57 protein-coding genes and 2 pseudogenes (1 of these 59 cut by a window edge) are annotated in these 57,193 nt (G+C 48.0%); 34 read left to right on the forward strand and 25 right to left on the reverse strand.

Annotated features, from left to right (window positions below; genetic code table 11):
• Together fmt and def are read right to left on the reverse strand one after the other, a co-directional pair.
• On the reverse strand, positions 1-752 hold a 752-nt coding region (gene fmt / locus N5P32_RS13555), incomplete at its 3' end, for a methionyl-tRNA formyltransferase (RefSeq protein ID WP_265729566.1).
• A gap of 118 nt (positions 753-870) precedes the next feature.
• Positions 871-1,350, reverse strand: coding sequence for a peptide deformylase (gene def, locus N5P32_RS13560; protein ID WP_265729567.1), 480 nt, complete (start codon positions 1,348-1,350; stop codon positions 871-873).
• 546 nt (positions 1,351-1,896) lie between these two features.
• Between def and N5P32_RS13565 the strand changes: the two are divergent.
• Together N5P32_RS13565 and N5P32_RS13570 are read left to right on the forward strand one after the other, a co-directional pair.
• Positions 1,897-2,472: pseudogene (locus N5P32_RS13565) on the forward strand (DNA-processing protein DprA); the annotation flags it as partial.
• A 207-nt stretch (positions 2,473-2,679) separates the two neighbouring features.
• Positions 2,680-2,823, forward strand: coding sequence for a DprA-like winged helix domain-containing protein (locus N5P32_RS13570; protein ID WP_409371108.1), 144 nt, complete (start codon positions 2,680-2,682; stop codon positions 2,821-2,823).
• Between the two features lie 15 nt (positions 2,824-2,838).
• Here the strand turns inward: N5P32_RS13570 and N5P32_RS13575 are convergent, their stop codons facing one another.
• On the reverse strand, positions 2,839-3,258 hold the full coding sequence (locus N5P32_RS13575) for an RNA-binding S4 domain-containing protein (protein WP_265729568.1): 420 nt from the start codon (positions 3,256-3,258) through the stop codon (positions 2,839-2,841).
• Between the two features lie 44 nt (positions 3,259-3,302).
• On the opposite strand from N5P32_RS13575, the gene cysQ reads away from it, so the two are divergent.
• Positions 3,303-4,151: a 3'(2'),5'-bisphosphate nucleotidase CysQ gene (cysQ, locus tag N5P32_RS13580; RefSeq protein ID WP_265729569.1), complete on the forward strand. Its 849-nt coding sequence runs from the start codon at positions 3,303-3,305 to the stop codon at positions 4,149-4,151.
• A gap of 29 nt (positions 4,152-4,180) precedes the next feature.
• Here cysQ and N5P32_RS13585 read toward each other — a convergent pair whose 3' ends face one another.
• Positions 4,181-4,783: a TetR/AcrR family transcriptional regulator gene (locus N5P32_RS13585; protein ID WP_265729570.1), complete on the reverse strand. Its 603-nt coding sequence runs from the start codon at positions 4,781-4,783 to the stop codon at positions 4,181-4,183.
• A 122-nt stretch (positions 4,784-4,905) separates the two neighbouring features.
• On the opposite strand from N5P32_RS13585, the gene fabF reads away from it, so the two are divergent.
• The gene (fabF, locus tag N5P32_RS13590; protein ID WP_265729571.1) at positions 4,906-6,174 is read left to right on the forward strand and encodes a beta-ketoacyl-ACP synthase II; all 1,269 of its coding nucleotides are present in this window, start codon (positions 4,906-4,908) and stop codon (positions 6,172-6,174) included.
• A 92-nt stretch (positions 6,175-6,266) separates the two neighbouring features.
• On the opposite strand, the gene N5P32_RS13595 is transcribed toward fabF, so the two are convergent.
• The 4 genes from N5P32_RS13595 to N5P32_RS13610 form a co-directional block, all read right to left on the reverse strand.
• Positions 6,267-7,589 carry a TRAP transporter large permease gene (locus tag N5P32_RS13595; protein WP_265729572.1) on the reverse strand — a complete coding sequence of 441 codons (1,323 nt, stop codon included), beginning with the start codon at positions 7,587-7,589 and terminating at the stop codon, positions 6,267-6,269.
• Entirely contained in the window at positions 7,586-8,092 is a 507-nt protein-coding gene (locus N5P32_RS13600) for a TRAP transporter small permease subunit (protein ID WP_265729669.1), read from the reverse strand. The genes N5P32_RS13595 and N5P32_RS13600 overlap by 4 nt, the downstream gene beginning before the upstream one ends.
• Before the next feature lie 128 nt (positions 8,093-8,220).
• Positions 8,221-9,249, reverse strand: a complete 1,029-nt coding sequence (locus N5P32_RS13605; protein WP_265729573.1) for a TRAP transporter substrate-binding protein — start codon at positions 9,247-9,249, stop codon at positions 8,221-8,223.
• 398 nt (positions 9,250-9,647) lie between these two features.
• Entirely contained in the window at positions 9,648-11,537 is a 1,890-nt protein-coding gene (locus tag N5P32_RS13610; RefSeq protein WP_265729574.1) for a methyl-accepting chemotaxis protein, read from the reverse strand.
• Between the two features lie 410 nt (positions 11,538-11,947).
• Between N5P32_RS13610 and N5P32_RS13615 the strand changes: the two genes are divergently transcribed.
• The 3 genes from N5P32_RS13615 (at position 11,948) to N5P32_RS13625 (ending at position 13,984) form a co-directional block, all read left to right on the forward strand.
• Positions 11,948-12,886, forward strand: a complete 939-nt coding sequence (locus tag N5P32_RS13615; RefSeq protein WP_265729575.1) for a LysR family transcriptional regulator — start codon at positions 11,948-11,950, stop codon at positions 12,884-12,886.
• A gap of 112 nt (positions 12,887-12,998) precedes the next feature.
• Positions 12,999-13,514 (forward strand): TRAP transporter substrate-binding protein DctP, encoded by a 516-nt coding sequence (dctP, locus tag N5P32_RS13620; protein WP_265729576.1) that lies wholly within the window; start codon positions 12,999-13,001, stop codon positions 13,512-13,514.
• Between the two features lie 11 nt (positions 13,515-13,525).
• Complete coding sequence (locus N5P32_RS13625; RefSeq protein WP_265729577.1) at positions 13,526-13,984, forward strand: TRAP transporter substrate-binding protein; 459 nt, start codon at positions 13,526-13,528, stop codon at positions 13,982-13,984.
• Positions 13,985-14,051: 67 nt separating this feature from the next.
• On the opposite strand, the gene gabT is transcribed toward N5P32_RS13625, so the two are convergent.
• The gene (gene gabT / locus N5P32_RS13630; protein WP_265729578.1) at positions 14,052-15,329 is read right to left on the reverse strand and encodes a 4-aminobutyrate--2-oxoglutarate transaminase; all 1,278 of its coding nucleotides are present in this window, start codon (positions 15,327-15,329) and stop codon (positions 14,052-14,054) included.
• 95 nt (positions 15,330-15,424) lie between these two features.
• A complete protein-coding gene (locus tag N5P32_RS13635) occupies positions 15,425-16,891 on the reverse strand; it encodes an NAD-dependent succinate-semialdehyde dehydrogenase (protein WP_265729579.1) in 1,467 nt (488 codons plus the stop codon).
• 377 nt (positions 16,892-17,268) lie between these two features.
• Between N5P32_RS13635 and N5P32_RS13640 the strand changes: the two genes are divergently transcribed.
• The gene (locus tag N5P32_RS13640) at positions 17,269-17,946 is read left to right on the forward strand and encodes a GntR family transcriptional regulator (RefSeq protein WP_265729580.1); all 678 of its coding nucleotides are present in this window, start codon (positions 17,269-17,271) and stop codon (positions 17,944-17,946) included.
• Between the two features lie 143 nt (positions 17,947-18,089).
• Positions 18,090-19,604, forward strand: coding sequence for an aldehyde dehydrogenase (NADP(+)) (locus N5P32_RS13645; protein WP_265729581.1), 1,515 nt, complete (start codon positions 18,090-18,092; stop codon positions 19,602-19,604).
• Between the two features lie 81 nt (positions 19,605-19,685).
• Here the strand turns inward: N5P32_RS13645 and N5P32_RS13650 are convergent, their stop codons facing one another.
• The 10 genes from N5P32_RS13650 to N5P32_RS13695 all read right to left on the reverse strand — a co-directional run bounded on the left by N5P32_RS13650 (position 19,686) and on the right by N5P32_RS13695 (position 27,934).
• Positions 19,686-20,702, reverse strand: coding sequence for an Ldh family oxidoreductase (locus tag N5P32_RS13650; protein WP_265729582.1), 1,017 nt, complete (start codon positions 20,700-20,702; stop codon positions 19,686-19,688).
• Positions 20,703-20,742: 40 nt separating this feature from the next.
• On the reverse strand, positions 20,743-21,768 hold the full coding sequence (locus N5P32_RS13655) for a trans-3-hydroxy-L-proline dehydratase (protein ID WP_265729583.1): 1,026 nt from the start codon (positions 21,766-21,768) through the stop codon (positions 20,743-20,745).
• Positions 21,769-21,798: 30 nt separating this feature from the next.
• A complete protein-coding gene (locus N5P32_RS13660) occupies positions 21,799-22,059 on the reverse strand; it encodes an NAD(P)/FAD-dependent oxidoreductase (protein WP_265729584.1) in 261 nt (86 codons plus the stop codon).
• 29 nt (positions 22,060-22,088) lie between these two features.
• Positions 22,089-23,045 carry an NAD(P)/FAD-dependent oxidoreductase gene (locus N5P32_RS13665; RefSeq protein ID WP_265729585.1) on the reverse strand — a complete coding sequence of 319 codons (957 nt, stop codon included), beginning with the start codon at positions 23,043-23,045 and terminating at the stop codon, positions 22,089-22,091.
• A complete protein-coding gene (locus tag N5P32_RS13670; protein WP_265729586.1) occupies positions 23,042-23,980 on the reverse strand; it encodes a 4-hydroxyproline epimerase in 939 nt (312 codons plus the stop codon). The genes N5P32_RS13665 and N5P32_RS13670 overlap by 4 nt, the downstream gene beginning before the upstream one ends.
• A complete protein-coding gene (locus N5P32_RS13675; RefSeq protein ID WP_265729587.1) occupies positions 23,974-24,945 on the reverse strand; it encodes a dihydrodipicolinate synthase family protein in 972 nt (323 codons plus the stop codon). The genes N5P32_RS13670 and N5P32_RS13675 overlap by 7 nt, the downstream gene beginning before the upstream one ends.
• A 67-nt stretch (positions 24,946-25,012) precedes the next feature.
• Positions 25,013-25,735, reverse strand: a complete 723-nt coding sequence (locus N5P32_RS13680; protein WP_265729588.1) for an amino acid ABC transporter ATP-binding protein — start codon at positions 25,733-25,735, stop codon at positions 25,013-25,015.
• Positions 25,732-26,394 (reverse strand): amino acid ABC transporter permease, encoded by a 663-nt coding sequence (locus tag N5P32_RS13685; protein ID WP_265729589.1) that lies wholly within the window; start codon positions 26,392-26,394, stop codon positions 25,732-25,734. The genes N5P32_RS13680 and N5P32_RS13685 overlap by 4 nt, the downstream gene beginning before the upstream one ends.
• Before the next feature lie 15 nt (positions 26,395-26,409).
• Positions 26,410-27,072, reverse strand: coding sequence for an amino acid ABC transporter permease (locus N5P32_RS13690; RefSeq protein WP_265729590.1), 663 nt, complete (start codon positions 27,070-27,072; stop codon positions 26,410-26,412).
• Between the two features lie 55 nt (positions 27,073-27,127).
• On the reverse strand, positions 27,128-27,934 hold the full coding sequence (locus tag N5P32_RS13695; protein WP_265729591.1) for a transporter substrate-binding domain-containing protein: 807 nt from the start codon (positions 27,932-27,934) through the stop codon (positions 27,128-27,130).
• Between the two features lie 635 nt (positions 27,935-28,569).
• Here N5P32_RS13695 and N5P32_RS13700 point away from each other — a divergent pair.
• The 5 genes and pseudogenes from N5P32_RS13700 (at position 28,570) to N5P32_RS13720 (ending at position 32,906) form a co-directional block, all read left to right on the forward strand.
• Positions 28,570-28,776: a hypothetical protein gene (locus tag N5P32_RS13700; RefSeq protein ID WP_265729592.1), complete on the forward strand. Its 207-nt coding sequence runs from the start codon at positions 28,570-28,572 to the stop codon at positions 28,774-28,776.
• 80 nt (positions 28,777-28,856) lie between these two features.
• A pseudogene (gene lpxM, locus N5P32_RS13705) lies at positions 28,857-29,794 on the forward strand (lauroyl-Kdo(2)-lipid IV(A) myristoyltransferase).
• A gap of 103 nt (positions 29,795-29,897) precedes the next feature.
• Positions 29,898-30,851 carry an oxygen-dependent coproporphyrinogen oxidase gene (gene hemF, locus N5P32_RS13710; protein WP_265729593.1) on the forward strand — a complete coding sequence of 318 codons (954 nt, stop codon included), beginning with the start codon at positions 29,898-29,900 and terminating at the stop codon, positions 30,849-30,851.
• Positions 30,852-30,897: 46 nt separating this feature from the next.
• Positions 30,898-31,710: a shikimate dehydrogenase gene (aroE, locus tag N5P32_RS13715; RefSeq protein ID WP_265729594.1), complete on the forward strand. Its 813-nt coding sequence runs from the start codon at positions 30,898-30,900 to the stop codon at positions 31,708-31,710.
• A 35-nt stretch (positions 31,711-31,745) separates the two neighbouring features.
• Complete coding sequence (locus N5P32_RS13720) at positions 31,746-32,906, forward strand: GNAT family N-acetyltransferase (RefSeq protein ID WP_265729595.1); 1,161 nt, start codon at positions 31,746-31,748, stop codon at positions 32,904-32,906.
• 41 nt (positions 32,907-32,947) lie between these two features.
• Here N5P32_RS13720 and N5P32_RS13725 read toward each other — a convergent pair whose 3' ends face one another.
• Complete coding sequence (locus N5P32_RS13725) at positions 32,948-34,639, reverse strand: NADPH cytochrome P450 oxidoreductase family protein (RefSeq protein WP_265729596.1); 1,692 nt, start codon at positions 34,637-34,639, stop codon at positions 32,948-32,950.
• A 107-nt stretch (positions 34,640-34,746) separates the two neighbouring features.
• On the opposite strand from N5P32_RS13725, the gene N5P32_RS13730 reads away from it, so the two are divergent.
• The 11 genes from N5P32_RS13730 to N5P32_RS13780 all read left to right on the forward strand — a co-directional run bounded on the left by N5P32_RS13730 (position 34,747) and on the right by N5P32_RS13780 (position 43,822).
• On the forward strand, positions 34,747-35,352 hold the full coding sequence (locus N5P32_RS13730; protein ID WP_265729597.1) for a PepSY-associated TM helix domain-containing protein: 606 nt from the start codon (positions 34,747-34,749) through the stop codon (positions 35,350-35,352).
• 14 nt (positions 35,353-35,366) lie between these two features.
• Positions 35,367-35,840, forward strand: coding sequence for a DUF2271 domain-containing protein (locus N5P32_RS13735; protein WP_265729598.1), 474 nt, complete (start codon positions 35,367-35,369; stop codon positions 35,838-35,840).
• A gap of 16 nt (positions 35,841-35,856) precedes the next feature.
• Positions 35,857-36,666: a DUF4198 domain-containing protein gene (locus N5P32_RS13740; RefSeq protein WP_265729599.1), complete on the forward strand. Its 810-nt coding sequence runs from the start codon at positions 35,857-35,859 to the stop codon at positions 36,664-36,666.
• Positions 36,666-36,971 (forward strand): hypothetical protein, encoded by a 306-nt coding sequence (locus N5P32_RS13745; protein ID WP_133564527.1) that lies wholly within the window; start codon positions 36,666-36,668, stop codon positions 36,969-36,971. Before N5P32_RS13740 ends, N5P32_RS13745 begins: the two co-directional genes overlap by 1 nt.
• Positions 36,958-37,398 (forward strand): SH3 domain-containing protein, encoded by a 441-nt coding sequence (locus N5P32_RS13750; RefSeq protein WP_265729600.1) that lies wholly within the window; start codon positions 36,958-36,960, stop codon positions 37,396-37,398. The genes N5P32_RS13745 and N5P32_RS13750 overlap by 14 nt, the downstream gene beginning before the upstream one ends.
• Before the next feature lie 8 nt (positions 37,399-37,406).
• Entirely contained in the window at positions 37,407-38,258 is an 852-nt protein-coding gene (locus tag N5P32_RS13755; protein WP_265729601.1) for a metal ABC transporter solute-binding protein, Zn/Mn family, read from the forward strand.
• Positions 38,255-38,953, forward strand: a complete 699-nt coding sequence (locus tag N5P32_RS13760; protein ID WP_265729602.1) for a metal ABC transporter ATP-binding protein — start codon at positions 38,255-38,257, stop codon at positions 38,951-38,953. The genes N5P32_RS13755 and N5P32_RS13760 overlap by 4 nt, the downstream gene beginning before the upstream one ends.
• Positions 38,943-39,839 (forward strand): metal ABC transporter permease, encoded by an 897-nt coding sequence (locus N5P32_RS13765; RefSeq protein WP_265729603.1) that lies wholly within the window; start codon positions 38,943-38,945, stop codon positions 39,837-39,839. The genes N5P32_RS13760 and N5P32_RS13765 overlap by 11 nt, the downstream gene beginning before the upstream one ends.
• On the forward strand, positions 39,830-40,573 hold the full coding sequence (locus tag N5P32_RS13770) for a metal ABC transporter substrate-binding protein (RefSeq protein ID WP_265729604.1): 744 nt from the start codon (positions 39,830-39,832) through the stop codon (positions 40,571-40,573). Before N5P32_RS13765 ends, N5P32_RS13770 begins: the two co-directional genes overlap by 10 nt.
• Before the next feature lie 230 nt (positions 40,574-40,803).
• Positions 40,804-43,002 (forward strand): TonB-dependent receptor, encoded by a 2,199-nt coding sequence (locus N5P32_RS13775; protein ID WP_265729605.1) that lies wholly within the window; start codon positions 40,804-40,806, stop codon positions 43,000-43,002.
• Between the two features lie 133 nt (positions 43,003-43,135).
• Positions 43,136-43,822, forward strand: a complete 687-nt coding sequence (locus N5P32_RS13780; RefSeq protein WP_265729606.1) for a Fe2+-dependent dioxygenase — start codon at positions 43,136-43,138, stop codon at positions 43,820-43,822.
• A 3-nt stretch (positions 43,823-43,825) separates the two neighbouring features.
• Here N5P32_RS13780 and N5P32_RS13785 read toward each other — a convergent pair whose 3' ends face one another.
• Genes N5P32_RS13785 through N5P32_RS13800 form a run of 4 tightly spaced genes read right to left on the reverse strand, consistent with a single transcriptional unit; the run spans position 43,826 to position 47,262 of the window.
• Entirely contained in the window at positions 43,826-44,914 is a 1,089-nt protein-coding gene (locus tag N5P32_RS13785) for an alpha-hydroxy acid oxidase (protein ID WP_265729607.1), read from the reverse strand.
• Positions 44,915-44,924: 10 nt separating this feature from the next.
• Entirely contained in the window at positions 44,925-45,278 is a 354-nt protein-coding gene (locus N5P32_RS13790) for a DUF3325 domain-containing protein (protein WP_265729608.1), read from the reverse strand.
• Positions 45,275-46,987: a PepSY-associated TM helix domain-containing protein gene (locus tag N5P32_RS13795; protein ID WP_265729609.1), complete on the reverse strand. Its 1,713-nt coding sequence runs from the start codon at positions 46,985-46,987 to the stop codon at positions 45,275-45,277. The genes N5P32_RS13790 and N5P32_RS13795 overlap by 4 nt, the downstream gene beginning before the upstream one ends.
• The gene (locus N5P32_RS13800) at positions 46,984-47,262 is read right to left on the reverse strand and encodes a hypothetical protein (protein WP_265729610.1); all 279 of its coding nucleotides are present in this window, start codon (positions 47,260-47,262) and stop codon (positions 46,984-46,986) included. Before N5P32_RS13800 ends, N5P32_RS13795 begins: the two co-directional genes overlap by 4 nt.
• A gap of 212 nt (positions 47,263-47,474) precedes the next feature.
• Here N5P32_RS13800 and N5P32_RS13805 point away from each other — a divergent pair, with 212 nt between their 5' ends.
• The 9 genes from N5P32_RS13805 to N5P32_RS13845 form a co-directional block, all read left to right on the forward strand.
• Positions 47,475-47,666 (forward strand): hypothetical protein, encoded by a 192-nt coding sequence (locus N5P32_RS13805; RefSeq protein WP_265729611.1) that lies wholly within the window; start codon positions 47,475-47,477, stop codon positions 47,664-47,666.
• Between the two features lie 5 nt (positions 47,667-47,671).
• Complete coding sequence (locus tag N5P32_RS13810) at positions 47,672-48,916, forward strand: efflux RND transporter periplasmic adaptor subunit (RefSeq protein WP_265729612.1); 1,245 nt, start codon at positions 47,672-47,674, stop codon at positions 48,914-48,916.
• On the forward strand, positions 48,847-50,775 hold the full coding sequence (locus N5P32_RS13815) for a MacB family efflux pump subunit (protein WP_265729613.1): 1,929 nt from the start codon (positions 48,847-48,849) through the stop codon (positions 50,773-50,775). The genes N5P32_RS13810 and N5P32_RS13815 overlap by 70 nt, the downstream gene beginning before the upstream one ends.
• Positions 50,775-52,127, forward strand: coding sequence for a TolC family protein (locus tag N5P32_RS13820; protein WP_265729614.1), 1,353 nt, complete (start codon positions 50,775-50,777; stop codon positions 52,125-52,127). Before N5P32_RS13815 ends, N5P32_RS13820 begins: the two co-directional genes overlap by 1 nt.
• A gap of 273 nt (positions 52,128-52,400) precedes the next feature.
• Complete coding sequence (locus N5P32_RS13825; RefSeq protein ID WP_265729615.1) at positions 52,401-54,536, forward strand: TonB-dependent receptor domain-containing protein; 2,136 nt, start codon at positions 52,401-52,403, stop codon at positions 54,534-54,536.
• Positions 54,537-54,703: 167 nt separating this feature from the next.
• Positions 54,704-55,240: a lamin tail domain-containing protein gene (locus tag N5P32_RS13830; RefSeq protein WP_265729616.1), complete on the forward strand. Its 537-nt coding sequence runs from the start codon at positions 54,704-54,706 to the stop codon at positions 55,238-55,240.
• Complete coding sequence (locus tag N5P32_RS13835; RefSeq protein ID WP_265729617.1) at positions 55,237-55,947, forward strand: polyphosphate polymerase domain-containing protein; 711 nt, start codon at positions 55,237-55,239, stop codon at positions 55,945-55,947. The genes N5P32_RS13830 and N5P32_RS13835 overlap by 4 nt, the downstream gene beginning before the upstream one ends.
• A gap of 45 nt (positions 55,948-55,992) precedes the next feature.
• Positions 55,993-56,682, forward strand: coding sequence for a DUF4956 domain-containing protein (locus N5P32_RS13840; protein ID WP_265729618.1), 690 nt, complete (start codon positions 55,993-55,995; stop codon positions 56,680-56,682).
• A 1-nt stretch (position 56,683) separates the two neighbouring features.
• Positions 56,684-57,193: the 5' end (the start) of a carbohydrate-binding domain-containing protein gene (locus N5P32_RS13845; protein WP_265729619.1), read on the forward strand. The gene runs 1,104 nt beyond the window's last position; the window shows 510 of its 1,614 coding nt (coding positions 1-510); the start codon lies at positions 56,684-56,686; its stop codon lies beyond the right edge, outside the window.

The raw sequence follows: 57,193 nt of genomic DNA on the forward strand, positions 1-57,193 counted from the left end.
ATGATGCCAGCCAAGCTGTTGGTGTACGCAACCGGCCACGGAGACAAACCGCGAATTTGACGTTCGATCAATTCTACAGACTGGGACCAATTTACATTGCCTTCTTGCTTAGTAAGTTTCGCGGCGTAGCAAGTGACACTGTCGTCTTGTTGTTCTGTTACCAAGGTGCCTGCTTTGAATTTTTCGAGTGCGTCAATCAATGCACTGCCACCCAGAACAGCCAAGCGATCGTGCAGCGTGGCGGATGTGTCGCTGGGCTTGATGTCGCAATGCGCTTTGAGCAGCATATCGCCTGTGTCCAAGCCCACATCCATTTGCATGATAGTAATGCCTGTTTCAATATCGCCGGCCATCAGAGCACGGTGAATAGGCGCCGCGCCACGCCAGCGTGGTAATAAAGAAGCGTGCACGTTGATGCAGCCAAATTTGGGGGTATCCAGTACCACTTTCGGCAGAATAATCCCGTAAGCGGCCACGATCATAAGATCCGCATTGAGCGCCGCCAGTTGTGCTTTGTCTTCGTCAAGCTTGAAATTGAGCGGCTGAAAAACAGGAATATCATTGGCAATGGCCCGTTGCTTAACTGGGCTCTGAACCAATTTTTGGCCGCGACCTGCTGGGCGATCTGGTTGCGTGTACACGCCGACGAGTTCATAGTGATTGTCCGCTTTAGCGTCTAAAAGCGCCTGTAGGCTGGCGGCGGCAAATTCGGGGGTGCCTGCAAAAACAATACGAAGTGGTGAGGTTGGCATAGGGATTCCTTAACAAAAAATCAGGCCAAAGCCTGATTTTATAAAACGTTGTAATGATCTAAGGCAAAACCAGACGTATCGGTTTAGCCTTGTTTTTGTGCCAGCTTGTGGGCTTTTTCTAGTTTGCTTTGATGCGGTTGCGCTTCAATGGTGACAAATAATCGACCATAAGCTTGCCATCAAGATGGTCAACTTCGTGCTGAACACAAACTGCCATCAATTCGTCAACGTCCAACGCGAAGGGTTTACCATGTCGGTCTAATGCTTTTACTCGCACTTTGGCGGCACGGTAAATGTGTTCGTAAAACCCCGGAACCGACAAGCAGCCTTCTTGGAATTCGTTTGGCTCGTCGTCCAACACTTCAAACTCTGGGTTAATGAACACAATGGGTTCGTTACGCTCTTCAGAGAAATCCATCACCACAAGACGGTAATGGTAATCCACTTGTGTGGCCGCCAACCCCAAGCCATTTTCGTCGTACATGGTGTCTAGCATGTCGTCGATTTGAGTTTGCAGTGCGTCAGTGAATTCAGTAATGGGCTTCGCAACTTTGCGTAAGCGGTTGTCTGGGTATTCGAGTACAGTTAAAACAGCCATGATCTTTTCCAACGATGTGTCTTTGTTCATGAGAGGAGACGCTCTCTCCTGCTCTTTATATTGACTCTATTGTAACGCAAGTCACGCTGTTGAGCAGTCTTCTCATGGCGGTTTTTTGGTCAATATGATTGAATAGACTTCATAGCCACAGACTATGCGTAGATGGCTTTGTGTTTTTTAGACTCGCTTGGGCAAGGAATGCCCGATAAATACCCACAAGGAAGCTGCTTATTATGCCCACTGCTAATACCACGGGGTTGTCGTCGACGGATTGGTTGTGCCTGAGTTTTTTGGAAGGCATTGGCCCATCACGACTATCCCGTCTTTGTACTTTACCTCGGTCAATTGAACCAACCGCCGTCATTGAGCCTCAAGCATCATTCGGATAGCTTGTCTTTGTTTGATGATTCCACGTCAGCCGACACCATCACTTATGATTTGCTAATAGCGTTAAAATGGCCACCCATTACGGCTCGCCAAGCGATGGCGTATTTGTCGGATGGAAGCCTTACCAAGGAGCAAGAAACCAAGCGTGATGACACCTTAATGTGGTTAGCGGAGAGTCACCATCATCTTGTTCGCCAAGAAGACGACACTTACCCAGAGGCGCTGAAAGAGATCGGTGTTGCCCCTGCATTTTTGTATGTGAAAGGCCAGTGTGACGTATTGGCATTGCCAAAAATAGGCATCGTTGGCGCCCGAAAATGCACTCGTCATGGACGCGATGCCACGTTTCAATTTGCTGAGCAATTGTCGTCACGGGGGATTTGTGTGGTGAGCGGTGGTGCCATGGGCGTAGATACGGCGGCTCACCAAGGCGCGTTGCACAGCGCAACAACACCAACCATTGCGGTCATGCGGAACTGGTTTGCAGCATGTCTATCCCAATCACTGATCGTGGATTATTTGAAGACATACTTGCCCAAGGCGGAGCCTTGATAAGTGAATACCCACTCAACGACCAGCCCTCGCCCTCACCTCTTTCCGCCACGCAATAGAATCATCAGCGGGTTGAGTATGGGCGTATTGGTGGCGGAGGCATCGATCAAAAGCGGCTCCTTGATCAGCGCCAGTTATGCTATCCAGCAAAACCGAGAAGTCTTTGCCATGCCTGGGCGATTGACGGATCCTCAGTCGGAAGGCTGTCACCAATTACTCCGCCAAGGTGCGACTTTGGTGCGTCATGTAGACGATATTTTAGCGGAGTGTTCGCCTTCGTTAACGGCGTATGATCAAGACAAAATGCCTTCTGCTTCAGCGTCGTTGCATGCTTCCTATCATGCCTTGCCGGAGTCGTCCTCCAGTGACGCCAAAGCGCTGGCCATATTAATGGAGAAGGACGGAGCGCCGATGGATTTTGATGCCTTGATTCGCCAAAGTAACCTGGATGCAGGCATCATGATGCAGGTGTTAATGGAGTTGGAATTGTCAGGCTGCGTGGAAAATCGAGAAGGCCTTTATAGTCGTATTTGACCGACCTTCTTGTATTTATTCTATGCCGCTAAAGATGTCTTTTTTAAGCTGCTTGATATCGCGACGTTCTTTTTTGTTTGGCTTGTGGTCGGACATGATACGGCCACCAAAGGACTTGTTTTCGAGGGCGCGTTTTTCACGTTTTGCAATCGACTCAGGTGTTTCCTCGTAAAGCAATTGCGCTTCGGGGGCGCCACGGCGCTGTTCGCTGATGGCTTTGATTTCGACGACTCTTTCATCCCAGCCGAGACGAATGCCAATTAAGGCGCCAATTTCCACATTTCGGCTGGCTTTGCCTTTGCTGCCGTTGTAAGACACCTTGCCACCATCAATGGCGTCTTTACAAAGTGAACGAGTTTTATAAAAACGTGCGGCCCAAAGCCACTTATCTAAACGAACGGCTTGTGGTGCCGACTGCTTTTCTGGTTTACTCATAAAGAATGCGTTGACCCTATTCTGTTGTCATATTTGAGGCTGTTATGCAGGACGTTAGTAGACACCCAATTTTCCAAGCTCTTCACAAAATAATACACGATGCTGCCGACGCGATCATGGATATTTATCAACGCGCCGATTTGGGTATCGAGCAAAAAAAAGATGATAGTCCTGTTACGGCGGCTGACCTTGCGGCTCATAAGGTCATTCTAGCAGGTTTGCAAACACTTACACCTGACATTCCAGTGTTGTCTGAAGAAGGCGTGGTGGCGTTCGAAGAACGCTCTAAATGGCCCATGCTATGGATCGTCGATCCTCTGGATGGCACCAAAGAATTCATTAAGCGCAATGGTGAATTTAGCATCAACATCGCGTTAGTGGAAAACGGCGCGCCGATTCTTGGCGTGGTGTATTTGCCGACCACAACGGAAGGCTATTTTGGTGTCACCAAAGCATGGAAAGAGCTGCCTGTTGGCGCGGTAAAATGGCAAGGTGATGAATACGAAAGCATCAATGTTCGTGAACCGCGTGAACCCATTATTGCCATGACAAGCCGTAGCCACGGCCCTGCGCTTCCTGCGTCATTGAAAAACAAATTGAAACTGACGTACGAACAAGTTCGAGAACTCCCAAAAGGCAGCTCAATAAAAGGCTGCCGAATTGCCGAAGGGATTGCCGATTTGCATCTACGCCGCGGCCCGACCAGTGAATGGGACACCGCCGCTCAGCAAGCCATCATTGAAGCCGCTGGCGGAATGCTCGTTACTCCGGAGGGTAAACCGTTTCGTTATAACCAAAGAGAAACCCTACTCAACGGCCACTTCTTTGTATCGGGTGCTGAACTTGCCCCGTTTGTAATGAATTGGTATTTAGAAAATGAGGAAGAAGAGTAACGCTTACTCTGCTTCCCAGACCATTTCCATCAAGATGTATAAGTCAGCGGATGATTCACTCCGCTGTTAAGACGATGAATAATGCGCGCCTGCGCTCGCTTGATAAAATCCCTTTGCATCGGCTGAGTAAAAGATCGCGCGATGGCAACCGTCCCTACCAGCGATACGACGGTTTCTTCCGCTAAGACTTCCGCCTCTTCACTGCCACGTTTTTTTAAAATCGTCGCCAGTCGTTCCACTAAGCTGTCAAAGCAAGCTTGGTAGGCTTGGCGTACTTTCTCTTCTTTATGCGCCGCATCCGTGACTAAGAACTCCAAAGGCGATGGATGATCTTTGTCGTTTTTAGTCCAGCTCAAATACCTCGCGACTAAGGCTTTTAAGTGTGTTTCTTTGTTCTCGGTTTGCTTGTCGTCCCGCGCCCAAAATGCATTCGATGTGGCGAATTGCATCGCGGCTTCGTACAGGCTGCTTTTCCCCGAAAAGTGGGCATAGAAGGCGCCGTGGGTCATGTTGGCCTTCTTCATGATTTGAGTCAGCGTGACGCGATCAAAACCATGGGAGCAAAATAACTTGGCGGCCGCTTGCAAAATTCGCTGGCGAGTTTGTTCTTTGTGTTGTGGCGTATAGGGCATAACGAAGCTCCTGAACGGATAGTAAACCCATTGTACAAGGGTGTTTAAATATTATCTTGATCATATAAAGACTCACTCTAGCATGGCTCTTTTCTTTCTGCTGAAATTAAAGAGGATGAACCATGTCGCTTAAAGAACGTATTGTGATAACAGGAATGGGCATTGTCTCGCCATTGGGCGTAGGTGTCGCATCGGTTTGGGACCGTTTGATTCGCGGTGAATCCGGTGTTCGTGCCCTACCAATGGAAATGACTGAAGGGCTTTCAACCCATATTGCCGGTCAAGTCCCCAGCCATCACGAGCAAGACAACGGTTTAGATGAATCGGACTATCTGTCCCCTAAAGATCGTAAACGTGTAGATCTGTTTACCTTATTTGCTTTGGCTGCCGCCGAAGAAGCGTTAACCCAAGCCAATTGGCGACCTACAACGGCGGAAGACCAAGAAGCCACTGCCACCATCATTGCAACAGGCATTGGTGGCTTGCCGACCATCACGCATGCGCACTCTATTTTGAAGGAGCAAGGCGCTCGACGTTTGTCGCCTTTCACGGTTCCTGCGTTTCTTGCCAATCTAGCAGCGGGTAACGTTTCGATTAAATACGGTTTTAAAGGGCCGATTGGCACACCAGTAACCGCGTGTGCAGCGGGTGTACAAGCGATTGGTGACGCAATGCGTCTGCTGCGTACGGGAGAAGCGAAAGTGGCTCTAGCGGGCGGTACCGAAGCCTGTATCGATCCCTTGTCTTTGGCGGGCTTTGGTGCTTTGAAGGCATTGTCTACACGCAATGATGACCCAGCAAAAGCGTCTCGTCCTTTTGATAAAGACCGTGAAGGTTTTGTCATGGGCGAAGGCGCTGGCTTGGTCGTACTAGAAACCCTTGAACATGCGCTAGCACGAGGCGCGACACCATTGGCGGAAATAGTGGGTTACGGCACCAGTGCGGATGCTTACCATCTGACATCGGGGCCAGAAAGTGGCGAAGGTGCGGCTCGCGCTATGCAAACGGCGCTCAACATGGCAGGTATTTCGGCTGATCAGATTGGCTATGTGAATGCTCATGCGACATCGACGCCTGTTGGGGATCGTGGGGAGATTAATGCCCTACGCCGTGTGTTTGGTGAAAAAGTCACAGACGTAGCAATCTCTTCGACGAAATCGGCGACGGGTCATTTGCTTGGTGCGGCCGGTGGCGTGGAAACCATTTTCAGTGCTCAGGCGCTAATGTCAGGTATCTTGCCTCCGACGCTCAACCTTGAAAATCCAGAAGACACCATGGCCGATTTGGATCTTATCCCATTGGTTTCACGTGAAAAAAGAGTCGAGTACGTGCTGTGTAATGGCTTTGGTTTTGGCGGTGTAAACGCAGCGATTATCTTGAAGCGTTATTAACCTACGTAAACCACCGAGCAAACTGAAATAAAAAAGGCGACTCCATTGGAATGAGTCGCCTTTTATTATCGCTGCTTTTTTCTGTATTGCTGTTAGCCATCCATTAGTTGGTTAGGTAACCAAGTAACAAGCTCTGGGAACATCATCACGATGACAAGAACCAAGAGTTTTAACAGCACAAATGGTGTAATGGATTTGTAGATATCCAACATGGTGATGCCCGGAGGCGCGATGCCTTTTAGGTAGAATAAGGCAAAACCATAAGGCGGCGTTTGTACGGCGATCTCAATGTTAAGAATCATTAAGATACCAAACCAAATCGGATCATAGCCAAGCGACACAGCAATCGGTGTGAAGATAGGCGCACACATTAGGACGATGATAAATTCATCGATAATGAAGCCCAGCAATAACATGATCAATTGGAACAACATGATGACGACAATCGGTGGTAAACCCAAATCTTGGGTGAAACCAGCGACCATGTTTTGCACGCCCATCAGCAAATGGAAGTTACTGAACACGGACGCACCAACGATAATCCACATGGCCACACTGACCAGCAATGCGGCTTGCATTCCCGCTTTTTGTACCATGCGTGGTTTGAAGCGTTTAAAGAAAATCGCCAGAACAATCGCGCCAACCACACCGATAGCACCGGATTCTGTTGGTGTCGCAATGCCCATGATAATACTGCCAAGTACCGCAACGATCAGCAGCAGAGATAATATGCCATCACGCGCGGTGAGGAACTTCTCTTTTGGTGTTGGCTGTACTTCAGGCACCACATCCATCGGCGCACGCTTAGGGTTCAATTTACATGAAATTACCACATAAGCGATCAGCAAAATGATGGTGATCAGCGCTGGAATCAAGGCACCGATAAACATGCGCCCTACTGAGTTTTGTGTAGACGATGCAAACATGATCATTGGAATGCTAGGTGGAATCAAAATACCCAAGCCACCGCCGGCCATAATAACGCCAAGTGCGAGGCGTTTATCGTAACCACGCTCCAACATGGGACGCAGTGCGATACTGCCCGATGTCATGATACCCGCACCGATGATGCCGACCATGGCGCCGATCATAGAACACACCACGATGACGCTAATCGCCAATGAACCGCGCACACGGCCAATCAACATTTGGCTGGCGTTAAACATGGCATCGCCAATGCCGGAACGAGTCAGTAATTGCCCCATGTAAATATACAAAGGTATGGCTAGCAGGATGAAACTAAAATGTGTCGACTCAAGCGTAGTGGGAATAACGTTAAAAAGCGCATCGCCCCAAGTCATGTAACCTATGCCCATGGCAATACCGCCAAGCGCCAAACCAACAGGCGCACCTAAGGCAAACGACGCGATGATGCAGGCAAAGAGAATGCCTGTTAATAATTCAATGCTAATCATTGTGCGCTTTCCTCTTGTTCGGACGGTGCTTTTGGCAACAAAGGTTTGCCAGTAATGGCTTGGTGTAAGGAATCAATCCAATCGCTGGAAAGCTGTAAAATAAGCAGCACACTGGCAATGGCCATCATTAACCAATAATGATGCATGTGCGGAGCCCATTCACTTTGACGTCGATAGTTAAACTGGAGCGCTTCTTCAAACTTACCTATGCTCATTTTGCAAACGATCACCATGAAGAACATGGCAAGGGCGAATGAAAATAGGTTAAATATGCTTTTCGTCCGAGCTGAAACTTTGTTGTAAAGGATATCCACATTGATGTGAGCGCGTTGCTGTTGAGCATAAGCACCGCCTAATGCCGCAATATAGCCAAAGATAAATAAAGAGGTGTCGTAGGCCCAAATAGTCGGACTGTCTAAGAGGTAACGAGAGAAAACCTCGAACGCAACGACAAAGGCTAATACTGGCATAAGATAGGAAACGGAATTCCCAATGAAAGCCACCAACGCGTGGACTCCAAGACAATAGCGCCTAATCGCAGTCATTATCATTGTTTTGTACCTGTCAGGATGAATCGGAAAAAGTAAAACGGCCTTCTTAATGAAGGCCGTTTTAGTTATTGCTGAGTCAATTATTTCTGTTCTTTGCGTAGAACGTCAATCAACTCTTTGCTGTATTTGTCTGCAGCGGCGTACTCATCCCAAAGTTTAGAACCCGCGTCTTTCCATGCGGCTTTGTCGGCAGCACTTGGCTCAGGGCTCCACTGAAGACCTTTTGCTTCCATGTCCGCAACGGCTTCAGATTCCCAAAGTTTAGACTTGGTCATTTGCTCTTGTGCGTGAACCGTTGTTGCGGCTTTTACAATCGCTTGTAGGTCAGCTGGTAGTTTGTTCCAAGCGCTTTGGTTCACGATAATAGGTAACACTTGTGCGCCAGCTAGTGGAAGTGGGTACATGTATTTCGCTACTTCAACGTGGTTGCCGTCGCGGTGATCGATCATGTTAGATCCGATAGAACCGTCGATTACACCAGTAGATAAAGACGTGTAAATTTCAGACCAAGCAAGTGACACCGGAGAAGCGCCTAGGTTGCGAAGGAACTTACCGTATGCGCCTGGTGCACGAATTTTCAAACCTTGGAAATCAGCAACAGAGTTGATTGGCTCTTTAGTGATAACGTAAACCGCTGGCTGAATGTAAGGGTCAAGCCAAACTAGACCTTGTTCGCCGTACGCTTTTTTAAGGATTGGCGCCCAGCCTTTTTGTTGGAACAAGGTTGTCAGTTCACCAACGTCGCTTGTGCCACCTGGTAGACCGATCTCAACCAAGCCTGCTGGCAGTTCGCCTGCGTTCAAAGATTGGAAAGTCGCACCCATGGTGATTAGGCCTGTTTTCACGGCACCAAAAATACCAGAAGAACCCACACCTTCACCATCGTACAATACTTGTACTTTGATGCGGCCGTCAGACATAGTCTCAATGTTTTTTGCCAAATCTTCGTACACAGCACCGAAGGCAGAGCCACGGCTGTATAGGTTGGCAAAGCGCCAGTTATAGTCAGCGGCCTGAGCGGCGGAAGAAGCCATTACGCCAAGACCTAAAGTGACTGCTAGAGAACTCGCCACCAATCGTTTTTTTACTTTTAGTATCGTATTAATCATTGAGCTACCTCGAGAGCAAAAAGTGCATAAAAAGATCACGTCTGACTGACGCGATAACTTGTGTTCGATACTTTCAAAAAGGCTTCGTGCGTTAAAGCACGCAAAATCTATCTAAAGTTTTGTGGGTATCAAACAATCAAAAAATTCAAAAGCCCTTAAAAATCAGGCTACTAAGGGAAATGGCCGCACTCAAATTGCGCGCAACGCACAATATTGGTGCAAATTAATGTTGAAGGTGGCTCATCAATAACGTGACGTTATTTTATCTATAATGTTGAAAACGTGCACTTTTTTTACCTTTTTAGAGAAACGACCGTTCTCCTCGAACAATACGGCAAGCCCGCACCAATTTTGTGCGGGATTTTGCTCGATAGCGAGTTTGCTCCTAAAAAGTCGCTCTATGCGACGTCAAAGCCTTGTATCTGGTTCGCCAATTCTTTTGTTTGGTGGTGAACATTTTTATTGGCCATCTGAATTGACTGAGTTGCAATGTGATTGTCTTTGATGTCGTGAGCGATGATGTCCATGTCTTGCGCCATCTGTGCCGTCGTCAGAGCCACCTCATGGATCGCTTGGGTGATTTCTTGCGTGTTGTTCATTGCTTCTAGGGTGTTCTTCTCGATTTGATGAATGGTGATGACCGCGTGTTCGCCTTGTTCCTTGCTGCGTTCTACTTTGGTTAAGCTTAGGTTCATGGCATCGATAACCGCTTGGGTTTCTTTTTGAATGTTTTCCACTTTTGCCGTGATATCACCGGACGCTTTCACGGTTTGTTCGGACAAGGTTTTTACCTCGTCAGCCACAACGGCAAAGCCCCGCCCTGCTTCACCGGCGCGAGCGGCTTCAATCGCTGCGTTTAACGCCAGCAAACTGGTTTGTTCAGCAACACCGACGATAAGTTCGATGACGACGTCAATTTCTTTCGACAGCGCTCCCAATCGTGCCACGCGCTCATTGGTGTCTTGAATGGTATTCGCCACATCACTGATGCTGGACATGGCGTCACGCATAACATTGACCCCGCTGGTCGCCGATTCATACGCGAGGTTCGCCACACCTTGAACCGCTTGCGTCATGGTTTGTACCGTGTCGGCGGTCGCTGAAATTTCTTCTGTCGAAGCGGCTAAGGTGTTGCTGCGATCTCGAATGCGTTCGCTGCCGCTGACAATGATTTGAATGCCACTGTCTAATTCATCCGCACTGATGACCAGCTTCTCGTTGCTGTTCATTAAGTGGCCAATCAATAAACGCAAATCGTGGGACATTTGATTGGTGGCAATAAATAACTGCTGGAACTCGTCAGGGTTTTGGTTTGGTAGATGTTGTGGACGAGGTCGGAGTTTGCCTTGCGCCACCTCTTTTAGTACCACTAAGACAGCGTTCAAATTACGGTTCAAAGAGCGAATTACCGTCGTCAGCACAAGGCCGATGGCCAGTGCCAGCAAAATACAAGCAATTACCAATGATTGTCTGGCTTGTTGAGCCGTTTCTAAGGATTGAGCTTGAGCATTGGCGAGTAAGGTGTTCTGCAAATACGCCGCACTTGCGTCCATGGACTGAGTGTATTGATTGCTTAATAAGGCCAATGTTTTATGTTGCGCTTGGATTTTAATGGACAGCGCGATCACGGGGGACAAGGCGTCTTCATAGGTCTGGATCATAGGGTTAAATACGTCGCCGAAGCCGATGTTATCGACGTTTGTTTTTAGGGCTTGGATAGCGGACTGCAGTGCGACTTGATGTTCGGCATCGCTGTAAGCTAGGAAGTCTTTTTCCTTGGCTCTGACTTCTTTAAAACTGGATGCAAAACTTGCTAAGGCTTTGAGCTGTTCCGCAAGCGCGTGTGCCGATTGATTCAGTGCGCCTAACAGCCCTTGTTCACTGCTTAGACCCAATTCGATAAGGTCTTGCACGTTACTTTCGAGCGCAGACAAGTATTCTGGTTGTAAGGTTTGGCTGGTCGCTAAGAGTGCCTTGCCTTTTTGGTCTATCAAGTCCTGTTGAATGGAAAAACCAGCCGCTGTGTTTTGCTTGATGGTGTCCAATGTGTGCTGGAGAAGGTCAACATTGGCGGGCGACAAGGCCGCCATTTCTCGCTCAAACTTCAGAAAGGCGATCTCGACTTCTTTGACCTGGGTCGTCAGACGATTTAATTCACTGGCGTTATTTGACGCGTTGGAAATTTGGGACAAGTTATAAACCGAATACGCCCCGAATCCCGCGTAGCCCACGCTGACAAGTACAACGATAGCAATCAGCTTTTGACGAACAGATAACGCAATAGGCATAGCAATCCCCTGTGGATCCTTTTCTACGACAAAAAAAGCCTGTTCATCTTATCAAGACAAACAGGCCAAAAAAAACGAGCTGGAAGAACAACATTCAGACGAGCAGTCAGCCTGAATTTGTAAGGTATAACCAAGCGGCTACCGCTTATCTGGGAGATTAAGCAGCGCAACCATTCATTCGCTGCTTGCGTGGTAACCGACCTTTGTAACCATAAAGAAGCAGAAAGAGGGATGAAAGAGGAATAAATCAATGTAAAGTTAGATAATCAACGAACTAAATTACGACAGTCATTTATAACGGTGCGGCGGACAGTCGTCGTATCATAGCCATTACGTGTATCGCGCAAACGAATATTGGTTTCATAGCTTCGTAAGAATAAAATGCATGTCGGTACGGATGGAGAAAGGCAATGAATGTACAAAACTATTCACTGGGTCAGGTCGGTGATTATGAAATTAAGCAGCTAAAAGTCTTTAAAACGGTCGTGGATTGCGGTGGCTTTTCGGCGGCTGAAACCTCTCTGAACATTGGTCGATCAACCATCAGCCTGCATATTTCCAATCTAGAAGCGCGCTTAAACCTTGTACTGTGTAAACGTGGACGCGGCGGTTTTTCTCTGACAGAAGAAGGCGTCATTATTTACAAAATGACTGAAAACCTTCTGGAATCACTGGATGCGTTTCGCACGACAGTAAACAACTTAAATGCCAGCCTCACCGGCAAATTGCGTCTTGCTCTTTCCGACAAAGTCAGCCTTGACCCTCGTAGCCATTTCCCTGAATTGATTCAACGTTTCTCTACCGAAGCCCCAGAAGTCCTGATCACCACCAACGTGTCTTCGATGTCCAATATCGAACGCATGATATTGAACGACGAAGCCGACATTGGGTTCATTCCCTATCATCGTAAGTTGGACGGCTTAAGCTACGTGCATTTATACAGCGATGACTGCTACCTTTATTGCGGTAAAGATCATCCTTTAGCGACGATGTCAGTGGCAGACCAAGAAGTGCAAGCGGATCAGTTCCCAGCAACTCATGCCGGTTTAAAGCCGCACGAAGCGGTCAGTGAACAAATTTCGCAAATGAATTTAACGGCAATTTCGTATTTCTACGACAGTCGCCTAGCACTGATTTTATCGGGTCGATACATCGGCTTCTTGCCTAAGCTCTACGCTGAACCGTATGTCACATCGGGAAAAATAGTTGCTGTCGCGCCAGAGCAACGCTCTTATACGCTCGGTGTGGCGGTGATTTGCAAGAAAACCACGCAACCCAATAAACCCCGTGAACTGTTTCTCAAGGTATTACGTCAAACGGTCGAAGAATTGATGGTCGCTCCGTATTGAGCGCAGATCAGTATGGCGACTTTGTTGGTCCGGATCAGAACCAAAACGATGAATGGCGATCTATACTTTAAATGCTTCTTTGCTTTCATGTGCGAATAAACAGGCGACTATTATGAAAAAAGTACTCGTGTTGGCGTCCGCTTTACTCACTGCATTATCAGCCAATGCCTCGTCAGTAAGCGTGGCGTTGGATACGGCTCCAGACAGAGAGAATTCGGGAACATATCGCTATGTTGATAATTTACTTCAATCCTTGAATGATAAGGGCTGGCAAACCGAATCTTATCCGCGTAATTCTGTGGGCGACGAAAGTACGCGCCTTAATAAAGTTCGCGCTGGAACGCTGGATATTTCTATGTCCCAGTATTCCTCTGCGGCGCAATTTGTGCCTGAAATGCAGGTTTTGCAACTCCCCTATACGTTTATCAATACAGACCACCAATATAATTTTTTCGTCAACAGTGGCTATTTAGACAGTATAAACCGTCGTTTGAGCAGCGAAGGATTGCGTGTATTGGCGGTGATTCCAACGGGCGGCTTCTTGGGGATTTTCAATAACGAGTACCCGGTGAAAACCGTTGCTGACATGTCTGGGTTACGAATGAGGCACTGGATACGAATCAGCTGACTATTTTTCAAATGATGGGCGCATCGGGAGTATTGATTCCGTTTTCTGAAGTACCGAATGCGTTGCGTCTTGGTATTGCCGATGGTTACTTAAATGCGTCTCCTGTTCCTATCATCTTTAAACACACTGAATTACTGAAATATTTCACCGATGCTAAAGTGATGATGTCCGCACGCCTCGTCTTAGCGTCGCAATATTGGTGGGACAATTTGACCAAGGAGGAAAAAGCGCAATTTTCTGCGTCGTCAATTGAGGCACAAAAGGAAGTTTTCCAATGGGTGAATCAGTCTGAAGAAGCCCACCACAAAGCATTAATGGCGGCTGGCATGGAGGTTTATCAACCCACAGAAGAGGATTTGCTGACTTTCAAATCGGCGGTGGCAACCATGAACCAAAAGGTCAAAGGTGTGCCGTTTGAACGTGTTGTGTTGCTGCAAAAAATGGTCAGTGATTACCGACCCAACAACTAGTCTGTGATAAAAATGAAAACGCCGCGCTGGGTTTCCAGCGCGGCGTTTTTATTGCCTTCAGGACGGCTTAAACAAGCTCTTTGAAGCAGCGTTTAAAGATGTCCATGCCTTCGTCAATGATGTCCATTTCGATGGTCAACGCAGGTAGGAAACGAATAACGTTACCGCGAATACCACAAGACAATAAAACTAAGCCGTTTTCAGCGGCTTTGGCCGATAATTTCTTAGCCATTTCAGGGTACGGTTTGTTCACATCGCCATCGTGAACGAATTCGACCGCGATCATCGCGCCCGCATTACGTACTTCGCCAATGATCTGTGGGTACTCTGCTTGCATTTCTTTCAAGTGTTTCACGAAGTGAGCGCCCACTTCCACGGCGCGGTCGCACAGTTTCTCTTCTTCAATCACATCAAATACCGCAAGACCGGCTGCACAACCCACCGGAGAACCGCCGTAAGTGCCACCTAGACCGCCAGGAATCGGCGCGTCCATAATGTCTGCTTTACCGACAACGGCGGCAATTGGGAAACCGCCCGCGATGCCTTTCGCCGCCGTCATCAAGTCTGCTTCAATGCCCGCTTGTTCGTGGCAGAACATAGTACCTGTACGGGCAAAGCCCGCTTGGATTTCATCCAAAATCAACAACATGCCGTGCTCGTCACACAATGTACGAAGCTTTTGTAGGAAGCTGGCAGACGCTTGGTAGAAACCGCCCTCACCTTGTACTGGCTCAATGATAATAGCCGCAACGCGAGACGCCTCGATGTCGCACGTAAAGCGCATTTGAAGATCAGCAAGTGCTTGTTCTTCAGTGATTCCTAAGTAGTCATTTGGATAAGGAACATGGAAAATATCGCTTGGGAAAGGACCAAAGCCGATTTTGTAAGGGTTTACTTTACCCGTAAGACCCATGGTCATGTTGGTACGGCCGTGGAAGCCACCGTTGAACGCGATGATGCCTGGACGACCCGTGTAAGCACGCGCGATTTTTACGCAGTTTTCAACGGCTTCAGCGCCCGTTGTTACGAAGATCGATTTTTTCGGCGTGTTACCTGGCGCCGCTGCGTTTAGCTTTTCCGCCAAAGCAACAGCAGATTCGTATGGGCTAACCATCACGCAAGTGTGCGTGAAGCGTTCAAGTTGCGCTTGTACGGCCGCTTTTACTTTAGGGTGGTTATGGCCTGTGTTTACGACGGCGATACCAGCACCAAAATCGATATGGCGTTTGCCTTCCACGTCCCAAATTTCTGCGTTGACAGCACGGTCAACGTACACTGGCGCCATGTTGCCTTGGCCACGAGCGATCGCACTTTCTTTGCGTTTTTGTAGATCAGCGTTGTTCATTTGTCTTTCACCTTTTGAGCGTGTTCTTTGTTTGGGTTGTCAATGTCTTAAGCGTTAGAAGTCGTTTTGCTTAGTTGTTCATCTCAATAGGAAAACTACGCTAATCCGCCCATGCACAAGTATTTGATTTCAACGTATTCGTCGATGCCGTATTGTGAACCTTCACGGCCACTGCCGGACTCTTTCACACCACCGAATGGTGCCACTTCACTGGAAATGATGCCTTCGTTGATGCCTACCATGCCGTATTCCAAGGCTTCTGATACGCGCCAAATACGACCTAGATTTTGGGAATAGAAGTACGATGCCAAGCCAAATGGGGTATTGTTTGCCATGGCAACGGCGTCGTCTTCGGTTTTAAATTTAAACAATGGCGCAACAGGGCCAAAAATCTCATTAGAGAAGATGTCCATGTCTTCCGTTACACCGGTCAAAATGGTCGGTTCGAAAAACTGAGCGCCCGCCGCAGAGGCTTTTGATCCACCGATTAAGGCTTTCGCGCCTTTTGCTACCGCGTCACCAACAAGTTGCTCTACTTTGCTGATCGCAGCGGGATTGATCAGTGGGCCAATGTTGACGCCTTCTGCAAAACCGTCGCCTGTTTTAAAGGTTGCTACGCGTTTTGCTAATTTTTCAGCAAAAGCATCGTACACGCCTTCTTGAACCAAAATTCGGTTTGCGCAAACACAGGTTTGGCCAGCGTTACGGTATTTAGAAGCAATCGCGCCTTCGACAGCGGCGTCTAGATCAGCATCATCAAACACGATGAAAGGTGCGTTGCCACCTAGCTCCATTGACGTGCGTTTTACCGTTTGCGCGCACTGAGACAGCAATAATTTACCCACAGGCGTAGAGCCGGTGAAAGACAACTTACGCACCGTTGGGTGGCCCGTTAATACGCCACCAATGGCTTTCGCGTCTTTACCAACCACCACGTTCAATACACCGGCTGGAATGCCTGCCTGATGCGCTAATTCTGCTAATGCTAAGGCGCACAAAGGCGTTTCGTCAGACGGTTTGATGACAATCGCACAACCTGCCGCCAAGGCAGGACCGGCTTTGCGCGTGATCATGGCAATTGGGAAGTTCCAAGGCGTAATGGCCGCCACAACGCCGATTGGTTGCTTGATGGTCAAAACGCGCTTGTCTTTAGCAAACGTCGGGATCACATCACCATTTAAACGACGGGCTTCGTCAGCAAACCAATCAATGAAAGACGCACCATAAGCCACTTCGCCTTTGGCTTCGGCAAACGGTTTGCCTTGCTCTAATGTCATCAAGGTTGCCAAGTCGTCTTGGTTGTCCAGAATCAGCTGGTTCCAACGACGCAATAACGTCGCACGTTCTTTGGCCGTGCGGCCTTGCCATTCTTTCTGTGCTTTTTCAGCCGCTTCAACGGCGTTGGTTGTCTCTTCTGCCCCTAAATCGGCAACGTCAATCAGGTGTTCGCCATTCGCTGGGTTAGTAATGGCGAAGGTCTTGCCAGATTTAGCATCAACCCATTCACCACCAATGTACGAATGGCTTTTGAGTAAAGAGGGCTGAGATAGTACTGCTTTCATAAGGTACTCCAGACTTGGCTGAATAAGGATCGTTAGTTAAGAACTGCGTTTATTAACTTAGCACTTTTAATATCAATCGATAGTAGGCAATGACAACAGTTTGAAAAATGAGAAGCTATCAACTCAATGTTTGATGGTGTTCAAACATTGTGAAAGGCGTCTTATTTCATTGCGATAAAACCATCATGTTGTAGGGATTTTGTGCGATGACACGGGCTGTGTGAAATACCCCCGTGTAGGTATAAACACATCGACCAAGGGAATTGAGCAGAAAAGCGTGGCTTTCGTCGTCATTAAGCGATTTTTGAGTATAATACGGTCATTATTTGCCGTGCTGTTTGGCCAATAAAAACAGCCTACTAGAACTAAGAGAGGGTATGAAATTGGCACAAAAAAGAGCGGTTGTTCGCCAAAGTTTGCCTGATGTTATTGTGGCGGATCTGCGTAAACGCATTCTGAGTGGTGACTTAGAAGAAGGCACCTTGATCCGTCAAGAGCTGCTCGCCGAGGAATACGATGTGTCGCGTATGCCAGTTCGAGAAGCGCTAAAACGTCTGGATTCAGAAGGGCTGGTGGTTTTCCAAAACAATCGCGGTGCGACCGTTACTAAACATTCAATGGACGAAATTGCGGAAATTTTTGATGTCCGCATTATGCTAGAAGTGGATCTTTTTCAACGTTCTATCCCCAACATGACCAAGGCGCATTTTGCCGAATGCGAAGCAATATTAGAGTCGATGGATGTGTCTTACAAAACCGGTAATATTGCGGATTGGGGACCTCTTAACGCGGCGTACCATGGCAAACTCTATGAAGCCGCTGGGCGTCATTTGACCGAAGTGTTGTTAGCAAGAGTGACCTTGCAAGCCAACCGTTACGTCAGCATGCACATCGACAAATTAGACAACCGCGATAATGCCAGTCACGACCACCACCGGTTGCTTGAATTGGCACGCCAACGTGACGTAGCCGGTGCAACAGAGCAACTACGCCGTCATTTGGTGAATACCAAAGACCAAGTCATGGCACTGGTAAAACAAACCCGCACGTCATAATTCAACTCTCTTTTCCATTCTTTGCTTTTGATGGTGGGGCTATAGGTGGTCTTGTCATCGGCGCAAAAATAGTGAACAATTGACTTAGTTAAAATTGGATACAAAATACAAATATAACCGATTCATTAAAAAACGAGGGTTTCATGACTTTTACTCCCCACGGAAAACACTTAATTGCTGGTCAATGGGTAAGCTCAGAGCAGCAGTTTCAGTCCTCCCCTGCGCACGGTGCTGCTTATTCTTTTTCAAAGGGTACGGTTGACCAAGTTAATACAGCGGTCACGGCAGCAGAAGGCGCTTTTTATGAATACAGTGGACTGTCACGCGAAAAACGCGCGGCCTTTTTACACGCCATTGCGGACGAAATTGACGCTCGTGGTGATGCCATTACCACAATCGGCACTTCCGAAACTGGCCTACCAGAAGCCCGTTTGCAAGGCGAGCGAGGCCGTACTTGTGGCCAGTTGCGTTTGTTTGCTCAGCATATTTTGGACGGTGACTATTTAGACCGCCGCCATGACCAAGCCTTGCCAGATCGTCAGCCATTGCCACGCGCTGAATTGCGTTTGATGCAGCGACCGATTGGCCCTGTTGCGGTGTTTGGCGCATCCAACTTCCCTCTTGCCTTTTCGACAGCGGGGGGCGATACCGCTTCGGCGTTAGCGGCAGGCTGTCCTGTTGTGGTGAAAGGCCACAGTGCTCACCCTGGAACGGGTGAGATCATAGCGGAAGCCATTCATGCCGCGATGAAAGCATGTGCCATACCTGCGGGGGTTTTCAGTTTAATTCAAGGCGGCAGCCGTGATGTGGGCACCGCATTGGTAACGCACCCACTGATTAAAGCGGTTGGTTTTACGGGATCCTTGGCGGGTGGACGAGCCCTATTCGATTTGTGCGCGGCGCGTCCAGAGCCCATTCCTTTCTTTGGTGAGCTCGGTTCCGTCAACCCTATGTTCTTGTTTCCTAATGCCGTTTCACAGCGTGGCGAAGCATTGGCAAAAGGCTGGGCGGGTTCATTAACCATGGGCGCGGGTCAGTTCTGTACGAATCCGGGGATTGCGGTTCTATTAGCGGGATCGGACGCTGACACATTTGTATCCGCAACGAAACAAGCTTTATCAACTGTACCTTCTCAAACCATGCTAACGGAAGGGATCGCCGAAGCGTATCGTGTTGGGCAACAGCGCATTGCCGCCAGCGCTGGTGTACGCGAAGTGCTTTCGACCAGCTGTGATTTGCGCAATGCAACGCCCTATTTGTACACCACCACAGCGACCGAATGGTTGGCCAATGAAGATCTAGCCGAAGAAGTGTTCGGCCCGTTGGGAGTTGTGGTGTTGGCGGACAGTGTGGATGATATGTTGAACGTCGCGAAACACTTACAAGGTCAGCTTACCTGCACGTTGCACCTAGACGATGCCGACGTCGAAACGGCTCAGGCCTTCATGCCAGTGTTAGAACGCAAAGCGGGGCGAATATTAGCCAATGCGTTTCCTACTGGTGTCGAAGTGTGTGACACCATGGTGCATGGCGGCCCTTACCCTGCCTCAACAAACTTTGGGGCGACATCGGTGGGCACAATGGCCATTCGTCGTTTCTTGCGTCCTGTGTGTTTCCAAGACATTCCAGCGGCGTTATTGCCTGCTGATTTGCGTTAACAAGGGCGCTTCCTTGGGCGAAAAAAGCGGTCTTGGTCTCCCAATGCCGCTTTTTGTTTACCCCTTTCATTCTTTAGCGCGCTATTTTTTCAGTTTGAGCAAATCGTCGTACAGTGCCCGTGGAATCTCGAGTGCGTTGCGCTCTAAGTTGAACGCCTGTGCGGCTTGACGACGCTGAGAAGGTAGACGTGCCCCTTGGTCGATGACGTCCGCAAATAAGCGTTCCGCTCGGTCATTATTTTCGGCCACTCGACCGCCACTCAATAAATATGGATCGAAGGCAAGGATGATTTCGCCATGATATGGTGCTTCTGGTTTGCCGCCAGCAGCTTCCATACTTTCTTTGCTGGTTAGGTCATCAATTAATGGCCCTGCCATTAATTCAATCATCAGCGACAACGCCGACCCTTTGTGTCCACCAAACGTCAACATCGCGCCGTTCATTGCGGCTTCCGCGTCTGTGGTGGGATGACCGTCTTTGTCGATGGCCACACCTTCGGGCAACGGCTTACCGGCACGGCGGTACAGTTCAATTTCACCTCTTGCGAATTGGCTGGTGGCGAAATCAAAGGTAAACGGCGCTTTGCCAGCCCGCGGCCAACTAAAAGCAAAAGGATTGGTTCCCAATAAACCGCGCTTACCGCCAGCAGGTGCTACCCAAGCATGACTTGGCAACATGGCCATGCCTGCTAAGCCTGCTTCAGAGAGCATTTCCACTTCAGGCCAAAGTGCCGAGAAGTGGAAGCAGCGATTAATGGCCAACGCGGCGACCCCGTTCTTCTTTGCTTTTTCGATTAACAATGGCATGGCGGCTTTCATGGCCAACAATGAAATACCGTCGTTTGCGTCTGCCCGCACGACAGAGGGGCCAGCATCCGTAATGATCGGAGTCGCTGTCCCACTGGCGCGCCCCGACCTAATGCTCTCGGCACACATAAACAAACGATACAAACCATGGGAATGACAATCGCCTAATTGATTGGTGTAAATAATATCGGTAATGGCTTGAGCATGAGCGTCATTGAAGCCATTGCTGGTAAGCACAGAATTACTTAACTCACGGACTTGGTTAAGGTTAAGGGTAAACGTATCGCTCATTATGGCCTCTATGAATCAGTTGAATAATATGAAGCATACCTCAGGCACCCCATGTATCAGTGAGTTTGTAGCCTTCTGGCCAAGGATCGTCTGGGTCTAACATGTGTTGGTGAGTACCTGTAATCCAGCCACGCCCGCTGATTTGTGGGATCACCGCTGGGGTATTTCCAATGTGAGTTTCTTGCAATAAGGTTCCTGAAAACTGGGAGCCAATGATGGAAATGGCCTCCAATGTGTCACCTGGTTTCATCAACCCCTTAGCATGCATCAGAGCTATGCGTGCAGAGACAGCTGTACCGGTCGGAGATCGATCAATTTTGCCTGGTTGAATGGCCACGGCCGAGCGGCTGCGATAGCCAGTATCGGATTTTTCGAGAGGGCCACAAAAGGCGCAGAAAGAAATATGACGCCATTCTGGATTACTTGGATGTTCAAACCCTAGTTGTTGGTTGGCGGCTTGGGTAATCTTTACCCCAAGATGTGCTAGAGCTTTGGCTTCACTCTCAACTAACTCAAAGCCAAGAGCTGCGGCATCCACTACGACAAAACTGTCGCCGCCGTAGGCCGTATCCACGGTGATTTCACCAACACCTTCTACTATTAAGGGGGCAGATAGTTTTACTGCAAAACTTGGGACATTTGTGACGAAGATGCGCTGGGCTTTGCCATCGCGACATTCCGCACGTACTTTTACCAAGCCTCCAGGTGCTTCAAGGGTAATATCAGTGTAGGGCTCTTGCATGGGTAATATGCCGCTATCCAGTAGTACCGTGGACACACAAATAGAGTTAGATCCCGACATGGGAGGCGTGTCTTCAGGCTCCATAATGATAAAGGCTGCATCGGCGTCAGGGTGCTTCGGCGGGACCAGCAGATTCACATGACGGAACACTCCGCCACGGGGTTCGTTGAGTACAAAGTTACGTAAGGTCTTATCTTCGGCGATGAAGTTACGCTGTTCCCATAGAGTGTCTCCAGGTGGCGGTGCAACCCCACCGACGATGACATCGCCCACTTCTCCCTCCGCATGGGCAGAAATGACATGGAGTGTTTTCGTAGTTCGCATAATACTGTCCTTTTTCTTATTGACGTCCCATTAAAAACGCTGAGCGCGGAAAGGTTGAGTTGAAATACTCGTATCTCGGCTTTGGATCATGTCGGCCACCAGTTCTGCGGTGCCTGCAGATTGGGTAAGTCCCAAATGCCCATGCCCAAACGCATAAACGATACGTGTTGATTGGCTGGCGTAGCTAATGACGGGCAAACTGTCTGGCATGGAAGGCCGAAATCCCATCCATTGCACGCCGTTTTCAGTGTTTAACCCGAGTAAAAATTTCGCCGCTTTATCCAATAGCACTTTTGAACGCTGGTAGTTTGGTGGCAGCTCTAAGCCCCCAACTCGACCGCGCCTCCCACTCGTACCCCGTCACCGGCTTTGGTGACGACAAAACCATGATTGCTAAAGGTAATGTGAGTTTTTAAATCAAATGCACCCGCTGGTAAGGTGGTGTTGTACCCTCGTTCGGTATCCAGCGGAATGCTGTCCCCTATTTGCTGGGCTAACGATTTCGACCAAGCGCCTGCCGCCAGCACCACATGACCGACTTCATAGTTGTGTTCCTGAGTGGAGACGACGACGTCATGATCACGGTGTTTGACGGTCATGACTTGAGCGATCTGTATAGCGCCTCCCAGACGGCAAAAGTGATCGGCTAAATGCTCTGTCCAAGTTTTAGGGTGGACGACGTTTTTCCATTCTGGGGTAAAACCCGCATGGGTAAAGCGAGGGTCGATACCTGGCTGGATGTTGGCGATGGCTTCTGGGCTTTCCAATAATTCAAATTGTACGCCATGCGATTTACGTATTTGCCAGCTTGGTAAGGCAGCCTTGAATTCTGCTTCGCCTTCATAGAGCTGTAACTGCCCTTCTCGACGGATCAGATGCTCGCCATTCACCCCTTGGATCTGGCGTTCTAAAGCTGCTTTTGACAGTTCCATCAAGTCGGCTTGGGCTTTTAACGCTGCGCCATAGCGGTCTTTCCAACTGGCGCGCCAGAAATGCAGCATCCAAGGTATGATCTTGAACGCATAAGCCGGACGAATGGATAAAGGCCCCAGTGGGTCCAGTAACCATTTTGGGGCTTTGCGCATAATTCCGGGCGTTGCCAGCGGAATGACATCGGCAAAGGCGAATGCACCTGCATTGCCTGCGGAGGTTTCAGCGGCGACGCCTTTGCTGTCTAGCACTAAAACTCGCTTACCTTCTTGTTGCAGCTTTAACGCACTGCTGATGCCGATAATGCCGGCACCCACTACAATCACATCGTAAGCAGGTGTACTCATAATGTGACACCATGGCGTAATGGATCGGTTGGATTGAAGAGCATTTTCGCTTCACGAGTAATAAATGCTTGCCCAGTAATAGAAGGGATAATGCCGCCTGCTTGGCTACCTGCTTGGTAACTTAAGGTGTAGCCACTGCCAATGGTGCTTTCTTGGTAAATTTCCTCGCCCGGCGCTAAACGATTATCGGCCGCCAAACAGGACAAGCGCGCTGAACTACCCGTACCACAAGGTGAGCGGTCGTAGGCATCATCTGGACACAATACGAAGTTACGGGTGTGACCCTTATCCGTTAACGCCGGTCCATAGAACACGATATGGTCAATGATGCCGCCATGTTCCCCTTCGATGCCGTTGGCATAGATAGTTTCACGAACCTTAATGCCGACTTCTGTGAGGGTGCGGATATTGTTGGGCAGAACGGGGGTTGGACTGTCATCCACAATAAAGAACCAGTTGCCGCCGTAGGCAATGTCCCCTACCACTTTACCCACGCCTTCTACATCCAGCTCGACGCCTTTCTTAAAGCGGTAACTTTCGATGTTTTGCACAGCAACGGTGTTTTTGTCGCTTAACGTGACTTCAACAATGCCCACGGGTGTCTCGATTTTATGGGTGCCGACACCGATCTTGCCAATATGAGCCAGCGTGGCGGCTAGGCCAATGGTGCCGTGACCACACATACCAATAACGGCCGCAGCATCAAAGTAAATCACGCCGGTGACACAGCTCGGATCGGTCGGCTCTACCAATAGCGCCCCGACCATGGCTTCTTGTCCGTAGGGCTCTACTACTAAGGAGCGGTAAAAATCCTTATGTTCCGTTGCAAGACGTTTCGCCCGATCAGACAAAGACCCTGATCCAAGATCAGGGCCTCCTTCTAGAATCACTCGGGTCGGTTCGCCTTCTGTATGGCTATCGACAACTACTAGCATTCTGTTACCTGCATGTTGGAAAGCACTCCACCTTGTTTAGACCAATCCGCAAACCAAGCTTTGAACAGCGAGTACTGTTGTTCACAGTAGTGGCGCTGAGCATCGTTCAGTTCATCTGTTTCGTTGAAGTGTAAGCGATACTCTTCTTCACCGTTTAGTACAAGTAGATATTTGAAGAACAGTACCAATTCTGGGCCTTCGTCAAAACTCGCCAAGACGCTGAATGCTTCTTCCAATTCTTTAGCGCGAACACGCGCTTCCGCATTGCCTTGCGCCGCCAGGCGAGAAAGATTGGCAAGCAACAACACTTCTTTAGGTAACGCGGTACCGATACCCGTGATGGCACCCACTGCACCGCAGTTAACGAAACCGTGGAATACCGCTGTATCCACACCCACCATCAACAAGACTTCGTCGTCTTTAGAAGTAATGTTTTCCGCGGCATAACGTAGGTCTGCGTCGCCACCAAATTCTTTGAAACCGATGAGATTTGGATGTTCAGAACGCAGGCTGAAGAACAAATCTGCGCGTGTTGCAAAGCCGTACACTGGGCTGTTGTAAATGATGGCTGGCACATCTGGTGCGGCTTCTAAGATCGCTTTGAAGTGGTTACGTTGAGCCGCAATCACAGTGCCGCGTGACAACACGCGAGGAATGACCATCAAACCCGCTGCCCCCACTTTTTGTGCATGTGCAGCAAGTGCAACCGCCGATTTTGTATTGATCGCCCCCGTGCCCACTACAACAGGAATACCTGCTTGAGTCAGGCGCTCTACGCCTTCCATACGTTGTTCGTCGGTGAGTAACGGCCAGTCACCCATAGAGCCACAGTAGACAACGGCAGACATACCCGCCGCGATCATTTCATGGCCTTTCTTCACTAACGCGTCGTAATCTGGTGTACGGTCGGCTTTACATGGTGTCATTAGGGCTGGCATTACACCGTTAAATACTTCTTTGTTCATGATCATTAACCTTATTCAAATAGTGTTTGGTATGGGAGAGAGCCTACCTCTCAACCCTTTTTTTACGCTAGCGTACGTTGGCAAGAAACTTACGCGTGTGTTCGGATTGAGGGCTGCCAAAAAGCTGCTCAGGTGGCCCGATTTCTTCCATAATGCCATTATGGAAATAGGCGACGCGGTCAGAAACTTCTTTGGCGAAGCCCATTTCATGGGTGACACAAATCATGGTCATACCCTCTTCTGCCAATAGGCGCATGGTATCGAGTACTTCCCCTACTTTTTCTGGGTCCAGCGCAGAAGTTGCTTCATCAAACAGCATATATTCCGGTTCCATCGCTAACGCGCGAGCAATGGCAAGACGCTGCTGTTGTCCACCAGATAACGAGTTGGGATAGTGTTTAAATTTATCACCCAAGCCTACGTGCTTGAGTTGTTTTTCAGCCATCGCGATGGCTTCTTCTTTAGACTTTCCCTTCACAATACGCGGTGATAGAGCAACGTTTTCCAACACCGTCAGATGTGGGAAACTGTTCCATTGTTGAAACACCATGCCTAGCTTTTGGCGCAGCGTATTCACGCCAGTGCTTTTGGCATGAACGTCGATACCATCCACATGAACAGAACCTTGCTGGATTTGTTCTAGGCTGTTTAGGCAGTACAACAAGGTGGATTTGCCGGAACCAGAAGAGCCGATGACCGATAGCACCTCACCTTTATTAACGTCTAGATTAATGCCTTTGAGGACGTGTAAATCGCCAAAGTGCTTGTGTAGGTCGCGAACTTGAATCATTTTGACCACCTTTGTTCAAATTTGTTTGCGTAACGCGAAATCGGGTAGGACAGAGCGAAATAAAATGCCCCTGCGATCGCGAGAATAAGAAGAGGTTCCTGCGTTCGTGTGATCAATACCTGGCTCGCTTTCAGTAGCTCCACATAGCCTAGAACGGATACCAACGCACTGTCCTTCATCACGCCTAAGACGACGCCGATCCAAGCGGGAAACACGGCGCGACCACCAATCGGTAAGACCACGTGAAACAGATCCTGCCAATAGCTCATACCCAATGAGCGTGATGCCCGGCGCATTGATTGTGGTACGGCTTCAATGCCTCCACGAGCGACGTTTGCTACCAAAGAAGCGGTATAGAAGGTTAGAATCACCACACCTGACAAAAACGGATCAAAGTTCAAGCCAATAATGGGCGCGAAGTTATAGAACAGTACTAACTGTATAATCAGCGGAACCGAGCGAAATACGTCTAGTACAGGTGCAATGGTTAGAGTTGCCGCGAGCTTACCTTCGTGCAAAACCCAACCAAAAAAGGTACCAAGTAGCGTGCCCACACTGATGGATAACACTGATATCCAAAGCGTCTTCAAAGCCGCTTCGCCTAAGAACCATAAATCATTAATACCGAATCCAGTGAAGAAGCTAATAGAGTTTTGCATCTTGTGCCCCCTTATTTAGTAGCGGAATAGCCGCATAGCGAGTAAACGACTGACCGCCAAAATGATTTTGACGATGACGTAATACAGCACTGCGGTGACGGCAAAGTACTCGAAAATACGGAACGTACGGCTGGCAAAGAATTGCGTTTCACCACTGAGTTCACGAAAGCCAATCAGCATGCCCAATGAAGACATCAATACCGCCCAAACCATTTGGTTTGTAATCGGGTGGTAAATCACCTTAAAAACTTGTGGGATCACTATGCGTGTATAGGCTTGCCACGCGTTCATCCCCAAACAACGGGCCGCTTTCAGTTGTGTATCGGGCACCGCTTGAAAACCACCGCGAAAGTTTTCGGCCAGATAGCCTGCACAGTTAAAACTTAGGCCTGCTAAAATAATGGTGTAAGGCGTCAAGTTAATACCGATCGCACCCAGACCAAAACCAAAAAAGAATAATTGGAACAGCGCCGGTGTGTTACGGGCCATCTCAATCCATGCCACTGTAAACCACCTTAACGGGCCTTTCATGTGCATCCTAATCAGCGCTAACCCCAACCCTAAGATGATGCCAATGACCATCGAAAGTACCGCTACTTCTAAGGTGGTTAGGCCTGCTTGAATCAAATCGGGCAAGGTCTTTAATACTGGCCGCCAATGAAAATTGTAATCAAACATAGATCTACCTCGTAAAGCGCCTCACTAAAGCGTAAGGCGCATGCGCATTGAGTACTTAGTAAAGTACGCCAGGGATGCGTAGTTCAGGGGCTTGGTCAGCACCCACGTATTTACTCCACAACTCATCGTAACGACCAGATCTCACTTGGTGAGTGACGAATAGGTTTAGGTAGTTCAACCAAGTCACGTCTTGGCGTTTACCTACAATCGAGGTGTAGTCCGGTGTCCAAGGCATACGTGGACCTGAGTCTAGGCTGTCATATTGCTGAGTGATGGCTTTCACAGCAGTGTTTGTGGTTAAGCCAATATCCGCCTTACCTTGCGCCACAGCTAGGAACACTTCGTTTTCTGACTGGTAGCTTTGGTACAGGTTTGTTTCGCCCCACTGTTCAGCGATTTTCAACCATTCTTGTTCAGGCATGGTTCCTAAGGCTGCGGCAACGCGTTTACCGTGAATATCTTCAAAAGAGCTGATGCCACTCTTGGCATTCACCACACCTTGAGAAAAGTAAATTGCGTACGGAATACTAAAACCAACCGTACGAGCACGAGCTAATGTGTCGGACGTCGCTCCGAACACTACGTCTGCACGACCAGTAGCAATCACAGGCAAACGCTCAGACCAGGTCACAGGCATGATTTCTGCCTCGACTTCTAATGACTTCGCCAAATCTTGGCAGTATTCCACATCAAAGCCAGCGGGTTCATTGTTCGCATCGCGGTAGCCAATGGGTGGGAAATCCAATACCACACCACAACGTAAGGTGCCGCGATCAACCACATTATCGAGCGTGTCAGCTTGAGCGTATGCTGCCACCATCATGGCAGTCGTTGCTAGTAAAGCTGTTAATTGATGTTTCATCGTATTTGTTCCTCTATTGGTTTTTATTAATTATGTATTTTGTATCCAAAATACACTTGACGTATGTAGTCGTCAATAAAGTTGTGCAAAAAATTTGCAGTAGAGGAAAATTCGACGGCACGGTATGTCAAAAAAACCATGAGACTGAAGGTGGATGTCGCAGCGATAGTGGCACTTTATTTCAGATATATTATAAAGAAATAGCCTTTTAAAACAGTATGTTAAAGTTTTATAGGCAAAGAAAAGAAATGCTGCAGGCCGGGCTTGTGTAGACCAACAGCAGAATTCTCTGAGAGTGAGCTGTGAGCTATTTCAACCAATTTTTAAGGCATTAGTAGGCCTATATTAAACAGGAAATGAGAGCCAATGGATGGAGTATTAAGGGGCAGTGGAGCCTGAACATAGTGAAGAGGCACGAATATCATGAGTAATTTGTAGTTTATAGGCATTTGTTATCAGACTTTATTGGGGCCATCGGAAAAGACAGGTTAAGGTGCTTTGAAATTTTCCTCGAAACTGCACATAAACGAAGAGCAAATCGTCATTCGTCTAAACGTTATGACCCTGAGCAACACGTTCTTTAATACAGTTAAGAGCGTCACAATTAGAACCTTGCTAGATCGACTGTCGCTTCAATGCACTTAGCTTCCGAGACATCGCTGATCTTAGATTGGTTGACTCACGTATTTGTGCGTTTGGATAAGGTTGATAAAAACGCAGGATTCATGCAAGGGAGTCAATTACTGGCTAGTCTCCATGGCGCTTCGATTTTAGTGCAAGGCACGAATCAGCCCGATGTCTTTGATAAAGCTTTGTTTGAGTGGCGCAGTCGATATAAGTAAAACCAGTAAGATATTAATTTGAGGCATTTTATGATTGATGTATCATCAAGCTTTCATAATTCATGCGAAAAGTTTGCTTAATGAGTTCAGCCGAAAAGCACTTATACAATCCCACTTTTGAGTGGCGTTTTCTTTTGCCTAAGTATTGGCTGACGTGGTTGGGCGTGTTTTTCGCGTTACTGATCGCGTATTTACCTGTGTGTTGGCGCGACAAGTTGGCCAGCTGGATCGCCTGTCGATTGCTGCATACAAAAAGCGGTGCGCTTAAAAGAGCTCGTATTAACTTGGAGCAATGCTTTCCGGATAAATCGCTGGAAGAGCGTGAAACCCTTCTAAAAGAAGCTTTCAAACGGCAGCGCAGTTTTTCATTGCGTATGGCGAGCTGATTGTCCGCAGTAAACGACACTGTGAAAATCGTTGCAATATTATCGGTGGTGAGCATCTGTTCCCGCTTTTGAATAGTGATCAAAATGTCATTGCTTTGGTTCCGCATTGTTGGGCCATTGATTACGCGGGCGTTATGTTGACGGCAAAAGGTCATAAGACTGTTGCCATGATTCGCATCCAAAAAAATCCAATATTGAATTGGCTGATTCATTTACAACGCATCCGCTACGATGCGCGTGTGTATTGCCGTAGTGCGGGTATTAAGCCCTTTATGTCTTCTATCAAAGAGGGGTATTTAGGGTATTACTTACCAGATGAAGATTTGGGAGCCCAGCATTCAGTGTTCACGCCTTTTTTTGCTGCAAACAAAGCCACCATGAAAGGCTTGGGGAAATTGGCAAAATTGAGCAATGCGAAAGTCGTTCCTATGCTCCCTGCTTACAATGCCGACACTGGCCGGTATGAATTGTTTATCTCCCCTCCTTTGGAAAATTTCCCCAGTGGCAGCGAAGAAACGGACGCCTTGATCATGAACCAAGCGCTGGAAGCGATGATCTCTAAACACCCAGAACAGTACATGTGGGTGTTGAATTTACTGCGCACTCGTCCAGACGGTTCGCGTCTTTATTAAAGAGTTCCTTCACGATACGTGTCTTTTCAGTGGTAAACTACGGCCTTAATGAGTAGGCCGTTTTTATTTATTCGATCCAAGACACAACAAGATGGAGCATTTCATGTCAGCAAGTTCACCCGCTACGGAAACGAATCTCGATGTTCAAGCCGTTAAAGCGTATCTCCTGTCTCTTCAAGATCATATTTGTTCGTCTTTAGAAAGCGTTGAACCTTCGGCACGATTTAAAGAAGACGCATGGGATCGCCCTAATGGCGGCGGTGGACGAACGCGAGTGATCGCGGGCGGCGATGTGATCGAAAAAGGCGGGGTGAACTTTTCACATGTTATGGGCGATAACCTTCCGCCGTCTGCGACTGCTGATCGCCCTGAACTTGCGGGTGGTCGTTTTGAAGCCATGGGGGTGTCTTTGGTGATTCATCCCAATAACCCATTTGCACCCACTTCCCATGCTAATGTGCGTTTATTCATTGTGTATAAAGAGGGTATGGCGCCAGTTTGGTGGTTTGGTGGCGGGTTTGATCTGACTCCTTATTATGGATTTGATGAAGACTGTGTCCATTGGCATCAAACGGCTTTCAATGCCGTTGAACCCTTTGGCGAAGGGTATTATGCTCGCTTTAAAACTTGGTGCGATGAATACTTTTATTTGAAACACCGTGGCGAGCCTCGTGGTATTGGCGGTTTGTTTTTCGATGACTTTAACGAAGGTTCTTTTGAGCAATGTTTTGCGATGATGCAGGCCGTGGGTAACGCCTACACTGAGGCGTACTTACCTGTGTTGAAGCGCCGCAAAGACTTGCCGTTTACCGAACAACAGCGCGACTTCCAATTGCATCGTCGTGGTCGATATGTTGAATTCAACTTGGTGTTTGACCGCGGCACGCATTTCGGATTGCAAAGCGGCTTGGGTCGAACCGAATCTATCTTGATGTCTTTACCGCCTGAAGTGCGCTGGACATACGAGTATCAGCTGGAGTCTGGCAGCGAAGAAGCCAAATTGACCGACTATTATCTGACGTCAAAAGATTGGCTTAATCTTGTCACATTGGGTTAATAAATAGCGCGATTATCGCCGTTTAACGTTGTTAAGAGGACGCATTTTGGATCAGTACGCCGTTGCAGGAAACCCCATTGCTCACAGTAAATCGCCCAGTATTCACACCTATTTTGCAGAGCAAACGAAACAAGAGTTGGTGTATTCGACTTTGTTGGGTGACGAGGTCGAGTTTGAAAACCAAGTCAGAGACTTTTTGAAAAAAGACGGCAAAGGCCTAAACGTGACGGTACCGTTTAAAGAACGCGCCTATGCCATGTGCGATATTTTAAGCCAAAGAGCAAAGCAAGCCGGTGCGGTGAATACTTTGCTGATGGGCAAAAATGGCGACCTGTTCGGCGACAATACCGACGGAATTGGCATGGTGAGAGACATTGTCGAAAACCAAAAGCAGAGCTTGACCGGCAAACGCATTCTTATTTTGGGCGCTGGTGGCGCGGTGCGAGGCGTGCTTGAGCCTGTTTTGGCGGAGAATCCAGAATCTGTCACCATCGCCAATCGTACTCTTGAAAAAGCCCAAGCTTTAGCGGATCAATTTGATTGTCTGGCGTCGTCTTTTGACGCGCTTGAAGGCGCTTTTGATGTCATCATCAATGGTACCTCCGCGAGTTTATCTGGCAGTCTGCCGCCATTAAAAGACGAATTAGTGAGCCCCGAAACCTGGTGCTATGACATGATGTACGGCAAAGAGCGAACCGTGTTTTTACAATGGGCGCATGAACGTGGCGCTGACGGGGCAGATGGTTTAGGTATGCTGGTTGGACAAGCCGCCGAAGCGTTTTATTTGTGGCGACAAGTACGCCCTGACACCGCCAGTTTGGTCGAGTCGATGCGCCAGCAAATGGAAGCCGCTAACTGAGCGTCGCGCAAGGGGCTCTCATAAAGGAAAGCAGTATGAAAGTGCAGTGGTTCAATTCGGTTGATCAAATAGGCGAAGCCAAATGGCAAGCGGCTATTGGGGAAACGCGTTATCCGTTTGCGCAATTTGCTTTTCATCAGGCGTTAGAACAAAGCAAAAGCATCGGCGATGGAACGGGCTGGTATCCTGAATACTTGTTGGTGATGGACGATGACGACAGTCCGCTCGCTATCGCTCCAACCTATTTAAAAACCCACTCCCAAGGCGAATTTGTCTTCGACTGGTCATGGGCGGATGCCTACCAACGCTACGGCATGCGCTACTTCCCTAAGCGTATTTGGGCGATTCCTTTTTCCCCTGTGACGGGTGTGCGGCTGTTTTCTCACCTTGACCCAAACGGCGATGATGTGGCGTTTTCTCATCTGTACCCTGCGTTGGCTGATCTCATGACTCAAGCCAACCAAGAGCGGAATTTCTCCAGTTGGCATCTGTTATTTACCAAGCCAGAACACGCGGCGTTATTCGCACCCAACAAAGATCTACTGCATCGAATATCTTGTCAGTTTCATTGGTTCAACCGTGACTACAAAGACATGGACGACTACTTGTCGCATTTCTCCAGTCGTAAGCGAAAAACCGCCCGTAAGGAACGAGAAAAAATCGCCAAAGAAGGCATCAAGCTGACTCGAACCATCGGCAGCGATTTAACGTCGGACGAGATTGATTTCTTTTACCTGTGTTACCAATCCACTTACGCCAAGCGTGGACAACAAGGTTACCTCGCTCGCGAATTTTTCGGGCAACTAGCCGAAAACATGGGCGACCAAATCCTCTTGGTACAAGCCTTTCGAGAAGGCGAAACCATCGCCGCCTCTTGGTGCTTCTTTGATGATCATTCTTTGTATGGTCGTTATTGGGGCTGCATGGAAGAAGTGGATTGCCTGCACTTTGAAGCCTGTTATTACCAAGGCATTGAGTTTTGCTTGGAAAAAGGGTTACAGCATTTTGATCCTGGCACCCAAGGGGAACACAAAATCGCCCGAGGCTTCGAGCCTGTTTTCAGTCACAGCATTCACTACATCGCCCACGAAGGCTTCCGTGACGCCATTGGCAACTTCTGCGAAGAAGAAGCGCAAGCCGTGCGCGAGTATCATCAAGATACCCACGCTCTGTTGCCGTTTAAGCGGGAAAGCTAGTAATCCCTTTCAATCTAATTAGCAGGCTAACAGAGATGAGATTAATACAAATCTGTGTGAAATTGAGACTGCCATTGTGGTTCTGGAAGAATGTCTTGCAGAGTCATCAGAACAGACTGCCCGAATCCCTCTCGACTGCCGCACACATAAACATTCGCCCCCTGTTCGGTCACCCAGTGCCGAATGTCGTTGCGTGACTGCTGTAACAGATTAGGAACATAGACCCCATCACTGCGTGACCATGCTCGATCAAACCGGTTAAGTACTCCTAACTCTTGGAGCGAAAGAAGATCTTGTGCAAAATAGTCATCATGTTCTTCGTATTGCTCACCAAAAAATAACCAACATGGTGCTTTGTCTTGAGACGCTTGGCGTTTTTTTAAAAAGCTTATAAAGGGGGCCAGTCCAGTACCTGCGGCAATCATAATCCATGGTACATTTTCCTTTGGGTGGAAAGTAACATGCTCACGCACACTGGCTGAAATACGATTACCAGGTGTCAACTGACTCAGCATCCCCGACGCCAGCCCAATGGTTCCATCCGTACGGATATGCTGACGCACTAACAGCTCTATTGTGTTGTCTTCGTAGGATGCAATCGAGTACAGACGTTCGTGCTCATCTTTTTGCTCAGGCTGTACTGCCAATAGATCACCGGCTTCGTAGCGCGCATTGGCACAAAACAATGTCACTCGATGAGCCAAGCGATGCACTTGTCCTGGGTTCAAGCATTCGTTCGCCACCACCGTATAGTCATCGTATTCAAATAATTCAGACGCAGTATGAATACCAAGCAATTCCCCTACTTGCTGCCACCAATGAGCGACCCCTTGGGGATCCATTCGATCGATTTCCGTTGTTGGAATGGCCCTTTGGTAGCCTTTTTTTTCTAGTAATTCAGACAAATAATGACCGAATGCACAAAATGTTTGGTACGTTCGATCCCCCAATGCGAGCACACTGAACTGGGTGTGAGAGGCAGCCGAGTTGGCCTCTTGCAATGTATTAACGAACCGTCGAGCGCTGTCGGGTGCTTCTCCTTGCCCATAGGTACTCACCACAAAGAAGACCCGTTGATAACGCTGCAATGTTTGCTCGGTCAGGGTCGAGATACAGGCAATGTCCATCAGTGCATGGGTGGTATCATGTAGGCGCTGCGCCAAATACTTCGCACTACCCGTTTGGCTGGCGTAGACAATAAGCGCCTGATTGTTGGTCTGGGCGATAGGTAAAAATCTGGCGGCCCAATGTGTGCAAAGCAACGCGACCATAAGTCTTAGTAATTCCCACCATGGCAATACCACTCCCCAATTTGGTAATAAATAGAGTGGTGAAACGATAAGCAAACCACAGGAAAACAAAGTGACGGCAGCATAAAGGCGATAGACTTTATTGAGCATGATAACCAAGCAAAAAAGCATCACAGCGGCCAGTAATACTTGGCTAGAAATCAGGACGCCAACGATAAAAAACCATTCTCTTTGGGTAAACACATGCCCCACTTCGCTCTCAGAGACATGCGCCAACATCCCCTCTTGCAGCTGGTATACAAAATGCCCTGAGAACTCAAAACTAATCAGAGTATCAAGTGAGGAATACAAGGGTAATGGGTGGCTCATGCCAAACTCTAAAGTGGCCCAAATATAACCAAGTCCAAATAGCATTCCCAAACACACCAACCGCATCGCGGGTTCAATCTGTCTTATCGTTTTGATTTGCCAAGAGGATGACACTGACGGCTCCGTTATAAAAACTTTTTGATAATGATTATTATTATATTGAAAAAAATAGTTGTAAGCGATTATCATTAGCAAACAAAAACACATTTGAATGCTATTTAATGACAACCAGACTCTCAATCATCAACCGCTGGGCACGATGGCTACATATTTACAGCGCTGCGCCAGTTTTATTGCTGATGCTGTTTTTTTCTATAACTGGGGTGTTGTTGAATCATACCACCTGGCACTTGGGAGAGACGGTAAAGGCAAATCAAACTTTTGATTTGCCAGAATATTTACTTGAGCAGGATTGGCAAACGGAGTCAGCGAAAACGGCTTTAAGTGTCTTAAGTTGGCTGGACAAAGAGCATGGCATTCATGGAATTGACATCGAGATAAGCTGGGAACTCGAAGAGTCCCTGCTGATTCTCACCCTAGAGACACCGGAGGGTAGCTATACCGTTGAAGTTTACCCAGAGGATGAGGTCGCTGAGTTGTTTGTGCTCGATTTGCCATTTTTAGAAATGCTCAACAACTTACACCGTGGCAAACACGTGACGGGGTTTTGGCGCTTTCTTTCGGACTTAGCGGGTATTTGTATGTTCGTTTTTTGCGCCACTGGACTGTGGCTGCTATTGACCAACGCCTTACAACGACAAAGCACACTGAGCTGGGTTGGGCTCGGGTCAATTGTCATGGTAGTGACCATTTTTCTAATGCATTAACAAAGGAGAGCTTGATGCGCTCACTGTTTAAAACCTCTATGTTGGCCGCAACGCTAAGTTTTGCTGGTATCACGCATGCCGCGTCAATGGAGGTGTCTTTTGATATTCCTCAAGTGACAACGGGAAAGTATGCCCGCCCTTATGTGGCTATTTGGGCTGAGCAAGGTAAAGAATCTAAGCCGCTACTGGTCTGGCACCTACAAGGACAAGAAGACAAATGGCTGAAAGACCTGCGTCGCTGGTGGCGCAAAATTGGCCGCTATGATGACCACGTTGACAGTTTAACCGGTGCGACAAAAGGTCCTGGTCATTACCAAGAAACTTTAGATCTTGGCGACTGGAGCGAGTTCACCCTGTACGTCGAAGCGGCCCGAGAAAATGGCGGTCGCTCTTTAGTGAAAACCAACATCGATCTAAATAACGCGCAAGCGTACAGCATCCCGGCGGATGCCGAAATCGGCCCCATCCAAATTTCCATTAACCCCTAAATAGTTAGGATTGAATATGTTCAAGACAAGTCTTTGTGCTTTGGCTGTCGTTGCGGCAAGCTCAAGCTTTGCTCACGACCTAATGGTGTTACCAAGCAAATCTATCCTGTCAGCTGTGCCTGCCAATGTTGCGGTTGACGTCACTGCAACGCATGACGTTTACCGTTTTGATAAAGCGGTTTCTCCTGACAATGTCACAGTTTACGGTCCTGATGGTAAGCGTATTCGTGACCTTGGCACCATGGTAAAAGGCGCAACTCGTACGTCATTTGATCTGGCCGTTACTGAAGAAGGCACTTACAAAATCACCTACGGTTCCAGCATGGCGGGTTACATGACCACGTATGAAATCGGTGAACGTAACACTCGTAAGCGTCTACGTGGCAACCAGAAAGAAATGGCCGATCAAATCCCTGCGGATGCGAAAAACATCGAAACCACTAAAATGGGCCGCACGGGTGTGACATACATCACCAGCAAAGCACCAACAGATACGGTATTGAAGCCAAGCAACCAAGGCTTTGAAATGGTGCCAGTGACTCACCCAGCTGATTACATCAACGGCGAAGAAATCGAAATCAAAACCCTGATGGATGGTAAGCCATTAGCGGGTGCTAAAGTGGTCGTGAAAGCGGAATCCGCCATTTACGGCATTGCGGCAGAGCCTGTTGAAGTCAGCACGGATAAATCTGGTGTTGCAAGATTCACTCTAGACAATGCAGGTCGTTACAACGCTGCGGTTTCTTACAGCGGCCCAAGCAGTGACCCACTGGCTGACAAAGAAGCCTACACTGTGTTCTACACCTTTGAAGTGGTATACGAATAATGACCAAAGCTGCCTTAATACTGGGTAGCGCAGTGGCCTTGCTTTCGAGCAAAGCCATGGCTCATTACCCGACCTTAGATTGTCAACTGGATCAACAAGAAGTGGTTTGCGTGGCTGCGTACAGCGATGGTTCAGCCGCCTACAACGAGCAAGTGGAAGTTCGTAGCTATGACGATGACGTACTGCAAACTCTTACCACAGATGACGATGGTGAAATTCGTCTCGCTCAGCCAGAGGGTGAATATTATTTAATCTTCGATCCAGGCCACGAAGATCCTGCTGAGTTCGACTATGCCGAATTCTAATATTGAGATCATTGCACCGGCGGATGGTCGCGGGGAGACTCGTAACTTCCTATTGGTATGTGTTGTGGTGCTTGCTTGTGCCATCGGCTTGCTTTCTCTGATTCATTCCTCACCTCAAAATGCCTTATCGGAACTGCCTAATCAATTCAGCAACCTAGCGACTCAGGTGAGCAACGCGGTAGAGGAAATCGAATTGCTGGAAGAAGCCGAGTTGATCAATGCACCTTATCAGTTGGCCGATCTCCCTTTCCCTACATATCAAAATCAGTCATTCATTCAGCTAGACGAACATTGCTTTAGCCTGTTCCAAGGACAATATGTGTTTGTTGTCGAACGTCACGAAGAAGGCTGGGATGCTCACTGGGCACCATCAGAACAAGCCGTTGACTGCCACGCTTCACTTGATTGGCATTTGCTTAACCAATAGGAACCCCCATGCGTTTACTTTTACTCAGTCTTTTGGTGTTACTCAGCTCTCAGGCAAGCGCCCGCTTGCAAGTTGGCATCACATTGCACCCTTACTATTCCTACGTGAGCAATATCGTGGGAGACAAAGCCGATGTGCTGCCGCTGATCGACAGTGGTTTTAACCCACATAATTACCAGCTAAACCCTGCCGATATCGAGCGTTTGAACAATCTTGATGCCCTAGTCGTGAATGGCATCGGTCACGACATGTTTGCGACCAATACCGTTGATCGTCTCCAACCAAAGAACCTGACCGTCATTTACGCCAACAGAGATGTCCCTCTGATCGGGCACGATGAAAAAGTAAACCCCCATACCTTTGTCTCCATTGATGCCGCTATTCGTCAGGTTTATACCATTGCTAAAGAGTTGGGTGCTTTGGATCCAGACAACAAATCATACTTCCTCAAGAATGCGCTGCAATACGCGAAAACGCTAAGAGCGTTAAAGAAACCGGTTCAGCAAGCACTGTTGAATAAAGACGTCAGCAAGCTGCGCATTGCCAGTACTCATGGCGCCTACGCTTATTTACTTCAAGAGTTCGGCTTAACCGTCTCTGCGGTAATCGAGCCAGCCCACGGTGTTGCGCCAACCGCATCACAACTGGAAGAAACCATCGAAACCATTCGTCAGCAGAACATTGATGTACTGTTCACCGAGCTGAACATGGAAAACAAATACGTGGATCTGATTGAACGTGAGACAGGGATCAAAATTTATTACTTCAGCCATATGACCCATGGCGCTTATAGCAAAGACCAAGTCGAGCAAGAAATGGGGCACAATTTGAGCAAACTTGCCGAGGCACTGAGTTCATGATGGGACCAAGTCTTCATTTATCTAATGTCGGTGTCACAGTAAAAGGACAAGTCCTCATAACACCACTAAGCCTGCAACTGAAGGGCGGCTTGTGGCACGGTATTGCTGGCCCCAATGGCGGTGGTAAAAGCACCTTACTCAAAGCCATTGCCGGCCTTCACAATCATGTGGGGGAAATCGCCTTACATTGGCCGTCGGATCGCGGACAGATCGGCTACATGCCTCAGTTATCACCTTTTGATGCATCTCTTCCCGTGACGGCGCTGGATTTCTTGCGAATGCATTGCGATAGGCAGCCTGTGTGGCGTCGCTATCGTGGCAACCCCAACATAGAGCAAGTCATTGAAAAAGTTAACATTAAAGGGCTGCTCAGTAAGCGCCTTGGCACCCTATCGTCAGGGGAGCGCCAGCGCATCCTATTAGCGTGCGCCCTAGTGAACAAGCCCGATATTTTATTGCTGGATGAGCCGCTTGCAGGGGTCGATAAGGCGGGTCGAGAACAAATTATCGAGATTCTTAGCGCCTTTAAAGCGGAGGGCGGCTCACTCATTATGATCGAACATGACTGGCAAATCTTACAGGCTCATTGCGATACCCTGTCATGGATTGATGGGAGCTTACAGCACCACGATTTTCCTGACGCTATTTTTACCAAGATAAACAGTCATCATATAGGTCTTCGTCATGCTAGCTAATCTGCACAGTTTCTTTTCAGGGCTAGTGGACGCTGGCATGTTACCGACCATGTTCAGTTATGGCTTTGTGGTCAATGCTTTTATCGCCTGCCTGATGATCGGCCCTCTACTCGGTTTATTAGGCACCTTGGTGGTAGTAAAGCGCCTGGCGTTCTTATCTGAAGCGGTTGGACACAGTGCGTTAACTGGTGTCTCTATTGGCATTTTGATGGGAGAGCCCGTAACCGAACCATGGATCAGTTTATTCGCTTTCTCAGTCCTGTTTGCTCTAACACTGCAATGGGTCCGAGGCCGAACGACTGTTCCCTATGATGCTTTGATTGGGGTGTTCCTAGCCTTTGCTTTGGCGCTCGGGGCAGCATTACTGATGTTTGTCGCGAAGAAGATTAATGCACACCTAGTGGAACAAGTGTTGTTTGGCTCTATCTTAACGGCCTCTGCCTATGACTTAGTGATATTAGCTATCATCACCAGCGTGGTGTTAGTCCTCGCGTTTTTCAGTGCCAACGAGGCGTATTTAAATGCCCTCAGTCCCGATATTGCTAGGTCTCGCCGCATTCGTACCACGCTACATGATTATGGCTTTGTGCTTCTGATTGCATTGGTCACGGTGGCCGCTGTCAAAATCATCGGCGCCATCTTGGTCGGGGCTCTGCTGTTAATCCCAGCCGCCAGCGCCAGATTAATGGCGAGAGACTTGAGAGGTATGGTGGGTTATTCCGTTTTGATTGCTACCACCAGCGCCCTCATTGGTGTAGTGCTGCCTATGTATATGAAATGGGCGATTGGTACAGGCCCTGCCATCATTCTGGTGGCGTGTGTTTGGTTTGTTATCGCCATCTCTGTTTATTCATTGCGTAAAGAAGGACAACCGGCATGCGTATAATCTTTGTTAGCCTCTTCATGTTACTTGCCAATATTGGTCAAGCTGCCAATATTGCGACAGTGTCACCAATCGCTCATAGCATGAGTCGCACTTTAGTCGAAAATACGCCCATTGAGGTTACCTACTTACCCCCTACTCGCTTACCGATCAACCGTATACCGAGTTGGTTAAATCGCTCAGCAACGGAGCCCATGGAGCACTTTGATGCCATCGTCAACATCAGCTCTATGCGTCCAGACCTCGCATTTTACGTGCCTTTGCGCAGTCGCAATATTCGCATTGTGCCGATTGATATTGCCAAGGCTATGATTCCTGGTGGGGAGCAAGTGGCGACCCATCAAGCCGATGAATACTTCTGGCTAAACACCAATAACGCCTTACTCATGCTCGGCATTTTAAAGCGAGACTTATCCACCCTGTGGCCAGAGTATGCAGAGCAGATCAGTCAAAACTATCAAGCGACTAGCGCTGCGTTACGTCAGTTAGCACTGGACATTGATGATGCATTACTTATGAAGGGTTACGACGCCATTCATCTGGATAAGTCGTCATTAGAGCCGTTTAGCAAGGGGTTATTGCTGCCCACCCTTGATCCTTCTGACGCAGAGGGGTTAAACATGATCACTCTCTCAAGCAAGGCTTCAGCAAGCACTTGGCAGGTAGACGACTTCAGTCGCTATAGTGATGTGTCGTTTATCGAACGCTGGCAGCAAACCATCCAATCCATGCCGTAACAGCTGTTTTTAACGCTCTAATAGAGCGTTTTTCTCTCGACTATCTTGCTCGTCTACCAAAGCGGAGCTCTGTTTTCAGGGCTCCGCTTTTTTACGCTCAAATTAAATGAATGCAAATTTAATGTAAAATAACGTAAATTCACTATTCAAATAATACTCATTATCGTTTAGCATCTCCTTCTCATTAAAAATATAAATAACTCTAATATAAATTTTGTATGGATAAACGAATGAAAAACGCGACTCCTAGTTACACTCCTTTCAAAGTAGCACCCATTGCTATCGCGGTCAGCTCTGCACTCGCACTGATGAGCTCAGCAGCTCTTGCAGCAGAGCAAAGCGACATTGAGTTGGAACAGATTGAAGTGGTTGATACAGCACAAGATGGTTATGTGGTGAAATCCGCTGCGAGTGCGAAATACACGCAGGAATTGGTAGATACGCCTCAGACAATCAATGTGGTCAATGAGCAAGTTTTAGAAGACCAAGGCATTACTTCTCTCGAAGATGCTTTGCGTAACGTATCGGGCGTTTCTACTTTTGGCGCTGGTGAAGGCGGTGGTGGTAACGTAAACACAACAGATAATGTGACGATACGTGGCTTTGATGCAAATGGTAGTATTTACTCCGATGGCATCCGTGATGTAGCTGGCTACAGTCGCGATACGTTTAACACAGAACAAATTGAAGTAGCGAAAGGTGCCAATGGTACTATTTCAGGCAAAGGTTCAGCAGGTGGATCGGTTAACTTAGTAACCAAAGCAGCCAACTTACGTGGTGACAAAAACAGCATCAGCGCCTCTTATGATGAAGGTGACACCGCCCGATTAACTGGTGACTTCAACAAAGTATTATCTGAAGACAGCGCCCTTCGCTTAAACCTGATGACTGAACAAGGTGGCGATTACTGGGACAACGGTGAAGAAGAATACAAAAGTTACGCCATTGCACCCTCTTATTTCACTAAGGTCAGTGAAAACACAGACTTAACCATCAACCTTATGCATATGAAGCAAGACAACACTCCTGTGATTGGCTTGCCGTTCATTACTGAAACTGTTGCAACTCAAACAGGTTTATCTGAGGGTATGATTGCAGAACAGTATTGGAGTAATTACTACGGCGTCAAAGGACTGGATTTCGAAGAGGTCGATGCCACAACCCTAACCGCGATTATCAACCATCAACTTAATAACCGCTGGGCTTTTCGCAACCAAACTCGTTTTGGTGTAACAGAAACCAAGAGCATTATTACACGTCCTTGGGCAAACTCAGATGGCACCTATAGTACTGAGCGAGCGAGTACTAACTTTAGCGAGAACCAACTGGCCGTTTCACAGTTTGACTTCTTAGGTGAAATCATAACCGGCTCAATCAAGCACGATCTTGTGGTTGGTGCAGAAATTTATCAAGAAACACAAAAGACACCAAATGTAAGCTTGGATAATGTGGTGCGTTCACAAACCAGCTACGATGCAACAAACCCTGGTGTTACCACGGCAACAGGCTCGTACACAGTGGATGGCTACTCCAAAGATGCTACTGCAACAGGCTTAGCCGCTTACTTAAGCAACACTGCCACGTTAAATGATCAGCTTCAATTAGCTGGTGGCGTGCGACTTGAGAAATACAAGATCGACAGTACACAAAATGTTGGTCGCGGCTCGAGCGCTACATCCGTTAGTGCTGTCGATAAATCAGACCTAATTAGTTGGCACACGGCAATTAATTTTAAACCAACCAACAACGGTAGTATTTACGCCTCTTTTGCTAATAACCAAGAACCTAACGGCAACAACTTATCATTGAATGGTCGTAGTGCTGAGCAAGTAGCAGAATACACAAGCCTAGATCCTATTGAGTCTATCACCGCAGAGGTCGGTACGAAGTGGGAGCTATTTGACGACAAACTTTTGTTGGCCGCAGCGGTTTTCCAAACAAGAAAAGACGTTTACCAAACAGTTGATAATGTCTTGGAAGCATCCGGTGAGCAAGAAAGCAAAGGGGTGGAACTGTCTGTTACAGGCCAACTGACCGATACGGTTAGCATCACTGCTACCTACACTCATCAAAATGCGAAAGTGACTGAATCCTCATCATCGGATGATGTGGGCGATGGATTAAGCTCAGCTCCTGAGGAATCCGCTAGCGTTTGGCTTTCATACAAAGGCGAGAAACTAGGTTTAGGACTAGGCGCAGAATATACATCTGGCAATGACTACTGGCGTGGTAGTGAGGTCTACTTCACAACAGGCGAAGTAACTTTGGTTAATGCCATGGCGAGCTATGCCTTTACTGAAAACTTGTCAGCACAGTTAAATATTAGCAACCTAACGGATGAGCGTTATGCATCAGACTACAGCGCTAAGGGGCATTTCTTGCCTGGCAACCCACGCAATGTAAAAGCAACAGTGAAGTACGATTTCTAAGACGACTTCAATCTAGCTAAATAAGAGCCAAGTGGCTCACCTTTTTTCGCTCTTACAAAGTAGCTGTGTTAGTTTTAGCGCAGCTGCTTTGTCGTTTTAGCTTTCCATTTACCCTCATAAGAAGCGTTTCAACATGTTGTTACACCTCAAAGATATTCTTACCAAAGAGCAAGTCAAAGAGATTCGCCAAGCCTTAGATCAAGCCAATTGGCAAGACGGTAAACTCACCGCTGGCAACGCATCACGACAGCAGAAAAGCAACTTACAACTTAATCAAGAAGACCCATTAGCCCGCAAGCTAGGGGACTTTTTATTGCATACCCTAAGTCAACGAGAAGACTTTATGGGCAGTGCGCTACCAGCCAAGATATTCCCGCCGATGTTCAATCGCTATGAAAGAGGCGGGGCTTTTGGCTTCCATGTGGATAACGCTATCCGCCAGGTGCCCAATACACCAGTAAAGATTCGCACCGATTTGTCGATGACGATTTTCTTGAGTGAACCAGAAGAATACGAGGGTGGCGAGTTGGTCATCCAAGATACCTTTGGCACCCAAGAAGTAAAGCTGCCAGCAGGAGATATGGTGCTGTACCCTTCAACCAGCGTGCACAAAGTTAACCCTGTGACCAAAGGCGCACGTGTCAGCTCCTTTTTTTGGCTACAAAGCTTAGTATCCGATAACGAACAACGTCGCACGCTACATCAGCTTGATCAAAGTATTCAAGGGCTTAGAAAAGAACACGGCGAAGAAAGCGAACATATCCAAAACCTAATTTGGGTGTACCACAACCTGCTTCGCCAATGGAGCCAAACCAACTAATGTTCAGAACGTCGATGCATTAGGTTGGTACAAGCATTCGGACGTAATGTCCTGCACACTGGCACAGCCACACAGCGCCATGGTGGCTTCCAGTTCATCTCGTAGGATGCGCAAGCAATGGGCAACACCTAATGGACCCGCCACAGCTAGAGCGTAAAACACCGAGCGGCCAAGTAAGACCGCATCCGCACCTAAAGCAATCGCTTTAAAGATATCACTACCACGGCGAATACCGCTGTCCAATAACACCGTCGTCTCTTTGCCTACCGCAGCGCGAATAGCAGGCAAGACCTCAATGGTAGCAGGTTGGCTATCGAGTACACGGCCGCCATGATTAGAGACGATGATGCCATCTAGCCCAAGCGAGACAGCACGTTGAGCATCTTGTGCTGACATAACGCCCTTCAATAAAAGCGGTAACTTAGTTTGCTCACGTAACCAAGCAAGGGTTTGCCAATCCGCAGCTTGTCCCATCCAACAGGAAAAAACCGAGTCCCCCTGCGCTGCACTAGGTAGGCTTTCTAAATTCACCGCCCTGACGCCCTCTGGCAAAGAAAAGCCAGCTCGCTGTTCAGCATTGCGTACGCCATTAATCGGCGCATCAGCGGTGACAACAATCGCTTGATAACCGGCCTGCTCTGCACGGCGCACAAGTTGCAAAGTGGTTTCACGGGAGGGCTGGCAATACAACTGGAACCAACGGGTGGCATCTGGCGACATTTGTGCCACATGCTCCAGAGGCGCACTGGCTAGTGTGGACAAACAGAACCCTACATTTTGCGCTGCTGCCGCTTGGATCGTTCCCAGCTCTCCTGTGGGATGAGCCAACTTTTGATAGGCCAGCGGCGCTACCAACAATGGCATGGCCAGATGCTGGCCAAATAAGGTCTGCTGACAACCGCCCTTGGCCATGTCTTCACATAACACGCGCTGCTGTAACAAGATCTCATCGAGCTTTTGACGATTACGCTGGTAAGTCAGGCCATCCATAGCCGTTCCAGAGAGATAAGCCCATGTAGGCGCTGGCAATACTTCTTTCGCATGTTGCTCATAATCCGCTAATGAGCAAACGCCTACAGGGATGGTGGACATCTAAAACCTCTTATTTTGTTCGTAGCGGACGCTCTGCGGGCGGTGCAATGAAACGCACTACGCCCAACAAACGCCATAGTTTGGCAAAGCTTTCTGGAGCAAAGTTCACTAACACTGTCACCGCGAGAGCCGATACGGTAATCAGCATCAGCCATGCCATGATACCAATGCCCATTCCCCAGTGTTGTATGGCTGGTACCAAGGTATATAGCAGTGTTACCCAAGCGACACTTTGCAGTACACGGAACTCTTTGTTGGTAATGGTCATTTTCTTATATAGGTCGCGATGATGCTTTTGCACCGACACAGCAAAATGCATAAAGCTAAAGAAGCTGACAACTAAAATTACCCATAATGCGGTCATTTTACGGCTCCTTCTAAGGTGGGTTTACGAGTGGCTGGTTTTGGGGATGCGACACGACGAGCCTTGCTCTGTAAATAACGTGCGGCGGCCAACATAATACCGCCTAATAGCAAGCACATCACATCAAAGCTCAGGCGCAATACATCCACGTGAATGATGGCATGTAAAAGACTGGCGGAAGACGTTAGCGTGTCCAGTACTGGAATCAAGCAGAACAATGCACCAGCAATGCTTAACTGAACCACCCAAGCGCCTTTATTTCGGTAGAAAATGGCATGAATCAATGACAGTAACCAAGCCACGAAGAAACCATTAATTTCCCAGTTAATACGGTTTTCTAATGTGGCAGGCAGTAAGCGGTTTAACCAGAAGTAAACGGCCACCGCTCCACACAAACCGGCAATGCTGGCGATGTTTGTGATGACCACCAATTCATAACCGAATTGTCCCATCTGACGCTTGGCGCGCTTAACCGCCCACAAGACAGAACCCGTTCCCACCATAATGGTGCCCATCACGCCCGCTAAGAAAAATGCCCAACGGGTGATAGCATCGGCGAAACGCGCTTCATGCAAAGTATGCAGCACACCGCCAGCGGCACTGAAGAAGGAATTGTTTCCACTCGCTTTCGCTTGGTTACGCTCAATCTCTAATCCCGTGGCAGAGAAAGTAACGCTATTATTAGAACCTCGCTCCACCATCAACATATCGCGATTCACCGGTGAAAAGACAAACGTCGCGTCTGCCGTTAAAGGGTTCTGAACCTGCACTCGACCAATGTCACCAGCAAACAAAGATTCGGCTTGAGTCAGCATGTTACGTAACGGCGGTGTTGCTATATCTTGGCGATCTTGATGACGAGCCGTTTGACGACCTTCTCCACGCGCTCTTTTTTCACCTGAACGCTCTCCCTGTGCTTCGCGATTAGGTCTAGCACGCACTTCTGATGTGTCAGCGCCAGCACGAGCAGCATCTTGTCCACCACGCGGGCCGTTCTCTGCCATTTGCTGTTGGGCATTAGGTGCTTGGTTGCGTTCTCCGCCGCCTCCGCGGGTGTTCTCCGTCCAAAATATCAAACTAGAGGACAACAGCAGCAAACCAGAAAAGGTAATCATAATGTGGAATGGCAACGCCAGAACCGCTGTCACCGCGTGGGCATCCGCCCAGCCTAAAGAACGGTTTTTGGTGCGCATCATAAAGAAATCACTGAAAATTTTACGGTGCATCACAATGCCACTTAAGATCGCAATAAACATCGCCATGGTGGCAATTTCGACCACGGCTCGAGCAAAGCCTCGTGGCATACCGTACAACTCAAAGTGGAAGCGATACAGAAAGTCACCGCCTCGGGTTTCTCGACCATCAATGGATTCACCTGTTGCCGCGTTCATGGTTTCTTGAGGGCCACGGCGACGCTGGTTTTCACCTTCGTTCTGCCAACTTAGGCCCACCGTATTCTCACGCACAGTTGGCAGAGAAATACTCCAACTATTGGCATTAGGTGCCACCTCAGAAAGACGTTCATAGGCTTTTATAATGGTGTCGTCGGTGACATAAGATGTATGCTGTTCAGGGGTCATCCAATGGCTGATCTCGCCTCGAAAATACGACAAAGTACCGGTCAGAAAAATCGCAAACAGTAACCAACCTAATAAAATGCTGCTCCATGTGTGCAGCCATGTCATGGTTTTACGTAACGGCCCCTTCATACCGTTTGCCCTCCGAGTAACCACCAACATCCCCACACTACTACGTTGGTACCTAAAGCAATCCAGACACTACGGTAAAGAGAGTTAATCGCCACGAAGGTCATAATAGAAATGGCGTAATATAAGAAAAACACAAAATGCACGATGGTGCGCATTTCACGCTCAGTGCCGCCAATGATAGTGCCAGTTAGCAAGCTTAACCCAGCAGACAATACATACCCACCTACCAACGCCAAGGTCAAACGTATTGTCAAAGCCATCTTTGGTGACAACACAAGGTCGCCCCTTTTTTTAATTACATGCAACATGTTTAAACATTTCATCCCTATTTTAAATGAGAATGATTGTATTTCGATGTGCTGTTTCAAGCGATACTTTGAATGTAAAGTAAAGTAAATAACATTAAAGGCGATAATGGTTTTTATTTACTTATTTTCGGCAATTTGTAAAGATCACCCCCCTATTTGCCAACTTGATATTTAACTCTATGAAAGTCCTACTCCTTTCTGCTGCTTTAAGCCTGACTCTAAGCGTGTCAGCCATGTACTTTTTTAGCTCGTCTTCAGGTCAGCAACAGCTGCTCTCATACGTCGGCTTTTCGGATGATGCCACGCCATCTCAGAGCGAGCGTCCACGCCGCAATTTTGACGTCAATAACCGTCCAGCAAGGAGCGAATAACCGCCATGGCAATCTTTCGATTTACGATGAAATGTGTTCTGTGGAGCATTGCATTGGGTAGCCCTATTTTCGCTGGCTGGTGGCTTTACCATGACAGCCAAAGCGCTTCCGTTACTTGGTTAACGGATACGGTAAAAACGGGCTCTATTGAGATCACAGTGCCTGCAACGGGAACATTAGAACCCTCTAATTACGTTGATGTTGGCGCACAGGTGTCAGGACAAATCAAAACCCTGCATGTCAGCGAAGGCGATGTAGTGAAAAAAGGCCAGCTGCTGGCTGAGATAGACGCAACGGTGTTTGAAACGGAAGTCAAAAGAAGTCGTGCCAGCCTGTTAAGCCAAAAAGCACAACGAGATCAATTGGTCGCGCAATTGGAGTTAGCTGAAAGTCAGCTTGAGCGAGATCGACGTCTCAATGCCCGTGGTGCGGTCAGTAACGATTCACTAAAGCAAAGCGAAACGGACATTGTGGTACAAAGTGCAAAGCTTGCTGCGACCGAAGCAGAGCTTCAAGTGGATGAAGCGGCACTGGAACAAGACTTGATCACATTATCTTACAGCCAAATTTATGCACCGATGGACGGCACGATTACCAGTGTCGAAGTGCGTGTAGGGCAAACGCTGAATGCCAGCCAAAGCGCCCCAACACTGATGACCATTTCCGATTTGTCCCATATGACGCTGCGTGCCAATGTGTCTGAAGCCGATATTCAACGCCTATCACCAGATATGCCAGTTCGTTTTTCGACACTGGGTAATCCGAATGATTTTTTCTATTCCTCTTTGGAAAAGGTACTCCCGACTCCTCTAGTGAATAACGACGTCGTGCTTTATCAGGTCTTGATCAACGTTGATAACCAAGCTGGACATTTGATGGATGGCATGAGCACTCAGGTCTTCTTTATTGAGGCGCAAGCCAAAGACGTGCTGATTATTCCTTTAGCGGCCATTTCTGAGCGGCCACGCGGCCCTGTGGCTTATATTCCTGGACAAAAAAGTGCCTCGCGCGCAACTACACCGGTAAAAATTGGTCTTAAAAATCGCACTCAAGTGGAGATTATCAGCGGACTGAGCTTAAAAGATATCGTTATCGTTGGGCGAGAGAATGGAGCCAGCGGAGAAAAGCATCAGTTTAACGGGAGGGTCGTCGAGCAGTCGAGCGCCAATGGGAGGGCGTCGTGGATTGTAAACGTCCGCTGCTGTCAATTGAGCAGGTCAGTCGTCATTACCGCAATGGCGATTCACTGATCAGTGCCTTAGATGGTGTGTCTCTCTCGGTACAAGAGGGTGAGTTTGTCGCCATCATGGGGCAATCTGGATCCGGCAAATCGACCTTAATGAACATCATTGGTTGTTTGGATCAACCCAGTGAAGGGCGTTATCTTATTAATGGCCATGATGTCAGTAAGCTCAATACCAATCAACTCGCAGCATTGCGCCTTAAAACCTTTGGTTTCGTTTTTCAACGCTATCAGTTATTGCCAACGTTGAATGCTAAAGAGAATGTTGCTTTGCCTGCTCTCTACGCAAATACCGCCAAAGAGAAGCGCTTACAAAACGCTATGACGTTGCTGAAAAAACTTGGGCTGGAAGGACGCGAACACCATAAGCCGAGTGAGTTATCTGGAGGTCAGCAACAACGTGTTTCCATCGCACGTGCAATGATTAATGGGGCAGACGTTATTTTAGCGGATGAACCAACGGGTGCTCTGGATTCAACAAGCAGTGAGCAGGTGTTGGCTCTACTCAGCGAATTGAATGACCAAGGCGTCACCGTCATTTTAATCACTCACGATGCGGACGTTGCGGCAAAAGCCAAGCGTCAGGTACATATTCAGGATGGTAAGATCCTGTCCGACAGTGATGTTTCAAACACCGTTCCGGTGAGCGAAAACCCTGAAACCATGCAAGAGCTACCCTCCATTGGTATTGATGAAGCCATTAATATTTCGTTTAAAGCGCTGCGGGCTAATTGGTTTCGTACCATCCTCACTCTACTCGGAGTGGTGATTGGTGTTGCCGCGGTGGTAGCAATGATGGCCATCGGCGAAGGCGGCAAACAGCAAGTGGTACAACGTATTCAATCTATGGGCACCAACCTACTTCTGGTTCGTCCAGGCGGCGCGAATATGCGCAACACAGGAGACATTGCCACCTTAACAGAGTATGACGCCGAGGCACTGAGTACCCTTGAGCATATTGAGTTTGTGGCACCAGAACGCGAAAGTCGCTCGACCATCCGTTATCGCAGCCAAGATTATCGAGGCAAGATCATGGCCACAACGCCAAATTATATTGACGTAAAAGAGTGGTCTTTATCGCAAGGGGTCATGTTCGACCAACAAGACATGCTCAATAAGGCCCCTGTGATTGTTATCGGTGACACCATTGCCACGTCTTTGTTTGCGGATGAAAACCCAATCGGCCAATACGTGATGATGAAAAGCGCCTTGTACCAAGTGATTGGTGTGCTCAGTACTCAAGGCGCCACAGCCAGCGGCGTCAACAACGATGAAATGGTGCTGATACCTCTATCTACCGGCCTGTCACGGGTGTTTGCTGGTCAGTACCTAAATGGCTTAACCGTCAAGGTGGATGACACGGACAGTTTGGATAGCGTCGAAGACGCCATCCGTGCGCTCTTGATCCAGCGACATGGCACAGAGGACTTCCAAGTGTTGAATACGGCGTCGTTAATCGAGGCGGTTTCCGAAACCCAAAACACCATGACTTGGTTGCTCGGCTCCATTGCCGCCATTTCGCTGCTCGTCGGAGGTATCGGCGTGATGAATATTATGCTGGTGAGTGTTTCAGAACGACGTCGAGAAATCGGCTTGCGTATGGCGACGGGCGCCAAACCAAAAGACATCTTACGCCAGTTTAATATCGAAGCATTGGTGGTGTGCTGCAGTGGTGGCCTACTGGGGATTGCGATTGGGCTGTGTGCCGCCTTAGCCATGTCCAGCTTTAACCTTGCTATCGCTCTGTCTTGGCATCCACCAGCCCTGGCGTTTGCCTCGGCGTTCTTTGTGGGTTTGATTTTCGGTCACGCGCCAGCACGCAAGGCTTCTAAGCTCAACCCAATTGACGCACTCTCGGAGGAATAATGAAGTATCTAATCACCGGCTGCGCCGCGCTATTATTATCCGGCTGCGCCAGTCAGTATCAGTATGAAGCGCCCTCTGTCACTGCAGAAGCTATGCCGACGTATGCCCTTGCAGAATTTTCAGCCAACCAATGGTTAAGCTTTGGCTCCCCTGATCTGGAGGCTTTATTAAGAGCTGCTTTTGAGCATAACTGGACCATCACGGTGGCGGCAGAACGAGTACGCTTAGCACGATTGGCAATCGAAACAGAGGAAGCTAACCAAGGTATCTCAACCACGGCAACCCTCATCGCAGGATCGACGCAAAGCGCCAACACCAATGATCTGAGTAACTTCAGTAGTTCGGATGCGTCGTCACTGTCCTTTACTGCGAAATACGAATGGGATTTGTGGGGTAAGTTGCAAGCTGGGATGGATCAAACGCTGCTGTCAGTGCAATCTTCCCAGTGGAGTTTTGAATCGGCGCGTCTGTCAGTCACGGCTAGTATCGTCAAACAGTACATTGCGTTTTTGTCTCTTAAAGAGCAACTTACCCTTGCACAAAAAAATTTAGTGTCAGCCAAAGAAAGTTACGATCTTTTTCTAGCACAGCACGAAGAAGGTTTAGTGTCGCGCATTGATCTGATTGATCAACAAGAGACGATACTTAGTCTGGAAGAAAAAATCGAAACCTTACAGTTAAACCAACAAGATCAAGAGCGTGCGTTGGCTCTGTTAACAGGGCAGGCAAACTGGCAAGAAAGTGATCCGCATTTTCGTTTAACGGACTTAACCGTGCCAACGATTGCGTTGAACCAACCAGCAGAGTTAATTCGTCAACGCCCTGACCTAAAAGAAGCGGAAGCATCCGTCAAAGCCGCCTTTTTAAGCAAAGTGGAAACCGAGCTAGATCGTTGGCCAAACCTATCCATTAGCCTTAGCCTACGCCCTTCCGATTTATATGACTTAGCGGAACAGTGGACCGTGACCTTAGCCGAATCCATTAGCTTGGCGCTTTATGATAATGGCGATAACAAGCGCGCTTTGAAAAAGGCGGAAATCAACGAAACCATTGCGCGTATCAATTATCAAAATACCGTAGTGTCAGCATTGCATGAGGTTCAAGATACGTTGAGTGCTTATCAGCAAAGCCGTATATCGTACCGATATGTGCAAATCTCCCACCAGAATCAAATCGTGAAAACTCAACTCACGGAGTATGAATGGGAAGAAGGCGTGCGTGACAAGTCAGATTTAATAAGTGCTCAACGCAGCCTATTTAGCACCGAAGAATCCTTGGTTACAGCAAAACAAAGTGTTCTTAATAGTATTGTCGCGTTGTACCAAGCGAACGGTACAGCGCCTAATTTCTAAACCGTCTACACCTTTCTTGTGATAAGTCGGTAAATGTGTATTTGCCGACTTTGTGTGTCTATAACTTGCCACCCATTGTTATGCAAGGTCCGCTATTCACATTATGGCTCTTTAGATAATGCGTTGCAGTTAACGAAACGGCATGTTCCAATCTATGGTCAAATACAAATAATAATGATTAACATTACCATTCAGTTATTTTCTCCCATATGTTAATATTTCTTTAAATTTACTTATCTTTACATTCCTTTGACACTATGGAGCCGCATTATTATGAAACCCACTTTGGTCGCACTGGCTGTTGCATTGGCATCCGGTGCCCTACACGCCGACAATGAACTAAATACACTCCTGATTGAAGGACAGGCAGAGCTTCAAACAACAGACAAAGCTCGCGTGAGTGAAGCCGAAGGTGCAACCACTACGACTAGCGAAGACATTGTTGAAGCACAAGCTTCGAATTTGGCAGACGCCTTGCAAAGCAATGCTGCCGTACAAATCGACGAAGTGGGTGGCTCTCGCGGTAGCACCATTACCGTTCGTGGACAAACGGGTAATGCTGTCAGTGTTCGAGTAGAAGGTGCTCCCAACAACCGTAGCCAGATCATGCACAAAGGCAGCAACGACCGTGACACCATTTGGTTAAACATGGACATGTATGAGTCTGTGACGGTTATCCCTGGCGCCGCGGCAAATACCTACGGCAATGGTTCAACCGGTGGCGTGGTTCTACTAGAAACCAAGGACCCAGAGTCGATTATTCGCGAGGACCGAGATTGGGGCGCCAACCTGCGCTACACCCATGAGACGAATGGTGAAGCGAATGGTATTAGTACGGATGTTGCGAAGCAGTTTAACGACAAATTCTCTGCAAATGCGACCATCTCCGCCAAGGATACTAACGCCTACGAAGACGCAAATGGCGTTAAGACAGACAATGGCGGTACGGGCTCAGAAGACCTAAGTTACCTATTAAAAGGCGTATTTACGCCTGATGAAGCACAGCGTTTAGAAGTCAGCATTCTACAAAACAATATGGACTATTCTGATTATGCTGACGATGGCACCGAAACGAAAAAGAAAGTACGTGACCGCACTCTGTCGGGACAATACACCTTCAATCCAAAAGACAATGACCTTGTCGACCTGAAAATCCGTGTCTCGCAAGCAGAAAGCGATCAGGACTCCGATGAAGGTACTGGGGATTGGTCAAATACAGGTGGCGTGACAACCACCTACGCAGAAATCGAAAATACCAGTGTTTTCTTCCCGACTCAAAATACCATGCACGTTACTCGATACGGCTTAGATTACACCTTTGATGACGTTCGCATGTCTTACGACAATGACGACGGCACTCCAAAGCAAGTGGAACGTACTTCCATCGGTGCTTATCTGTCTGACACCATGCACATCGGCGAAGATCTGCAGTTAACTGGTAGCTTGCGTTATGACTCTTATAACGCCGATTATGCTGGGCGTGAAGCACAAGGTGAGGATTCTATTAACTCGAAATTGTCCGCGCTTTGGAAGCCATTTGAAAACACAGCCATTCATGGCCTTGGCTTTACCGCGTTAGTGGGTTCTGGTTACCGTGCTCCAGCCGTATATGAAATTTACGGTAAAAAGTTCACATCTGAATACTTTACAGGCACAGATGCTGACGGTGATGGTGTATACGAAACAGGCAACCTAGCCGGGTGTGGCGATGGCAACGGTAACTGGTGTGTCATCGAAAACGAAGACCTTACTGGTGAAACTTCCTTGGACACAGAAGTGGGTCTGACCTTTGAGCGTATGGGCATATGGCAAACCACTGACCGTTTAGATGCCAATATCAGCTACATTCATAACGACTTAAAAGACAAAATCTACAACGAGCTACTGGGCACACTTGATACAAGCATCGGCACTTACAACGGTAGTGCCTACAATGTGCGTCAGTTTGTCAACAAAGACGAAGCCGCCATATACGGTTGGGAGCTGGCCGCTCGCTATGATAGCCCTCTTATCTTTGCCAATTTCACATTCCAAGATATGAATGGTTATGTGGTTGAAGACGATGGTACGAAATCCAAAGATACTAGCATTATTCCTCGTAGCATTAGCGTCACATTAGGTACTTACTTTAACGATCAAAAAGGTCGTGTCGGCTTCGATACCAAGTATCGAAAAGGGCGTGTTGAAGAAGGTACTCGAAGCACCAGTGAATACCTGACATACACCGTATATGACGTGTTTGCTTCTTACCGTTTCACTGAAAACCTCAGTGCCCAACTACGCGTTGATAACGTTACCAATAAGTTATACAGCAAAAGCGAGACATCGGAAGACTCAACCACGGGCGAAGATACAACGTCTTATCAGCCAGGCCGTAACGTTAAGCTTGGGGTGAATTACCGCTTTTAGATGCCCTTAGAAAGCAATTGGTTTCTTTCTACTTGAGCAGCCTTCGGGCTGCTCTTTTCTTGTTTTCATTAAATGATCAAAGTGTAAATCAAAGTAAATACAAATGAGAATCAATGCTACTTAAAGGCATAATATGACCAAATTATGACGATTTAATAACTCATTCTATGTATCAGACTTATCGTTCTATTAAACCCTATCTATTTACTGGTTTTATGGCGGTCACTGCGGTGGTTGCATTTGCTCTGCACCAGACCACAGTGACAGCAGCAGCCAATCAATTGTTTATCAGCGAAGTATCGTTTGCCAATAACGATAAGCAGGATTGGATAGAACTCTACAATCCAAGCCTCAACAGTGTTTCCTTGAAGGGCTATTACCTTAGCGACGACCTAGACGACCCCGAACGTTTTCGTATTCCGTTTGATGTCATCGTCCCTGCACATGGCACCGCTTTGTTGCATGGGGAAAAAGCGGAAAATCTACCTATGAATGCGATCAAGCTTAACTTTAGTCTTGGCAATGGTGAAACAGTCACTCTGACCAGTCCAAGTGGCAAAACCCAACTGGACCGCATTGCTTTAATCGCTCCGGCTTCTTACAAAGGCCAATTTTCGATAGGCCATAAAATAAAGAATCCTGACATAGTGGAAATTTCCTATCAGCCAACACCTGGACAACTTGTAGGGGTGACGGCTCGATGAGTAAAACATTAAAAGTTCAGCGTCATGAGGTGAAGTATTACATCAGCTACGCGGATTACGAATACGCGCGCCATCTACTTGCAACCCTCATGCAGCGGGACCCTCATCAAAAAGACGAACGAGGCTACTTCATTCGTAGTCTTTATTTTGATGACGACTATGACACCAGCGTTGAGGAAAAGCTGGACGGGATTGAGCACCGTGATAAATACCGTTTACGCACCTACGACCCAACGCTTAACTGGGTCAAGTTAGAACGTAAGCGCAAGCACAACCAATTTGTGAACAAAAGCTCAGTCCGCCTGAGCAAGGCTGAAGCGCTGCAAATGATCGATGGGGATGTGGACTTTTTACTTGAGAAGGACAGCCAAAGTGCACGTTCTATCTACTTTGATTTAAAACGTAAATTTATCCGCCCGAAAGTGATCGTCGATTACGACCGGGAAGTCTACATGCTCGACTACAACGACATTCGAGTGACGTTTGATAAAAACATCCGCGTTAATACCAGCGATTTAGATCTATTTAACCCGGATCTTGAAACGCAAACTTTGCAGCGCCCGGACACCATCATCATGGAGGTCAAGTTCAATACCTGCTTGCCCTCTTGGTTCTCGACTTTGCTGAAGCTCGATGGCACAACCGCCATGGCGATTAGTAAATATTGCCAAGGCCGAATGCATATGCGCGAGTATTACGGCGACTGATTTATCCCCTTTAACTCATTAACCCTTGAAACAAGACGAAACATCATGGACTCAACTAACCTAAGCCAAATACTCAATAACAGCCTACTCTTTTCGGAAAACACCATGAGTGTGCTGCAGATTTTGTTGTCATTATCGATCACTTTCTTGATGGCAATGTTTATCTATTTTATCTATAAGCGCACCTACAATGGTGTACTGTACTCGCAAAACTTCAACATCACCTTGGTGATGACGGCCATTGCGATCAACGCCATCGTCATCGGCATCAGTGGCAATTTAATGCTGTCTTTGGGCATGGTCGGTGCCTTATCGATCATCCGTTTTCGTACAGCCGTCAAAGATCCTCGCGATACGGCCTTTATCTTTTGGTCCATCATGGTGGGTATCGCCAACGGCGTGGCCTATTACGAGTTATCATTTATCGCGAGCATTTTCATTGCCATCGTTCTCTGGGGGCTGTCACGTTCGGTCACCTTCGAGCCTGCTTACATGCTTATCATTAAGTATCCACGCAGTAGCGATTGGGCGTCTGTACAGAATATTTTAGATGACCGCAAATTGGTCAACAGCTACCTAACCCGCTCTGACACCCTAAAAGGGGACGTGGTCGAACGCGTTACCGAAGTCAAAATTAAGCGCGGTCAGCAAGAACCTCTTCTTACTCAGCTGCGCTCATGCGCGAGCATCAACAGCTGTGTTCTTCTTTCAAGTAACGGCGAATTTACGGAATAATATGATGAAACACCTATCTCGACGTTGGGCCATCGCGCCTTTATATGCAGCCTTGTTCGCAGCCAGCACTCAGGTCTCTGCGGCCAACAATGCCATTGAACTGAATGTGGCACAGCCACCTTTATCGACCCCAGCTATCTTAGTCAAAGACGGCCGTATCCTCATTACCCGCGGTGGTACTTACCGCCTAACGGGACAAAGTGACAACGGTCAAATCTGGGTCAACACAGGGGACGAGAAAGTTACGTTACAGCTGGATAATATCCAACTGTCCAACGCTTACGGGTCTGCTCTGTACCTCGAAGAAGCGGGTGATGTGGATGTCGAATTGATGCCAAACTCCAACAACCGTTTTGAAGACCACAACCACAGCGCGGAGAAAGAAGGCGAAGCAAAACAAAACGCGCCAATTTACTCTAAAGCCGATCTAAAAATCACCGGAGCACCACAAGCCACATTGACCATCGTGGGCCGCTATAAAGACGGTATCGTGAGCAAAGACGATCTTGAT

Origin of the sequence: Marinomonas pontica, assembly GCF_026191375.1 — a bacterium.
Classification (GTDB): domain Bacteria; phylum Pseudomonadota; class Gammaproteobacteria; order Pseudomonadales; family Marinomonadaceae; genus Marinomonas; species Marinomonas pontica.

What these genes read in the sequence shown, in the direction of transcription:
- N5P32_RS13735 (WP_265729598.1), top strand. Translation starts at nt 35,367, where the DNA reads ATGCGCTCACTGTTTAAAACCTCTATGTTGGCCGCAACGCTAAGTTTT.
- N5P32_RS13820 (WP_265729614.1), top strand. Translation starts at nt 50,775, where the DNA reads ATGAAGTATCTAATCACCGGCTGCGCCGCGCTATTATTATCCGGCTGC.
- N5P32_RS13765 (WP_265729603.1), top strand. Translation starts at nt 38,943, where the DNA reads ATGCTAGCTAATCTGCACAGTTTCTTTTCAGGGCTAGTGGACGCTGGC.
- N5P32_RS13650 (WP_265729582.1), bottom strand. Translation starts at nt 20,702, where the DNA reads ATGAGCGATACGTTTACCCTTAACCTTAACCAAGTCCGTGAGTTAAGT.
- N5P32_RS13675 (WP_265729587.1), bottom strand. Translation starts at nt 24,945, where the DNA reads ATGAACAAAGAAGTATTTAACGGTGTAATGCCAGCCCTAATGACACCA.
- N5P32_RS13625 (WP_265729577.1), top strand. Translation starts at nt 13,526, where the DNA reads ATGATGGGCGCATCGGGAGTATTGATTCCGTTTTCTGAAGTACCGAAT.
- N5P32_RS13775 (WP_265729605.1), top strand. Translation starts at nt 40,804, where the DNA reads ATGAAAAACGCGACTCCTAGTTACACTCCTTTCAAAGTAGCACCCATT.
- N5P32_RS13745 (WP_133564527.1), top strand. Translation starts at nt 36,666, where the DNA reads ATGACCAAAGCTGCCTTAATACTGGGTAGCGCAGTGGCCTTGCTTTCG.
- N5P32_RS13750 (WP_265729600.1), top strand. Translation starts at nt 36,958, where the DNA reads ATGCCGAATTCTAATATTGAGATCATTGCACCGGCGGATGGTCGCGGG.
- N5P32_RS13720 (WP_265729595.1), top strand. Translation starts at nt 31,746, where the DNA reads ATGAAAGTGCAGTGGTTCAATTCGGTTGATCAAATAGGCGAAGCCAAA.
- N5P32_RS13785 (WP_265729607.1), bottom strand. Translation starts at nt 44,914, where the DNA reads ATGTCCACCATCCCTGTAGGCGTTTGCTCATTAGCGGATTATGAGCAA.
- N5P32_RS13805 (WP_265729611.1), top strand. Translation starts at nt 47,475, where the DNA reads ATGAAAGTCCTACTCCTTTCTGCTGCTTTAAGCCTGACTCTAAGCGTG.
- N5P32_RS13830 (WP_265729616.1), top strand. Translation starts at nt 54,704, where the DNA reads ATGTATCAGACTTATCGTTCTATTAAACCCTATCTATTTACTGGTTTT.
- N5P32_RS13575 (WP_265729568.1), bottom strand. Translation starts at nt 3,258, where the DNA reads ATGAGTAAACCAGAAAAGCAGTCGGCACCACAAGCCGTTCGTTTAGAT.
- N5P32_RS13755 (WP_265729601.1), top strand. Translation starts at nt 37,407, where the DNA reads ATGCGTTTACTTTTACTCAGTCTTTTGGTGTTACTCAGCTCTCAGGCA.
- N5P32_RS13655 (WP_265729583.1), bottom strand. Translation starts at nt 21,768, where the DNA reads ATGCGAACTACGAAAACACTCCATGTCATTTCTGCCCATGCGGAGGGA.
- N5P32_RS13760 (WP_265729602.1), top strand. Translation starts at nt 38,255, where the DNA reads ATGATGGGACCAAGTCTTCATTTATCTAATGTCGGTGTCACAGTAAAA.
- N5P32_RS13730 (WP_265729597.1), top strand. Translation starts at nt 34,747, where the DNA reads ATGACAACCAGACTCTCAATCATCAACCGCTGGGCACGATGGCTACAT.
- N5P32_RS13695 (WP_265729591.1), bottom strand. Translation starts at nt 27,934, where the DNA reads ATGAAACATCAATTAACAGCTTTACTAGCAACGACTGCCATGATGGTG.
- N5P32_RS13790 (WP_265729608.1), bottom strand. Translation starts at nt 45,278, where the DNA reads ATGACCGCATTATGGGTAATTTTAGTTGTCAGCTTCTTTAGCTTTATG.
- N5P32_RS13570 (WP_409371108.1), top strand. Translation starts at nt 2,680, where the DNA reads ATGGAGAAGGACGGAGCGCCGATGGATTTTGATGCCTTGATTCGCCAA.
- N5P32_RS13780 (WP_265729606.1), top strand. Translation starts at nt 43,136, where the DNA reads ATGTTGTTACACCTCAAAGATATTCTTACCAAAGAGCAAGTCAAAGAG.
- N5P32_RS13665 (WP_265729585.1), bottom strand. Translation starts at nt 23,045, where the DNA reads ATGAGTACACCTGCTTACGATGTGATTGTAGTGGGTGCCGGCATTATC.
- fabF (WP_265729571.1), top strand. Translation starts at nt 4,906, where the DNA reads ATGTCGCTTAAAGAACGTATTGTGATAACAGGAATGGGCATTGTCTCG.
- N5P32_RS13635 (WP_265729579.1), bottom strand. Translation starts at nt 16,891, where the DNA reads ATGAAAGCAGTACTATCTCAGCCCTCTTTACTCAAAAGCCATTCGTAC.
- gabT (WP_265729578.1), bottom strand. Translation starts at nt 15,329, where the DNA reads ATGAACAACGCTGATCTACAAAAACGCAAAGAAAGTGCGATCGCTCGT.
- def (WP_265729567.1), bottom strand. Translation starts at nt 1,350, where the DNA reads ATGGCTGTTTTAACTGTACTCGAATACCCAGACAACCGCTTACGCAAA.
- N5P32_RS13840 (WP_265729618.1), top strand. Translation starts at nt 55,993, where the DNA reads ATGGACTCAACTAACCTAAGCCAAATACTCAATAACAGCCTACTCTTT.
- N5P32_RS13700 (WP_265729592.1), top strand. Translation starts at nt 28,570, where the DNA reads ATGCACTTAGCTTCCGAGACATCGCTGATCTTAGATTGGTTGACTCAC.
- N5P32_RS13610 (WP_265729574.1), bottom strand. Translation starts at nt 11,537, where the DNA reads ATGCCTATTGCGTTATCTGTTCGTCAAAAGCTGATTGCTATCGTTGTA.
- dctP (WP_265729576.1), top strand. Translation starts at nt 12,999, where the DNA reads ATGAAAAAAGTACTCGTGTTGGCGTCCGCTTTACTCACTGCATTATCA.
- N5P32_RS13680 (WP_265729588.1), bottom strand. Translation starts at nt 25,735, where the DNA reads ATGATTCAAGTTCGCGACCTACACAAGCACTTTGGCGATTTACACGTC.
- N5P32_RS13640 (WP_265729580.1), top strand. Translation starts at nt 17,269, where the DNA reads ATGAAATTGGCACAAAAAAGAGCGGTTGTTCGCCAAAGTTTGCCTGAT.
- N5P32_RS13670 (WP_265729586.1), bottom strand. Translation starts at nt 23,980, where the DNA reads ATGCTAGTAGTTGTCGATAGCCATACAGAAGGCGAACCGACCCGAGTG.
- N5P32_RS13685 (WP_265729589.1), bottom strand. Translation starts at nt 26,394, where the DNA reads ATGCAAAACTCTATTAGCTTCTTCACTGGATTCGGTATTAATGATTTA.
- N5P32_RS13770 (WP_265729604.1), top strand. Translation starts at nt 39,830, where the DNA reads ATGCGTATAATCTTTGTTAGCCTCTTCATGTTACTTGCCAATATTGGT.
- N5P32_RS13795 (WP_265729609.1), bottom strand. Translation starts at nt 46,987, where the DNA reads ATGAAGGGGCCGTTACGTAAAACCATGACATGGCTGCACACATGGAGC.
- N5P32_RS13595 (WP_265729572.1), bottom strand. Translation starts at nt 7,589, where the DNA reads ATGATTAGCATTGAATTATTAACAGGCATTCTCTTTGCCTGCATCATC.
- N5P32_RS13585 (WP_265729570.1), bottom strand. Translation starts at nt 4,783, where the DNA reads ATGCCCTATACGCCACAACACAAAGAACAAACTCGCCAGCGAATTTTG.
- N5P32_RS13835 (WP_265729617.1), top strand. Translation starts at nt 55,237, where the DNA reads ATGAGTAAAACATTAAAAGTTCAGCGTCATGAGGTGAAGTATTACATC.
- cysQ (WP_265729569.1), top strand. Translation starts at nt 3,303, where the DNA reads ATGCAGGACGTTAGTAGACACCCAATTTTCCAAGCTCTTCACAAAATA.
- N5P32_RS13825 (WP_265729615.1), top strand. Translation starts at nt 52,401, where the DNA reads ATGAAACCCACTTTGGTCGCACTGGCTGTTGCATTGGCATCCGGTGCC.
- N5P32_RS13740 (WP_265729599.1), top strand. Translation starts at nt 35,857, where the DNA reads ATGTTCAAGACAAGTCTTTGTGCTTTGGCTGTCGTTGCGGCAAGCTCA.
- N5P32_RS13645 (WP_265729581.1), top strand. Translation starts at nt 18,090, where the DNA reads ATGACTTTTACTCCCCACGGAAAACACTTAATTGCTGGTCAATGGGTA.
- hemF (WP_265729593.1), top strand. Translation starts at nt 29,898, where the DNA reads ATGTCAGCAAGTTCACCCGCTACGGAAACGAATCTCGATGTTCAAGCC.
- N5P32_RS13615 (WP_265729575.1), top strand. Translation starts at nt 11,948, where the DNA reads ATGAATGTACAAAACTATTCACTGGGTCAGGTCGGTGATTATGAAATT.
- N5P32_RS13690 (WP_265729590.1), bottom strand. Translation starts at nt 27,072, where the DNA reads ATGTTTGATTACAATTTTCATTGGCGGCCAGTATTAAAGACCTTGCCC.
- N5P32_RS13810 (WP_265729612.1), top strand. Translation starts at nt 47,672, where the DNA reads ATGGCAATCTTTCGATTTACGATGAAATGTGTTCTGTGGAGCATTGCA.
- N5P32_RS13605 (WP_265729573.1), bottom strand. Translation starts at nt 9,249, where the DNA reads ATGATTAATACGATACTAAAAGTAAAAAAACGATTGGTGGCGAGTTCT.